The following is a 56,908-nucleotide window of genomic DNA, read 5'->3' on the forward strand; positions in this document are numbered from 1 at the left end:
GGCTCGGTCGGCTCCGTTGCAGTGCCGGATCTCGAAGTCCGGGCCGAGTGCGTCCACGGTCGCGGGCGACAGCTCTTCAGCGATGAGTACGACAGGTTTCGAGCTCACGTGAGTCCTCACAAGTCCAGAGCGTGCGGACGGCCGTCCCGACGGCCGCATGCGGAGGAGGGGCTAGCCGCGTGGAAGACGCACGACGCTGTGGGCCTGAACGCGTATACAGACAGCAGTGTAGTGCTGCGGCGGAGGTCGCCTCATGCCTCCGCGGAAGGATCACCCGTCCGTGGGTGGACGGGATGGACAACGGGGCCGGAGCTGTGCGCTCCGGCCCCGGTCCGCGAGGCCTACGCCTCTTCGTTCACCCAGCTCATCAGCTTGCGGAGCTGCTTGCCGGTGGTCTCCAGCAGGTGCTCGGAGTCCGCGTCCTTGTACTCGTTGTACTTCTTCAGACCACCGTGGTACTCGTCCATCCAGTTCTGGGCGAAGGTGCCGTCCTGGATCTCGGCGAGGACCTGCTTCATCTCGGCCTTGGTGGCGTCGGTGATGATGCGCGGGCCGGTGACGTAGTCGCCCCACTCGGCGGTCTCGGAGACGCTCCAGCGCATCTTCTCCAGGCCGCCCTCGTACATGAGGTCCACGATCAGCTTCAGCTCGTGCAGGCACTCGAAGTAGGCGATCTCCGGCTGGTAGCCGGCCTCGACCAGGGTCTCGAAGCCCGCCTTGACCAGCGCCGAGGTGCCGCCGCACAGCACGGCCTGCTCGCCGAACAGGTCGGTCTCGGTCTCCTCGGTGAAGGTCGTCTTGATGACGCCCGCGCGGGTGCCGCCGATGCCCTTGGCGTACGACAGGGCCAGCGCGAAGGCGTTGCCCGTGGCGTCCTGCTCGACCGCGGCGATCGCGGGGACGCCGCGGCCCTCCTCGTACTGGCGGCGGACCAGGTGGCCCGGGCCCTTCGGGGCGACCAGGGCGACGTCGACGCCGGCCGGGGCCTTGATGAAGCCGAAGCGCACGTTGAAGCCGTGGGCGAAGAACAGCGCGTCGCCGTCCTTCAGGTTCGGGGCGATGGACTCCTCGTAGACCTGGGCCTGGATCGGGTCCGGGATGAGGATCATGATGACGTCGGCCTCGGCGGCGGCCTCGGCCGGGGTCACCACGCGCAGGCCCTGCTCCTCGGCCTTGGCCTTGGACTTGGAGCCCTCGTGCAGACCGACCCGGACGTCGACACCGGAGTCGCGGAGCGACAGGGCGTGGGCGTGGCCCTGGCTGCCGTATCCGATGACCGCGACCTTGCGGCCCTGGATGATGGACAGGTCGGCGTCGGCGTCGTAGAACAGCTCGGCCACTTTGGGTTCTCTCCTTGGGGTGCAGGTGTTGCGTCCCACCGTATGACGGCGGGCGGAAGGGAAGACTCGGGGTCTCGGCATACGGGCGGCCGGATGACGCCGGCCGCCCGATCTGTGGCTCAGGCCGACCGTTCGAGGGAGCGCAGCGACCGGTCGGTGATCGAACGGGCGCCACGACCGATCGCGATCGTGCCGGACTGGACCAGTTCCTTGATGCCGTACGGTTCCAGCATCTTGAGCATGGCGGACAGCTTGTCGCTGCTGCCGGTGGCCTCGATCGTCACGGCCTCCGGGGAGACGTCGACGGTCTTGGCGCGGAACAGCTGGACGATCTCGACGATCTGGGAGCGCGTCTCGTTGTCGGAGCGCACCTTCACCAGAACGAGTTCGCGCTGAACGGCCTGTCCCGGCTCCAGCTCGACGATCTTCAGCACCTCGACGAGCTTGTTGAGCTGCTTGGTGACCTGCTCCAGCGGCAGGGCTTCGACGCTCACCACGATCGTGATGCGCGAGATGTCGGCGTGTTCGGTGACGCCGACGGCGAGCGAGTCGATGTTGAAGCCGCGGCGCGAGAACAGGGCGGCGATCCGGGCCAGGATGCCCGGCTTGTTCTCCACCAGGACGGAGAGCGTGTGCTTGGACATGTCTTCTTTACGTCTCTCTCGCTCAGTCGTCTTCGTTGTCGCCGAAGTCGGGGCGGACGTCCCGGGCGGCCATGATCTCGTCGTTGGAGGTGCCTGCGGCGACCATCGGCCACACCATCGCGTCCTCGTGGACGATGAAGTCGACGACGACCGGGCGGTCGTTGATCGAGTTCGCCTCCTCGATGGCCTTGTCGAGGTCGTCGGGGGACTCGCAGCGGATCGCGTGGCAGCCCATGGCCTCGGACAGCTTCACGAAGTCCGGGACGCGCGTGCCCCGGGCGTCCGGGTTCACGTCGTTCGGGCCGGAGTGCAGCACCGTGTTGGAGTAGCGCTGGTTGTAGAACAGGGTCTGCCACTGGCGGACCATCCCGAGGGCGCCGTTGTTGATGATGGCGACCTTGATCGGGATGTTGTTCAGGGCGCAGGTGGTGAGCTCCTGGTTGGTCATCTGGAAGCAGCCGTCGCCGTCGATCGCCCAGACCGCGTGGTCCGGCATGCCGGCCTTGGCGCCCATCGCGGCCGGGACCGCGTAGCCCATCGTGCCCGCGCCGCCGGAGTTCAGCCAGGTGGCGGGCTTCTCGTACTGGACGAAGTGGGCGGCCCACATCTGGTGCTGGCCGACGCCGGCCGCGAAGATCGTCCCCTCGGGGGCGAGCTGTCCGATCCGCTCGATGACCTGCTGCGGGGAGAGCGAGCCGTCGGAGGGCTGGTCGTAGCCGAGCGGATAGGTCTCGCGCCAGCGGCTGAGGTCCTTCCACCAGGCGGCGTAGTCGCCCCGGTGGCCCTCGCTGTGCTCCTTCTGGACGGCTTGCACCAGGTCCGCGATGACCTCGCGCGCGTCGCCCACGATCGGGACGTCGGCGGTGCGGTTCTTGCCGATCTCCGCCGGGTCGATGTCCGCGTGGACGATCTTGGCGTAGGGCGCGAAGCTGTCCAGCTTGCCGGTGACGCGGTCGTCGAAGCGGGCGCCGAGGGCGACGATCAGGTCGGCCTTCTGCAGTCCGGTGACGGCGGCCACGGAGCCGTGCATGCCGGGCATGCCCAGGTGCTGCGGGTGGCTGTCGGGGAAGGCGCCCAGCGCCATCAGCGTGGTGGTGACGGGCGCGCCGGTCAGCTCGGCGAGGACCTTCAGCTCGGCGGTCGCGCCGGCCTTCAGGACGCCGCCGCCGACGTACAGGACCGGCCGCCTGGCGGCGGTGATCAGCTTGGCGGCCTCGCGGATCTGCTTGGCGTGCGGCTTGGTCACCGGGCGGTAGCCCGGCAGGTCCATGACGGGCGGCCAGGAGAACGTGGTCTTCGCCTGGAGGGCGTCCTTGGCGATGTCGACCAGGACCGGGCCGGGGCGGCCGGTGGAGGCGATGTGGAACGCCTGCGCGATGATCCGCGGGATGTCCTCGGCCTTGGTGACCAGGAAGTTGTGCTTGGTGATCGGCATGGTGATGCCGACGATGTCCGCCTCCTGGAAGGCGTCGGTGCCGATCGCCTTGGAGGCCACCTGGCCGGTGATCGCCACGAGCGGCACCGAGTCCATGTGGGCGTCGGCGATGGGGGTCACCAGGTTGGTGGCGCCGGGCCCGGAGGTGGCCATGCAGACGCCGACCCGGCCGGTGGCCTGGGCGTATCCGGTGGCGGCGTGACCTGCGCCCTGCTCGTGCCGGACCAGGACGTGACGGACCCGGGTGGAGTCCATCAGCGGGTCGTAGGCGGGAAGGATCGCACCGCCGGGAATGCCGAATACCGTGTCGGCGCCGACCTCCTCGAGAGAACGGATGAGGGACTGCGCACCCGTCACGTGCTCGACGGTCGCGGAGTGTCCTCCGGATCGGGGCCGCGGCTGCGGATGGGCCCCGGTGGCCTGCTCGGTCATCGGCATTCTCTTCTCGATGCTGAGGGTTTTACTGAGGGTCGTACGGGTCGTACGTATCGTGCGGGTCGTACGTGTCGTGCCGGTGGTGCCGGTCCTGCTGGGGGCGAGCCTGCGGGTTTTGTGCAACAAAAAACCCCTCGTGCCAAAAGGCAAGCGAGGGGAGCGCGCCGGGTGTGGGTCGCGGTGAGTTCCGGTCCGCCCGGACGTCACCAGCTTCAGCCGACGCGCTTTCCAAGTACGAGAATTCGGGTGCGCATGGCATTGACCCTCCCCCTGGCGCGCACCGACTGTCAAGTGGGTGGGACGGGAGTCTCATTATGTGAGCGAAGGACACTTCCGCTCCCCAGTACGGCGGTGACACCGCCGGCGACGACGCCACCGGCGTGGACACCTCCGGTGTACACCCCCGCGCCCCCGCCTGCGAACGCGGGTTCGGCCGGCCCGTGCGGCACCGGAACGCGGCCCGTCGCCAGGGCCCGGCGCAGCCGGTACTCGTCCAGCGGTCCGGAGAAGGCCATGCCCTGGCCATGGGTGCAGCCCATCGTGCGCAGGGCGACGACCTGTTCGGGGAGGTCCACGCCGTCGGCGACCGACTGCAGCCCCAGATCGCCGGCGATCCGCAGCAGCCCGCTGGTGATCTTGTGCAGCCGCGCGGACTCGAGGACGCCCTCGACCAGCGAGCGGTCCAGCTTGAGGATGTCCACGGGGAGCCGGCGCAGCGCTGTGAGGGTCGCGTAGCCGCTGCCGAAGCCGTCCAGGGCGATGCGGACCCCGAGGCGCTTCAGAGCCCCCAGACGGCGCTCCAGCTCGTCCAGGGGGACCCTGGGGTCGGTGTCGGAGAGCTCGACCACCAGCGAACCGGACGGCAGCCCGTGCCGGGTCAGCAGCGCCTCCACCGAGGCGAGCGGCAGCGAACGGTCCGTCAGCCGCCGGGCGCCCACCCGTACGACCACCGGCAGGGTCAGCCCGCTCGCGGTCCGGTCGGCGGCCTGCTCGACGGCCTCCTCCAGCACCCAGCGGCCCAGCTCGGCCGTCTTGTCGCCGTCCTCCGCGACCCGCAGGAACTCGGCGGGCGTGTAGAGGATCCCCTGGGAGGAGCGCCAGCGGGCCTGTGCGGCCACCGACGTGATCCGGCCGTCCTCCAGACGCACCACGGGCTGGTGCAGCAGCGCGAACTCGCCGTCCTGCAGTGCGGCCCGCAGCCGGGTGGCCAGTTCCGCCTTGCGTACGACGTCCTGCTGCATCTGCGGCTTGTAGAGCTCGACCCGGCCCTTGCCGCCGGCCTTGGCGCGGTACATGGCGAGGTCGGCGTTGCGCAGCAGCTCGCCGGCTCCGAGGCCGGGGTCGGCGAAGGCGACACCGATGGACGCGGCGACCCGGACCTCGTTGCCGTCGATGAGGTACGGCTGGGAGAGCGTGAGCCTGAGACGGTCGGCGAGTTCCAGTATGTGCCGTTCACGGGCGGCACGGTCGCGGGCGCCGTCGCCGACGATCAGGGCCGCGAACTCGTCGCCGCCCAGCCGGGAGGCGGTGTCTCCCTTGCGGACCGCGTCCTGGAGTCTGCGGGCGGCCTGGACCAGGAGCTGGTCCCCGGCGGCGTGGCCGACGGTGTCGTTGACGGCCTTGAACCCGTCGAGGTCGATGAAGAGGACCGCCGTGCCCCGCAGGGCCGGCCCCCGGTCGGAGCTGCGCCGGCCGGACAGTGCCTGCTGGACGCGCCGGGTGAACAGCGCGCGGTTGGGCAGGTCGGTGAGCGGGTCGTGCTCGGCGTTGTGCTGGAGCTGAGCCTGAAGGCGCACGCGCTCGGTGACGTCCCGGCTGTTGAAGATCAGGCCGCCGTGGTGGCGCTTGACGGTGGACTCGACGTTGAGCCAGCCTCCCCCGCTCCCGGCTGCGCTCGAGCGGGAGGCGACCCCGTCGCCGGAGCGGAACCGGCACTCGATGCGGGTGGTGGGCTCGTCCTGGGGGCTGGCGGCGAGGAAGCGGCGCACCTCGTGCACCACGCCGCCCAGGTCCCCGGGGTGGATCAGGTCGGCCAGCTCGGTGCCCACCAGGTCCTCGGCGGGGCGGCCGTAGACCCCGGCGGCGGCCGGGGAGACGTAGCGCAGGACGCCGCTGGGGGCGGCGATCATGATGACGTCGCTGGAGCCCTGCACCAGAGAGCGGAAGTGGTTCTCCTTCTGCGCCAGTTCCTGGGTGAGGGTGATGTTGTCCAGGAGCATGATCCCCTGGCGCACCACCAGGGCGAGCACGACCGCGCCGCCGGTCAGCAGCACCACGCGGTCGACGCTGCGGCCGTTGAGGACGTTGTAGAGGATCCCCAGGGTGCAGACCGCGGCAGCGAGATAGGGCGTGAGCGCGGCCAGGGAGCCGGTGATGGGCCGGGTGACCGGATACGGGCCGTGATCGCCTCCCTGGGGAGGCGTCTGCGCCGTCTGCGGCAGGTGCTGTTTCGTGGGGGCCGGGGCGCGCGGCGGCACTTGAGGGCGCCCGCCGGCGCGCTGGCCGGGCAGGTGCTCGAGCACCACGCGCGTGTGTCCCTCCTCCGCGGCCTGCCGGTGGGAAGCCGCCCAGGGCGCGTACGCCAGGAGCAGCGAGCCGGCGAACCAGCCCGCGTCGAGGAGCTGGCCCGAGCGGTAGTCGTTGTGCAGCAGCGGCGAGGTGAACAGCGCGTCGCACATCACGGTCAGCGCGAGCGCGCCGACGGCCGTGTTCACCGCCGTGCGGTTGACCGAGGTGCGCCGGAAGTGCAGCACCAGCACCATGCTCACCAGGGCGATGTCCAGCAGCGGGTACGCCAGCGACAGCGCGGCGTGCGCCACGCTCGGCCCGTCGAACTTGGCGGCCTGGGCGAGCGCGAGGCTCCAGGAGAGGGTGAGCAGCGACCCGGCGATCAGCCAGGCGTCCAGCGCCAGGCAGACCCAGCCGGCCTTCGTCATGGGCCGGGCCGCGAGCACCAGCAGCCCCACGATGGCGGGGGGTGCGAAGCACAGGAAGAACAGGTCGGCGAAGCTGGGGGTGGGCACGGGACGGCCCAGGACCACCTCGTACCAGCCCCAGACCAGGTTGCCGAGGGCCGCCATCGCCGAGGAGAGCGAGAACAGCAGCCAGGCGGGCCGAAAGCGGACGCGCCGGCGGCGCGCGTAGAGGAGGCACGACACGGCGGCCGCGCCGGCCGCTGCGGTCAGCCCGAAGTCACCCATGATCAGCGCGAGTTCGTCGGAGCCCCAGCCCAGTGCCGAGCCGACGGCGTATCCCGCGCAGACCAGGGCCAGCAGAAGTTGGTGGACCGTGTTCGATCCGGGGCCGTGGGCGGACGGCGGTCCGAGGCGCGGCCTCCCGGCCGGGGGCTGTGTCCGCAGCGCTCCCTCGAGGAGGGGCGTGGAGGTCGAGGGCGAACTCACCGCGTCCTCCCGGCCCTTGTCGCTCCCGGATCCCGCGGGGTGCGGGACGGCGGCTGCGGCTGCCTCCCGCGGCCGCCGCACCCCTGAGGGGGAGGGCCGGGGGGAGGGCCGTGATGAGTGCGGTGACCGTGTCCGCCCGCGGCCGGGTGGCAGGGTCGCCGCCGGCGGCTCCGCCGCGTCGGATCGTTCGTCCATAGGCCGTGCATCGCCCGTCGCCCCCCTCACAAGTCTGAGATGTCCGTCCCTGACGCCGATCGTGCGCGGCGCAGCCCCTGTCGGGACGATACACCAGTCTCGTCACTCAGGGACATAGCTTCTCTACGCTGCGTGACGATCATCGGCATATGCGCCCGGACGAGGTACGGAACGCGTCCGCCGGACTGCGGAGCGTGCCCGGACAGGGACAGCGGACCCGCCGGGCCGTCAGGATCCGTTCTCCGTGCCCGTCGTCACGATCACGTTGCGCAGCGGTTCCCGGTTCACGAAGCGGCCCAGCTGGTCGGCGAGCAGTCGCTCGGCGCGCGGCCGGAAGGCGGAGGTGGGTCCGCCGACGTGCGGGCTGATGAGGACGCCCGGCGCAGTCCACAACCGGTGGCCCGCGGGCAGGGGTTCGGGGTCGGTGACGTCCAGGGCCGCGACGAGGCGGCCGCTCTCCAGTTCGGCGAGCAGCGCCTCGGTGTCGACGACCGCCCCGCGGGCCACGTTGACCAGCAGCGCGCCGTCCTTCATCCGGGCCAGGAAACCGGCGTCGACCAGGCCGCGCGTACTGTCGTCCAAGGGCGTGGAGACGATCACCACGTCCGCCTCGGGGAGCAGGGCGGGCAGTTCGGCGATCGGGTGCACGGGACCGCGCGCCGTCGTGCGCCAGGAGCGCGCGACGCGCGCCACCCGCGCCACCTCGAACGGCACGAGCCGGTCCTCGATGGCGGAGCCGATGGAGCCGTACCCGACGACGAGGACGTTCTTGTCGGCGAGCGCGGGACGGAACGCGCTCCGCCAGCGCCCCTCGTCCTGCGCGCGCACGAACTGGGGGATTCCGCGCAGGGCGGCCAGGGTCAGGGTGAGCGCAAGCTCGGCGGTGCTCGCCTCGTGCACCCCGCGCGCGTTGCACAACCGCACCCCGGGCACGAGATCCCCGAGCCGGGCGGTGATGTCGTCGACGCCGGCGGTGAGCGTCTGCACGACCTGGAGGCCGCGCATCTCCCGCAGCGGACGCACCTTCACCGACTGCCGTTTCATGTACGGCACCACGTACACGACACAGCGCGCGGGATCGCCGGGGAACGGCTGGTCGCCGGAGTCTCCCCCGTCCCAGAACAGGTAGTCGAGCCCGTCCGGAAGCCCGTCGATCTCGTCGGGAGGGATGGGCAGCCATACGTCGCGTGCCAGGTCAGCGGTCATGCCAGGAGGCTATGTCAGGAGCGGGTCGGCCCAGCGGTTAGGTTGGGGGGTCCGGCGAGGGAGGGTCACGAGCAGGTGGAGCGCAGGACGATCGGCGCGGGGGCGCTCGAGGTGGGGGCCGTGGGCCTCGGGTGCATGCCGATGAGCTGGGCGTACAGCGGATCGCGGCAGCGGGGCGACGAGTCGCTCAGGGCGGTGAACCGGGCCCTGGACGCGGGGTCGTCGTTGGTGGACACCGCCGACATGTACGGCCCGTTCACCAACGAGCTGTTGCTGGGGCGGGTGTTGAAGGAGCGGCGCGCGGACGCGTTCGTGTCGACGAAGGTGGGACTGCTCGTCGGCGAGCAGCACATCGTCGCCAACGGCCGTCCCGGATACGTGAGACGGGCCTGCGACGCGTCCCTGCGACGCCTGCAGACAGACGTCATCGACCTCTACCAGCTGCACCGCGCCGACCCCGAGGTACCGGTCGAGGAGACCTGGGGTGCGATGGCGGAACTCGTGCGGGCGGGCAAGGTGCGGGCGCTGGGGTGGTGCGCGGTGGGGGCGCGCGGCGGCCGCCGCTCGGGCGGGCTGTACGACGGAACGATTCGGCAACTGCGTCGCGTCCAGCAGGTCTTCCCGGTGGGCGCGGTGGAGGCGGAGCTGTCGGTGTGGTCGCCCGAGGCGCTGGAGACGCTGCTGCCGTGGTGCGAGGCGCGTGGCGTCGGCTTCCTGGCCGCGATGCCGCTCGGCAACGGTTTCCTCACCGGCACGCTGAAACCCGGCCGGGGCTTCGAGCCGGACGACATGCGGGCCCGGCATCCCCGGTTCACGGCCGAGATGATGGCCGCGAACCAGCCGATCGTCGCCGGTCTGCGCCGGATCGCCGCCCGGCACGGAGAAGGAGTGACGGCCGCGCAGGTGGCCCTGGCCTGGGTGCTGACGCGGGGCCGGTACGTCGTCCCGGTCCCGGGCGCCAAGCAGGAGCGCTGGGTGACGGAGAACGCGGCGGCGGCCGGGCTGCGCCTGACTCCGCAGGACCTGGCGGAGGTGGCGAAGCTGCCGGCGGCGCGGGGATCGTGGGAGTGAGTGACGCTTGAGGGTGGCGTCGACGCGGATCGGGAACCCGAAGGACGTGAGCCGCGTAGAACCGGGTGCAGGACGAGTGGATCCTGCCGAGCGGAACGCCGAGCCGAAGGGACCATGATCGTGGGACGTCGAGCTGTGTCGGCCGTGTCGGCTGTGTTGGCCGGGGGCGCCCTGCTGGCGACGGCCGGCTGTTCTTCCGGCGCCGGAGGGTCGCCGGGCGTCTCCGCCAGTGCCTCCCCGGGCGCCACGAGCGCGCAGGCCTCGCCGTCCGCCGGGCAGACCCCGCCCGCGAAGGGCACGGTCTCGGTGGTGCGCACGGTCGCGGAGGGCCTGAACAGCCCCTGGGGCCTGGCTCCGCTTCCCGAGGGCGGCCTGCTGGTCGGCTCGCGCGACGAGGGGACGATCACGCGGGTGGACGAGAAGACGGGCGCGAAGACGCTGCTCGGCGAGGTGCCCGGGGTATCCGCCGCCGGGGAGGGCGGCCTGCTGGGCCTCGCCCTCTCCCCGCACTACGCCTCGGACCACATGGTCTACGCGTACGTCACCACGGCCTCGGACAACCGCGTCGTGCGCATGCTCTACGACGCGAAGCGACCGGCCGGAGACCGGCTGGGGGCGCCCGACACCGTCTTCAAGGGCATTCCCAAGGGCATGATCCACAACGGCGGCCGGATCGCGTTCGGGCCCGACGGGATGCTGTACGTCGGCACCGGCGAGACCGGCGACCGGGGCCTGGCCCAGGACAGGAAGTCACTCGGCGGCAAGATCCTGCGGCTGACCCCGGAGGGCGAACCGGCCGCCGGCGACCCCTTCCCCGACTCACCGGTGTACTCGTACGGCCACCGCAATGTGCAGGGCCTGGCCTGGGACGCCGATCAGCACCTGTTCGCGTCGGAGTTCGGCCAGAACACCTGGGACGAGCTGAACGCGATCACGCCGGGCGGCGACTACGGCTGGCCGGTCGTGGAGGGCAGGGGCACGCCGGGCGCGAGCGCGGACGCGAGGTTCCGCGACCCGATCGCCCAGTGGCACACCGACGACGCCTCCCCCAGCGGCATCGCCTACGCCCAGGGCTCGATCTGGATGGCCGGCCTCAAGGGGCAGCGTCTGTGGCGCGTCCCCCTCAGGGGCACGGCGGCCTCGGCAGCCCCGCAGGCCTTCCTCGAGGGCGAGTACGGCCGGCTGCGCACGGTGGTGTCGGCGGGCGGGGACAGACTGTGGGTCACGACCAGCAACACGGACGGCCGCGGCGACCCGAAGAAGGGGGACGACCGGATCCTGGAGCTGCGGGTGAGCTGAGCGCCGCCACCCACCGCCCGTCACCTGTCACCTGCCACCTGTCAGCCGCCGGCCGTCACCAGCCGACCGGCTACCCGTCAGCCAGCAGCCGTCAGCCGTCGTCCTCGGCCGTCGGATCCTTCCGGTTCGGCTCCGCGGCCGGCTCCGCTGCCGTGGGCTTCTCCCCCGCAGGCCCGGGCCCGGCCGCCCGGACCACGACCTTGCCGGAGGAGAGGTCTATCGGCCCGTGCCCGGGATCGGCGTCACCGACGTCCTCCCGGGTCAGTTCCAGCCGGTTCTGCTCGTCCCGGGTGTGCTTGCGGCCCGGTGCGAAGAGCTCCTCGAAGGGATCGAACATCGTCCTCCTCCGCCGTGCCTGGTCACGGACCCGCTCCCATTATCGCGCGGTCACCCGGCCCCCGGCCTTCCGGTCCTCGGCCTTCGGGGTTTCGGCCTTCGGGGTTTCGGCCTTCGGGGTTTCGGCCTTCGGGGTTTCGGCCTTCGGCGGGAAGAGACCCAGCCGATGGGCCATCGCCGCCGCCTCGCCCCGGCCCGAGACCTCGAGCTTGGACAGGATGTTCGAGACGTGGACGCTCGCCGTCTTCGGCGAGATGAACAGCTTCTCGGCGATCTGGCGGTTGGTGCGGCCCTCAGACACCAGGCGCAGGACGTCCCGCTCCCGGCTGGTCAGGCCCAGCGCGGCGAACGGATCGGCGGGAGCGGCCGTCCGGCCCGCGGCGGGGGCCGGGAACAGCCGGGCGCGGCGGCCGAGCAGGGCGACGGCGTCGGCGAGGGGGCGGGCGCCGAGGTGGACGGCGGCCGCGTGAGCGAGGCGCAGCAGCTCGGCGGCCCGGTCGCGTTCGGAGTCGTCACCGGTGGAGAGCAGGACCTCGGCCAGGCGGTGCCGGGTGCGGGCGAGGTCGTAGGGGCGTTCCAGGCGCTCGAAGGCGGTGACGACCTCGCACCAGTCGTCCGGGTCGGTTCGGCCCTCGGCCCGCAGCAGTTCGGCGCGGACCCAGCGTTCGTGGGCCTGCCAGACGGGCGCGATCGTGACGAGCTTCCCGGCCGCGGTACGGATCCCGGCCAGGAAGTCGGCGCGGCCGGCGTCGGCGGCCGGCAGCGCGCCCGCGTCGCCCTCGACGGATGCGGCGGCGAGCAGCAGGGGCCACGCGTCGCGTTGGGTGCCGAGCGGGAAGCCGCGGGCGAGGACGGGTGCGACGTGGGCGCGGGCGTCCAGTGGACGGCCCTGGGCCGCGGCCAGTCGGACGGCCAGGCGGGTGAGAGGAAGGTGGTGCTGGGGGGCGTGCTCCTGGGAGCCGAAGAACTTCCGCCCCTCGTCGAGTCGGCGCCCGGCTTCGGCGAGATCGCCTCGCGCGAGGGCGAGTTCGGCGCGGAGGATGGCGTGGACCCCGCGGACCGCCACGCCCTGACCCACCCGGCCGGCGGCGGCGCACGCGCGGTCCGCCTCGTCCCAGCGGCCCAGGGAGAAGAGGGATTCGGCGAGGTTCCCCCACACCCAGGCCTCGGTGTCGCGCGGCCCGTGCCGCCGTGCGAAGTCGAGGCCCTTCTCCAGCATCGGGACGGCCTCCCGGGAGCGGCCGACCGCCTCGAGTTCGGAGGGGAGGTTGACGTAGGCGTTCAGGGCGACGGAGGGGGCGTCCTCGGCGAGGGCCCGCTCCCTGACCTCGTGCAGCTCCGCGAGGCCGGCCTCGATATGGCCCGCGTGGACCATGAGGACGCCGAGGATCTGGCGGGCGTCGAGCTCGGTCTCGCGAGAGCCGATCATGCGGGCGTACTCCACGGCGCGCTCGGCCGCCTCGTAGGCCTCGGGGCCGGGGGCGTGGATCGTGGACCAGTTGGCGAGGTGGGTGAGCACCTCGGCGTGCACCGCGCTGGGCGGCAGTCCGCGCAACAGCTCCTGTGCGGTGGCCAGTTCCTCGCGGCCGCTGCCGCGGCCCAGGGAGCGCGCCAGCCGGGAGCGCTGCATCCAGAACCAGGCGGCGCGCAGAGGGTCGTCCTCGTCCTCCAGCAGCCGCAGCGCCCGCTTGGCGATCTTCAGGGCGCGTTCGCGCTCCCCGCAGTAGCGGCCGGCGACGGCGGCCTCGGCCATGAGGTCGAGATAGCGCAGCGGGGCGGTGGCGGCGTCGCGGCCGCCGGGGGTCTCCCCGTGCCTCGCGGGCAGGTGGCGGGGGTACGCCTCGGTGTGGTCGACGGGGCGCAGCGCGGCCCGCACCTCCTGCGGGGCGGCGTCCCACAGTTCCATCGCCCTTTCCAGAAGTCGTAGTTGCTCGCTGTAGGCGCGCCGGGAACGGGCCTCGACCGACGCGTCGAGGACGGCCGGCAGGGCCTTGGCCGCGTCGTGGGCGCGGTACCAGTGGCTGGCCAGTCGCATGACGCGCTCGTCGGCGGGGACGAGTGCCGGGTCGCTGTGCAGGGCCTCGGCGTAGCGGCGGTTGAGGCGGGCGCGTTCACCGGGCAGGAGGTCGTCGCTGACGGCCTCGCGGACCAGGGAGTGCCGGAAGCGGTAACCGTCGCCGTCAGGGGTGGCGAGCAGCAGGTGGGCGTTCACGGCGGCGCGCAGCGCCTCGATGAGGTCGTCCTCGGCGAGCCGGGCGACGGCGTCGAGCAGACGGTATTCGACGGTGGAGCCGCCCTCGGCCACGATCCGGGCGACGTGCTGGGCGCTCTCGGGCAGCGCCTCGACGCGGACGAGCAGCAGGTCGCGCAGGGAGTCGGTGAGGCCGGTGCGGCAGCCCGCGTGGGCGGCGACGGCCAGTTCCTCGACGAAGAAGGCGTTGCCGTCGGAGCGTTCGAAGATGTCGTCGACCTGGGCGGGGTCGGGTTCGTGGGCGAGGATGCCGGCGATCTGGCGGCAGACCTCGTCGCGGGTGAGACGGGCCAGGTCGAGGCGGCGGACGGTGCGCAGCCGGTCGAGTTCGGCGAGCAGGGGGCGCAGCGGGTGACGGCGGTGGATGTCGTCGGCGCGGTAGGTGGCGAGGACGACGAGGCGGCCGGCGCGCGGGGTGCGCAGCAGGTAGGACAGAAGGTGGCGGGTGGAGGCGTCGGCCCAGTGCAGGTCCTCCAGGACGAGGACGACCGGGTGTTCGGCGGCGACGCGTTCGAGGAGGCGGGCGGCGAGTTCGAAGAGGCGGGCCATGCCCTCCTCGTCGTGGCGGCCGGTCCGCCTCGGGCCCAACTCCGGTAACAGCCGGGCGAGTTCCTCCTCCTGGCCGGCCGCGCAGGCGGCCAGTTCGTCCGGCAGGGCGCGGCGCAGCGCGCGCAGGGCGGTGGAGAAGGGGGCGAAGGGCAGTCCGTCGGCGCCGATCTCGACACAGCCGCCGAGGGCGACGACGGCGCCCCGGCGGCAGGCGGCCGCGGCGAACTCCTCGACCAGCCGGGTCTTTCCGACGCCGGCCTCGCCGCCGATGAGCAGTGCCTGAGGCTCTCCCGTGACGGCGCGGGTGAGCGCCTCGTTCAGGACGTCCAACTCGTGGGCGCGGCCGACGAAGACGGGGCTGACTGACCTGGTCTCCACAGGGGCGAGCATCGCACGCGGGAGCGCCGAGGGCCCAGCCGATATCGCCGGGCCCTCGGCGGCGGGGCGACCGACCCTCGTGCGGCCGCCCTGTGCCGCGTCCGTGTTCACAGCCGTGTCCGCGTCCGGGTTCACGGCCGTGGTGGTGTCCGTGTTCACGTCGGCCGGGGAAAGCCGAACCGGCGCGGACGGCGGGTATCCGACTCACTCCCGGCGTCGCCGTCCGACCGCTCGGCGGCGCGTGCGGCGGCTTCGCGACGTGCCGCGCGGGCGACACGGGCCGCCTCGAGGGCCAGCCGCTCGTTCGCGGCCCGGCGGCGGAGCTCGGCGGAACGGGCCTGGTGAAGCTCGAACTCGTACATGGTGTGTCCCCTGAGAGTCGGTGTCGGGCTTCGCTTGCCGCGATGCCTCCACCTTCGTCCGCCAGGGGGGTGCGCCACATCGGGAGAGTTCCGCATCTTCGGCGGCGGGCGGGGCCTCAGGACGCGCCGAAGGGGCCTCGGTCCGGCCGTAAGGTGCTTACGGCCGGACCGAGGCCCCTCGTGAGGTGCGCGTTCTCAGCCCGCGGAGGGCAGGCCGAGCAGGGCGTCGGTGTACTTCAGGACGGCCAGCAGCAGGCCGATGACGCCGAGCGCGACACCGGCCCAGGAGACCGACTTGATCCAGGCCGCCTGCGGACGGGCCGGGCTGCCGAACGCGGGGCGGGCCAGCACCACGACGCCGGTGACCAGCGCGGCCAGTGCGAAGAACCCGGCCCACAGCGCGGTGGTCTGCCAGGCGTCGCCGTAGATCGCCTCCAGCCGCCTGGCGACGGTCGTGCCCGACGAGGCGGACGTCTGCAGCTGGCCGACGACACTCTGGCGCTCCCCGGCGAGGGTGCCGATCCAGCTGCCGGTGAGCGAGACGAAGCCGAGCACGGCGGAGACGACGGCGCCCGCGCCCTGGCCGACGCCGGCGGAGCCGTCCGCGACGGCGGCCCCGTCCTCGGCGGCCGGCTCGTCGTCGTGCTCCTCGGAGTGCGGGGCTTCCTCGGTCACCTCGTCCGTGGCGCCGGCCTCGGCGAGGTCCGCCCTCTCGTCGTCGGTCGTGGTCCCGGCGGTCTCGGCGCCGGTCTCGTCAGCAGTCCTGGTTCCCATACCTCGCACCGTACGGACGCTCTCTGAGAGGTCCCTTAATGATCGTCGTGAGCGCCGCGCGCGCGTGCGTCGCGCCACTCCTGGGCGAGCACGGACCACACCTCGAGGTCGTGCCGCACCCCACGATAGGGGTACGCCTGCCGGCGCACGCCGTCGCGGGTCATGCCGAGCCGCCGGGCGACGTTCAGGCTGGGCGTGTTCCCCGCGGAGGCGATCCACTCGATCCGCTGGATCCCGCGCTGCTCCACGGCGAAGTCGATCAGCACGCGCATGGCCCGGGCGATCAGCCCGCGCCCGGTGGCGGACGGCTCCAGCCAGCAGCCGACCTCGCAGTTCGCGGCCTCGGCGTCGAAGTTCAGGAAGAGCACGCCGCCCACGAGCCGGCCGTCCAGCCACAGGCCGTGCAGCGAGCCGGTGTCCGCGGCCCGCATGTCGGCGTAGCGCTGGAGCGTCGCGCGGGCGCCGGCCGGGTCCGTGGCCGTCGCGCCGAAGGGGATGTACCGGTTGACGAACTCCCGGCCGCGTTCGAGGTGCGCGAGGAACTCCTCGGCGTTCCAGGGCTCCAGGGGGCGCAGTTCGGCCCCGTCGTCACCCAGCGGTATCGCGTACATCCGGTCGCGGCTCCTTCTCCCCTGCCTGCACTGCGTCCACGGTCTCCGTGAGCTTCTCATGGCCGGCGCGGCGGTCGGGCGGCTCGATGCTGATCCTCGGCAGGAGCCTGTCGAGCCCGCGGGGCAGCCACCAGTTCGCGCCGCCGAGCAGATGCATCAGGGCGGGCACGAGCAGCGTGCGCAGCACGAAGGCGTCGAGGGCGACGGCGGCGGCGAGCCCGATGCCGAACATGGCGATCACCCGGTCGCCGCTGAGGACGAAGGCCAGGAACACCGAGATCATGATGACCGCGGCGGAGTTGATCACCCGGCTGGTCTCGGCGAGGCCGACCCGGACGGCGCGCCGGTTGTCGCCGGTCTCCAGCCACTCCTCGTACATCCGGCTGACCAGGAAGACCTGGTAGTCCATGGAGAGTCCGAACAGCACCGACACCATGATCACGGGGAGGAAGGGCTCGATCGGCCCGGCCCGGCCGAGGCCCAGCAGCTCGCTCCCCCAGCCCCACTGGAAGATCGCGACGACCACTCCGAACGCGGCGGCGACGGCTGCCACGTTCATCACGGCGGCCTTGAGCGGTATGCCGACGGACCGGAACGCGAGCAGCAGCAGGAGCGCGCCCAGGGCGACGACGACCCCGACGAACAGCGGCAGTTTGCCGATGATGACGTCCGCGAAGTCGTCGTAGCCGGCCGTCACGCCGCCGACGTGCACGTCGAGGGAGGTGCCCGCCTCCGCACGGGGCAGCACCTCGGTGCGCAGCCGTTCGACGAGTTCGCTGGTGCGCGGCGACTGCGGCGAGGACTGCGGCACGACCGTGAGGTGGGCGGCGCGGCCGCGGGTGTCGAAGGTCACCGGCGTCACGGACGCCACGCCGTCGGTGGCGCGCAGGGTCGCGTCGAGGTTGTCCAGGGCGAGCCGGTCCTCGGCGCCCCGGACGCGGGTCACCAGGGTCAGCGGACCGTTCACGCCGGGGCCGAAGCCCTCGGCCAGGAGGTCGTAGGCCTGGCGGGTGGTGGCCGACTTCGGGGCGTTTCCCTGGTCGGAGGTGCCCAGGCGCAGGGAGAAGGTGGGCAGGGCGAGGACCGCGATGACGACGAGAGCGAGCGCGCCGAGCAGCCGGGGGTGGCGCTCCACGAACGCCGACCAGCGGGCGGCGAGCCCGGTCGGCAGCTCGGGCTGCGGACCGTGGTCGGCGAGGCGGCGCCGTTCGCGGCGGCTGAGGGCGCGCATGCCGAGGAACGACAGCAGGGCCGGCAGCAGCGTCACGGAGGCGGCGACGGTGAGCACGACGGTCAGCGAGGCGGCGACCGCCACGCCGTTGAGGAAGTTCAGGCGCAGGGTCAGCATGCCGAGCAGGGCCAGGCACACCGTGGCGCCCGCGAAGACGACGGCGCGCCCGGTGGTGGCCACGGCGTTCGCGGCGGCCTCGGCGACCGGCAGCCCGCGTTTCAGTCCGCGCCGGTGCCGGGTGACGATGAACAGCGCGTAGTCGATGCCGACGCCGAGCCCGACGAGCAGGCCGAGCATGGGGGCGAAGTCGGCGACGGTCATGGCGTGTCCGAGCAGCGAGATCCCCGCGTAGGCGGTGCCGACGCCGACCAGCGCGGTGGCGATGGGCAGCGCCGAGGCGGCGAGCGAGCCGAAGGCGAGGAACAGCACCACCGCGGCGACGACCACACCGACGATCTCGGCGAGATGACCGCCGGAGGACTCGGTGAGGGCGACCGCGCTGCCGCCCAGTTCGACCTGGAGACCGTCGCCGCGGGCGGCCTCGGCGGCGTCGACCACGGCCTGCGCCTCGCCCCGGTCGACGTTCTCGGCGCGGTCCTCGAAGACGACGGTGGCGTAGGCCGTGCGCCCGTCCTCGCTGATCTGCGCCGTGCCCTGCTCGCCGTACGGGCCGGCCACGGAGGCCACGCCGGGCAGGTCCGCGATCTTCTCCAGCGTGCGGTTCATGGTCTGTTCGACGTCGGCGGCGCGGACGACGCCCGCCGTGGTGTGCCAGACGACGGTGTCGGTGTCGCCGCCGAGGTCCGGGAAGGCCTCGGTGAGCAGTCGCGCGGCGCGGCCGGACTCGGTGCCGGGGACCTCGTAGTCGTCGGAGTACGCGGAGCCGGTGACGACGGCCGCGGTGGCCGTGCCGCCGAGGGCGAGCAGCCAGAGCAGTACCGCGAGCAGACGGTTGCGGACACACCAACGTGCGAGGGCTGCCACTGACGTGCTCCCGGAGGTGAATTGTGGATCTTTGACCGGGAAACAGCCCGCAAAGAACGTATGAGCGATACGGGGTCACTCTTGCAGGTGAACGAGATCGTTGGTCCCGTTCGTGGGCCTTTTCACAGGACTGGGAGGCAGATCACAGGACGATAACGCCCGGGTTGTCAGGGCAGGTCAGTCGGCCTGGTCACCGAACGCCATCACCGTCACGCCGGCGACGAGCAGCCACAGGGCGCGCCGGGTGCGGCCCCTGGAGCCGAGGAAAGCGGCGAGGGCGCAGACGGCGGCGCCGAGGGCGTAGGCCGACGGGACGAGGGCGGGAGCGGAGCGAGTGAGGCGGATGAGGGACGCGGCGAGGCCGGCGAGGGTGAGCAGCGCTCCGGTGGCGGTCGCCGTCCAGCGGGCCCGTCGGGCGTCCTCGGTGCCGTACTCCTCGTCCGGGTCCTCCGTGTCGCTGTGGGGTCCGGAGTCGGTTCGTGCACTCATGGCGGGCGAGCGTAGCGCGTCTCGCCGGAGAGGCGAAACAGGCGAAACACGACGGCACGGGGACGCGGGTGCGTGGGACCACGGGGACGCGGGTGCGCGGGTGCGCGGGCCACGGGGTCATGAGGGGACATGGGAGCGCCGGAGCACGGAAAAGGGGTGCACCGGTTCGCGGTGCACCCCTTTCGGGAGTCCGGTGGGGCTCAGCCCTCGCTGACGCCCAGCCTCTCCAGGATCAGCTCCTTGACGCGGGCCGCGTCGGCCTGACCGCGCGTGGCCTTCATCACCGCGCCGACCAGAGCGCCGGCCGCCGCGACCTTGCCGCCGCGGATCTTGTCGGCGATGCCCGGGTTGCCGGCGATGGCCTCGTCGACGGCCGTGCCGAGCGCCGAGTCGTCGGAGACGACCTTCAGGCCGCGCTTGTCGACGACCTCGTCCGGGCCGCCCTCGCCGGCGAGGACGCCCTCGATGACCTGGCGGGCCAGCTTGTCGTTCAGGTCGCCCTTGAGCACCAGCTCGGCGACCCGCGCGACCTGCGCCGGCGTGATGGCCAGCTCGTCGAGCGCGACGCCCGACTCGTTGGCGCTGCGGGCCAGCTCGCCCATCCACCACTTGCGGGCGGAGGCCGCGTCGGCCCCGGCGTCGATGGTGGCGACGATCAGGTCCAGCGCACCGGCGTTCAGGATCGACTGCATGTCGGTGGCGGTGATGCCCCACTCGGCGACCAGCCGGTTGCGGCGGGCCAGCGGCAGCTCCGGCAGCCCGGCGCGGATCTCCTCGACCCACGCGCGGGACGGCGCGACGGGCACCAGGTCGGGCTCCGGGAAGTACCGGTAGTCCTCGGCCTCCTCCTTCACGCGGCCCGAGGTCGTCGACCCGGTGTCCTCGTGGAAGTGGCGCGTCTCCTGGATGATCGTGCCGCCGCCGTTCAGCACGGCCGCGTGCCGCTGGATCTCGAAGCGGGCCGCGCGCTCCACGGACCGCAGCGAGTTCACGTTCTTCGTCTCGGACCGCGTGCCGAACTTCTCCCGGCCGTGCGGACGCAGCGACAGGTTGACGTCGCAGCGCATCTGGCCCATCTCCATGCGGGCCTCGGAGACGCCGAGCGCCTTGATGACCTCGCGCAGCTCGCGCACGTACGCCCGGGCGACCTCGGGAGCACGCTCGCCCGCGCCCTCGATCGGCTTGGTGACGATCTCGATGAGCGGGATGCCGGCGCGGTTGTAGTCCAGCAGCGAGTGGGAGGCGCCGTGGATGCGGCCGGTGGCGCCGCCGACGTGCGTCGACTTGCCGGTGTCCTCCTCCATGTGGGCGCGCTCGATCTGCACCCGGAAGGTCTCGCCGTCCTCCAGCTGCACGTCGAGGTAGCCGTCGAAGGCGATCGGCTCGTCGTACTGGGAGGTCTGGAAGTTCTTCGGCATGTCCGGATAGAAGTAGTTCTTCCGGGCGAATCGGCACCACTCGGCGATCTCGCAGTTCAGCGCGAGACCGATCTTGATCGCCGACTCGATCCCGATCGCGTTGACGACCGGGAGCGCGCCCGGCATGCCGAGGCAGGTGGGACAGGTCTGCGTGTTGGCGTCCTGACCGAGCTCGGTCGAACAGCCGCAGAACATCTTCGTCTTGGTGCCGAGTTCGACATGGACCTCGAGGCCCATGACGGGGTCGTACGACGCGAGTGCGTCCTCGTACGACACCAGGTCGGTCGTGGTGGTCACGGTGTAACTTCCCTCTCAGCCCAGCAGGACGTCGTCGTCGCCCAGCCGCTTCAGCTCGCGGTACAGGATGGCGAGGCCGGTGGCGATGGCGACGGCGGACACGGTGGCGTCGATCAGGACCAGCGTGTCCTTCTCGGCACGGGCCTTCCTGAGCCGCTTGGCGACGCCGATCGCGCCGAACGCGGTCCCGGCGATGGACAGGTACGTACCGGACTTGGACTTCCTGAAGCCCTTGGCCTTGTTCAGTGCGCTCACAGCGACGGAGCCTCCTCGAGAAGCGGGTGACCCCACCTTTCCACGAAGGCGGCCTCGACGGCGGCGCCGACCTTGTACAGACGGTCGTCCTTCAGCGCGGGGGCGATGATCTGCAGGCCCACCGGGAGGTTGTCCTCCGGGGCGAGGCCGCAGGGCAGCGACATGGCCGCGTTGCCCGCGAGGTTGGTCGGGATGGTGCACAGGTCGGCCAGGTACATCGCCATCGGGTCGTCGGCGCGCTCGCCGATCGCGAAGGCGGTGGTCGGGGTCGTCGGCGAGACGATCACGTCGACCTGCTCGAAGGCCTTCTCGAAGTCGCGCGTGATGAGCGTGCGGACCTTCTGCGCGGAGCCGTAGTAGGCATCGTAGTAGCCGCTCGACAGGGCGTACGTGCCGAGCATGATGCGCCGCTTGACCTCGGGGCCGAAGCCCGCCGCACGGGTGAGGGAGGTGACGTCCTCGGCGGAGCGGGTGCCGTCGTCGCCGGTGCGCAGGCCGTAGCGCAGGCCGTCGAAGCGGGCCAGGTTGGACGAGCACTCGGACGGCGCGATCAGGTAGTACGCCGACAGGGCGAGGTCGAAGGACGGGCAGTCCAGCTCGACGATCTCGGCGCCCAGCTCCTTCAGCAGCGCGACGGACTCGTCGAACCGCTGGATGACGCCGGCCTGGTAGCCCTCGCCGCGGAACTGCTTCACGACGCCCACGCGCATGCCGTCGACGCTGCCGTTGCGGGCGGCCTCGACGACCGGCGGGACGGGCGCGTCGATGGACGTGGAGTCCAGCGGGTCGTGCCCGGCGATGACCTCGTGCAGCAGCGCCGCGTCCAGGACCGTGCGGGCGCAGGGGCCGCCCTGGTCGAGGGAGGACGAGAAGGCGACCATGCCGTACCGCGAGACCGCGCCGTACGTCGGCTTGACGCCGACGGTGCCGGTGACGGCGGCCGGCTGGCGGATGGAGCCGCCGGTGTCGGTGCCGATGGCCAGCGGCGCCTGGAAGGAGGCGAGCGCGGCGGAGGAGCCGCCGCCGGAGCCGCCGGGGATCTTGGTGAGGTCCCAGGGGTTGCCGGTCGGGCCGTAGGCGCTGTTCTCGGTGCTCGACCCCATGGCGAACTCGTCCATGTTGGTCTTGCCGAGGATGACGACGTCGGCGGCCTTCAGCCGCTTGGTGAGCGTGGCGTCGTACGGCGGGATCCAGCCCTCGAGGATCTTCGAGCCGACGGTCGTCGGGATGCCCTCGGTGGTGAAGATGTCCTTGAGCGCGAGCGGGACGCCGGCCAGCGGGCCGAGCTTCTCGCCCCGCTCCCGCTTCCCGTCCACGGCGCGGGCCTGCGCGAGGGCGCCCTCGCGGTCGACGTGCAGGAAGGCGTGGACCTTCTCGTCGACGGCCTCGATGCGCGCCAGGTGCGCCTCGGTGACCTGGACGGCCGTGAGCTCGCCGGAGGCGATCTTCGCGGCGGTCTCGGCGGCGGTGAGCTTGATGATGGTGACGTGGTCCGTCATGGCGGTTAGTCCTCCCCCAGGATCTGCGGCACCTTGAAACGCTGCTGCTCCTGGGCCGGGGCGCCGGAGAGCGCCTGCTCGGGGGTGAGCGACGGACGGACCTCGTCCGCCCGCATGACGTTGGTCAGCGGGAGCGGGTGCGAGGTCGGCGGTACGTCTTGGTCGGCGACCTCGCTGACGCGGGCGACCGCGCCGATGATGTCGTCCAGCTGTCCCGCGAAGTGTTCGAGCTCTTCGGGCTTCAGCTCCAGACGCGCCAGCCGGGCGAGGTGGGCGACCTCCTCGCGCGTGATGCCAGGCATGCAGCGTTCCTCTGGGGTGGAGTGAGTGTGCGGTTCGGGCCAATCCTATGGGGCGGGGCGGCGTGCCCGGTAAACGGTTTGCCTCGCCGCCCGGCTCCGGGCGGCTTCCCCGGGCGCGGGCGTCCTGGCGGGCCTCGGCCGCGGGGGAACGGGCGATCGGGGAAAGCACGGGCGCGGGAGGCCCGGTGGCACGGCCGGGAGAGCCCGGACCACGCGGCGGGAAAGGCCGGACTGCTCGGCGGGGAAGGACTGACTGCTCCGTGCGGGAAGCCGGACCGCTCGACCGGGGAGGCCGGGCTGCTCGGCGCAGGAGGCCGGACCGCTCGACCGGGGAAGCCGGACTGCTCGGCGCAGGAGGCCGAACCGCTCGACCGGGGAAGCCGGACTGCTCGGCGCAGGAGGCCGAACCGCTCGACCGGGGAAGCCGGGCTGCTCGGCGCAGGAGGCCGAACCGCTCGACCGGGGAAGCCTGGCTGCTCGGCGCAGGAGGCCGGACCGCTCGGCCGGGGAGGACGGGCTATTCGTCCGATGCCGCCGCCGGGAGGGCCGCGGCGGGGCGCTGCCAGCCGCGTGAGCCGCGGGCGCGCAGCCAGGCGGTCGTCTCCTCCGGGGGCATCGCGGCGGCCACCAGCCAGCCCTGGACGGCGTCGCAGCCCAGGTCGCGCAGACGCTCCCACGTCTCGTCGTCCTCGACGCCCTCGGCGACCACCAGCAGCCCCAGGGAATGCGCGAGGTCGAGCGTGCAGCGCACGATCTCGGCGTCCTCGGCGTCCACGGCCAGCCGGGCCACGAAGGAGCGGTCGATCTTCAGCTCGCTCACCGGCAGCCGGCGCAGATGGACCAGGGAGGAGTAGCCGGTGCCGAAGTCGTCCAGGGACATCTTCACGCCGTGGCCGGTCAGCGCGTTGAGGGTGTCGGCGGCGCGCTGCGGGTCCTCCAGGAGGACGTGTTCGGTGATCTCCAGCTGAAGCGCTCCCGCGGGCACTCCGTGCCGGGCCAGGCGCGCGGCGACGGATCCGGCGAACCCCGGCGTGTGGACGTCACGGGGGGAGACGTTCACCGCGACCGGCACGTACAGACCCTGGGCCCGCCACCGGGCGACCTGGGCGAGCGCCGTCTCCAGCACGTACTCCGTCAGATGGGGCATCAGCCCGGACGACTCGGCGATCGCTATGAACTCGTCCGGCGGCACCTTTCCGCGCTCCGGGTGCACCCAGCGGACCAGGGCCTCGAGCCCCGCCACCTGTCCGTCGAAGCGGACCTTCGGCTGGTAGTGCAGCTGTACCTCGTGCGCGTCGAGGGCGCGCCGCAGGTCGCCCAGCAGGCCGAGCCGGTCGGGGGTGTTGGAGTCGCGCTTGGACTCGTACACCTCGACCCCGGTGCGGTCCCGCTTGGCCTGGTACATCGCCACGTCGGCCCGGCGCAGCAGACCCTCGGCGTCGAGCGCGTGGTCGGGGAAGACGGCGACCCCCGCGCTGGCCTCCAGCACGAGGGTGAGGCCGTCGAGGTCGAGCGGCGAGCTGAGGTCGGCCACCAGGGCGCGGGCGATGCGGCTCGCGGAGGTGGTGGAGTCCGCGACGGGCAGTAAGACGGCGAACTCGTCCCCGCCGAGCCGCGCGACCTCCGCCCCGCGCGGGAGGGCGATCCGCAGCCGGTCGGCTATCTGCAGCAGGAGCCGGTCTCCGGCGAGATGGCCGAGGGTGTCGTTGACGGAGCGGAAGCGGTCGAGGTCGATCAGCATGAGGGCGGCCCGGGCGCCGATGCGTTCGGCGTCGTCCAGGGCGGTCCAGATGCGCTCCAGCAGCCACTGGCGGTTGGGCAGCCCGGTCAGCGGGTCACGCAGCTGCTCCTCGGCGCGGGCGCGGGCTATCCACAGGGTGGAGTCGAGGGCGATGAGCGGGATGGCGAACAGCGGCAGCAGGAGGGGCTTGGCCAGGGCCACCACGCATATCAGCGGGGCGATGCCCAGCAGGGCGACCGCCACCAGGCCCTGTCTGACCAGGGCGGTGCGGGCGACGGTCGGCAGTCCGCCGACGCGGGGGGCGTGCAGATACCAGAGCAGGACGCGGGTGACGGCGAGGTAGGCGACGGCCACCAGGATGACCTGGGGCGCGGTGTAGAGCGTCCAGGTGTCGGGGGCCCAGGGGCGCTCCACGGACGGTATCCGCCCGCAGGCGGCCAGCAGGAGCGCGCCCGCGCCGATGCCGAGGATGTCCACCGCGCCGTGCAGGACGCCCTGCCGCCAGCGGTGGCGCCGGGCTATGCCGACCAGTACGACGACGGTGAGGCTGACCATGCCGGCGGGCACCCAGCCGTACAGCAGCAGCACGGTGAGGGTGAGGGCGGCGCCGGAGCCGGTGCCGCCCCACCAGCGGGCGCGGCCGAGCAGGACCAGGTGTCCGACGATGACGCCGGCCAGGACGGCCAGGGCCCAGCCGGTCGGACCGGAGGGGAAGAGCGCGTGCCCGCCGGTGAAGGCGCGATAGAACCCCGCGCCGAGGGCGAAGGCGGCCGCGCCGACGACGGCCGCGGGCAGCGCGGGCCAGGACAGGTGCCGGTCGGATTCGGCGCCGGGCAGGCCGGTGGGCGGCTGGACGGAGGCGCGCGCGTCCAGGGTGGAGTGCGGCTCGGTGTGCGGCACGAACGCCTCCGCGCCCGGCCGCCCCGGGGAGCGCTCCGTCCACCAGCTCCCCCACCAGACGCCGGGGACCCGGCGTCGGCGCACCGCCTCGTCCGGAGCGGCGCTCTCGGTCGGTTCCATTCCCGTCCCTCTCACAGCCGGCGGTGCCCACGCCACGCGGCCCGTTTCCCGACGATCCCGGACGGTGCCGCGTGGGAAAACCCTTCCTTCTGCCCGCCAGGAGCAGAGGCGTGCACCGGCCGCGGCTGGGCACGGCAGGCGCACGTCTCAACAGTAGGCCGCGGAAGGCTTCCACGGGCAGCGGTCGTCGACGGTTGCCCGAATGCGTCCCGGCCACCCGGATGCATCTGGTATGCGCCGATCGGGTGACCTTCGGCCTACGCTCCGGTCTGCTCCTCGGTGGGCAGGGCCGCCGCGGAAGCCGCCTCGGGGCCTTGTTCCAGCAGGACGGTGAAGCCGTCCTCGTCCAGGACCGGAACCTTGAGCTGCATCGCCTTGTCGTACTTCGTTCCGGGGCTGTCACCCACGACGACGAACGACGTCTTCTTGGAGACCGAACCGGTGACCTTCGCTCCCCGGCTCTGCAGGGCGTCCTTGGCGCCGTCCCGGGTGAAGTGCTCGAGGGTGCCGGTGACGACGACGGTCAGCCCTTCGAGGGGGCGCGGCCCTTCGTCCTCGGCGGAGCCCTCCTCCTCCATGCGGACGCCGGCCGCCTTCCACTTGCGCAGGATCTCCTGGTGCCATTCCTCGGCGAACCACTCCTTCAGGGAGGCGGCGATGATGGCGCCGACCCCTTCGGTGGCCGCCAGCTCCTCCTCGGTGGCCCGCTCGATGCGCTCGATCGAGCGGAACTCGCGGGCCAGCGCCTCCGCCGCGACCGGTCCGACATGGCGGATCGACAGGCCGGTGAGGACGCGCGCCAGCGGGCGCTCCTTGGCGGCGGCGATGTTGTCGAGCATGGCGAGCGCGTTCTTCTTCGGCTCGCCCAGCTGGTTGGCGAAGACCGTGGCGATCTTCTCCTCGCCGGTCTTCGGATCCCGCTTGGGAAGTCCGCTGTCCTGGTCGAGGACGTAGGCCTTGATGGGCAGCAGCCGGTCGATGGTGAGGTCGAACAGGTCGCCCTCGTCGGCCAGCGGGGGGTCCTGCGGCTCCAGGGGCTTGGTGAGGGCGGCCGCGGCCACGTACCCGAAGTGCTCGATGTCCAGGGCCCGGCGGCCGGCCAGGTAGAAGAGGCGTTCGCGCAACTGGGCGGGGCAGGTGCGGGCGTTGGGGCAGCGCAGATCGACGTCGCCCTCCTTCATCGGCCGCAGGGGCGTCCCGCACTCGGGGCAATCGGACGGCATCACGAACGCGCGCTCGGTGCCGTCGCGCAGGTCCGCGACCGGGCCGAGGATCTCCGGGATCACGTCACCGGCCTTGCGCAGCACCACGGTGTCGCCGATCAGGACGCCCTTGGCCTTGACGACGTCCTGGTTGTGCAGGGTGGCGAACTCGACCTCGGATCCGGCCACCGTCACCGGCTCGACCTGGGCGTAGGGCGTGACACGGCCGGTCCGGCCGACCCCCACGCGGATGTTGACGAGCTTGGTGTTGACCTCCTCCGGCGCGTACTTGTAGGCGATCGCCCACCGGGGCGCGCGGGCCGTGGAGCCGAGCCGGCCCTGGAGCCGGATCTCGTCGAGCTTGACGACCACGCCGTCGATCTCGTGCTCGACCGAGTGCCGGTTCTCCCCGAAGTAGGCGATGAACTCCCGTACGCCGTCGAGGCCGTCGACCACCTTGTTGTGCCGGGAGGTGGGCAGGCCCCACGTCTTGAGCAGGTCGTAGGCCTCGGAGAGGCGGTCGAGGCCCTCGTAGCCCTCCAGGGCGCCGATGCCGTGCACGACCATGTGCAGCGGACGGGACGCGGTGACCCGCGGGTCCTTCTGGCGCAGGGAACCGGCCGCCGCGTTGCGCGGGTTGGCGAAGGGCTTGTCGCCCGCCTCGACCAGGCGGGCGTTGAGCTCCTCGAACTTCTCCATCGGGAAGTAGACCTCGCCGCGGATCTCCACCAGCGACGGGACCCCGTCGCCCGTGAGGCGGTCGGGGATGTCCGCGATGGTGCGCACGTTGGGCGTGATGTCCTCGCCGGTGCGGCCGTCGCCGCGGGTCGCCGCGCGCGTGAGCCGGCCGTTCTCGTACGTGAGGTTGACGGCGAGGCCGTCGACCTTGAGCTCGCACAGGAAGTGGTGGGTCAGCGAGCCGACGTCCTTGTGGACGCGCTCGGCCCAGGCGGCGAGCTCCAGGTCGTCGAAGGCGTTGTCCAGCGAGAGCATCCGCTCGCGGTGCTGGACGGCCGTGAACTCCGTCTCGTACGCGCCCGCGACCTTCTGGGTCGGCGAGTCGGGCGTGCGCAGCTCGGCGTACCGCTCCTCCAGTGCCTCCAGGGCGCGCAGGAGCCGGTCGAACTCCGCGTCGCTGACGACGGGAGCGTCCTTCACGTAGTACCGGAAGCGGTGCTCCTCGATCTGCTCAGCGAGCTGCGCGTGCTGCTCCCGTGCCTCCGAGGGCACCGTCGTCTCCGCTTGCCTGTCGCCGGCCACCGTGTCGTCCTCCCGTTACTCTGGGTTGTCCGCGAGGGATCTCGCCGCCCGGACGCAGTGGGCGAGGGCCTGGCGGGCGTACGCGGGAGAGGCCCCCGCGAGTCCGCACGACGGCGTGAGCGTGACCGCCTCCGCGAGCAGCCCCGGTCGCAGTCCCAGCCTGCGCCACAGCGTCCTGACACCCCTGACGCTACCGGCAGGGTCTGACAACGGGGCGTCCGCGCCGGGCACGACACCGGCGAAGAGCCGGGTGCCCGCCTCGACCGCCTCGCCGATCACGTCGTCGTCACGTTCGGTGAGGAGCGAGAAGTCGAAGGAGACCGCCGCCGCCCCGGCCCGGCGCAACAGGGCGAACGGGACGTCCGGGGCGCACGAGTGGACGACGACGGGACCGTCGCCGTGCGCCCCCATGACGTCCCGGAGGGCGGACTCCACGAGCTGCCGGTCGACGGCGCGGTGGGTGTGGTAGCCGCTGGCGGTGCGCACCTCACCGCGCAGGACGGCGGTGAGGGACGGTTCGTCGAGCTGGAGCACGACCTGAGCGCCCGGCAGACGCCGCCGCACCTCCTCGAGGTGCAGGCGCAGGCCCTCGCCGAGGGAACCGGCGAGGTCGCGGCGGGCTCCGTGGTCGGAGAGCACCGACTGGCCGTTCTTCAGCTCCAGCGCGGCGGCGAGGGTCCACGGCCCGACGGCCTGCACCTTCACCTGGCCCTCGTAGCCCTGGGTGAACTCCTCCAGCGCGTCCAGGTCCTCGCCCAGCCAGGACCGGGCCCGCTTGGTGTCCCGGCCCGGCCGGTCGCCGATCCGCCAGCCGCTGGGCTCCACGCGCGCGTACAGCTCGACGAGCATCCCCGCGGTACGGCCGATCATGTCCGCGCCGGGGCCGCGGGCCGGCAGCTCGGCGAGGAACGGGAAGTCCTCGAAGGACCCGGTGGCGGCCTTGGCGGCCTCGCGGGCGTCACCGCCCGGCAGGGAGCCGACGCCGGTGGCGGGGCCGAAACTGAAGTGTGCGTTCACAGGTGAAGCCTACGTAGCCGCGAGGGCCCGTCCGTCCCGCGGAGCCGTCCTTCGCCCGCGCGGCCTTCCTCAGCTGCCCGGGCGCACCGTCAGGTCGTTGACCTCGGCGTCCCTCGGCAGGTCGAGCGCCATCAGGATCGTCGTCGCGACCGACTCGGGGTCGATCCACTCCCTGGGGTCGTACTCCTTGCCCTCCTGCCGGTGGACCTTGGCCTGCATGGGGCTCGCGGTGCGGCCGGGGTAGACGGAGGTGACGCGGACTCCGTTGCCGTGCTCCTCCTGGCGCAGCGAGTCCGCGAGCGCCTTCAGGCCGTGCTTGGAGGCGGCGTAGGCCGACCAGTCGGCGCTCGCCCGCAGGCCCGCCCCGGAGTTCACGAAGAGCACGTGGCCGCGAGCGGCGCGCAGTTGGGGCAGGAAGTGCCGGGTCAGCTCGGCGGGGGCGATCAGGTTGACGTTGAGCTGGTGGCGCCAGGACTTCGGGGTCAGGTCGCCCACCGGACCGAGGTCCACCACTCCGGCGACGTGGAGCAGAGAGTCCACCCGGCCGGGCAGCGACTGGTGGGAGAAGGCCCAGCTCAGCTTGTCGGGGTCGGCCAGGTCGCCGACGAGGGTCCGCGCACCGGGGAACAGCGCCGCCAGTTCCTTCGCACGGCCCGCGTCGCGCGCGTGCAGCACGAGTTCGTCCCCGCGCGCGTGCAGACGGCGGGCGACCGCAGCGCCGATGCCGGAACCCGCTCCGGTGATCACATGAGTAGCCATGCCCGCCATGCTCGCATCACCGCCGGGTCACGCGATGCCCCGGCTCTCCTCCAGGTAGGCCACCGCGCCGACGGGCTCCTCCGCGAAGAACACCAGGTCGGTGAGGGGAAGGGGCAGGAAGCCCTCGTCCTCCATGCGCCGGAACTGCGTCTTGAGCCCGTCGTAGAAGCCGGCGGTGTTCAGCAGGACGACCGGCTTGTCGGTGTGCCCGTGCTTCTTCAGCTCCAGGATCTCGGTCGCCTCGTCGAGGGTCCCGGTGCCGCCCACCATGATCACCACGGCGTCGGACTTCTCCACCAGCAGCCGTTTCCGCTCGGCGAGGTCGGCCGCGATCACCATCTCGTCGGCCCCCGCCCGCGCGGTGGCCGCGAGGAAGCCCACCGACACCCCGCACAGCCGCCCGCCCGCCTCCTGAACGCCGTCGGCGACGACCTTCATCAGACCGACGTCGGAGCCGCCCCACACCAGGGTGTGGCCGCCTTTGCCGAGCAGTTCGGCGAACTCGCGCGCGGGGCCGGTGTATCGGTCGTCGAGGTCGGCCGCGGAGAGGAAGACGCAGATTCGCATGCGGTCACGGTACGCGGGAAGAACCGGGGGCCCGCGCGTGCTGTTCCGGTATGGCCAACGGACACACGATCACGATCGAGCGGGACGACCGGCGCATCAGGGTCGTCCACGGGGACCGAGTGCTCGCCGAGACCGGCCGGGCGCTCGCACTGCGCGAGACCGGCTGTCCCGTGCGGTACTACATTCCCGCCGAGGACGTACGCCTCGACCTCCTGACCCCCTCCGACACCCATACGTACTGCCCGTTCAAGGGCACGGCGTCCTACTGGTCGCTGCCGGACGCGCCGGACCTCGTCTGGGGCTACCCCGACCCGAAGCCGGACGTCGCCGAGATCAAGGACCATCTCTGCTTCTACGAAGTGGAAGTCTCGCCGGCGGAGGTGTCGTAGGCCGATGAGTGCGGTGCCGTGCGGCAGTCTGCATGAGCATGGACAAGAAGACTGTTTCCCGTGACGGCACCGAGCTCGCGTACGAGAGCACCGGCCGGGGCCCCGCGGTCATCCTGGTGAGCGGCGCGATGTCCACGGGCGGCACCATGGCGCCCCTGGCGGGCCTGCTCGCGGACCGCTTCACCGCCGTCCGGTACGACCGCCGGGGCCGCGGCGAGAGTGGGGACACGACGCCGTACGCGGTGGAACGCGAGGTCGAGGACCTGGCGGCGCTCGTCGACGCGGTGGGCGGCGAGGCCGCGCTGTACGGCATCTCGTCGGGCGGCGCGCTGGTGCTGGCGGCGGCGGCCGCCGGGCTGCCGGTGAGCCGGGCCGCGGTGTACGAGACGCCGTTCGCCCTCGACGAGGAGGCCGCGCGGGGGCGCGCCGAGTACACCGCGAACCTCACCGAGGCGCTCGCGCAGGACCGGCGCGGGGACGCCGTCGAGCTGTTCCTGCGCCTGACCGGGCTGGCCGAGGAGATGATCCAGGGGGCTCGCCGGTCACCCATGTGGGCGGCCATGGAGGCCGTCGCGCCGACCCTCGCCCACGACGACGCGGTCATGGGCGACGGGCGGCCGCCGAGGGAGCGGCTGGCGTCGGTCGGCGTGCCGGTGCTGGCCGTCGCGGGCGAGGCCAGTCCGTCCTGGCTGCGCGAGGCCACGCGTGCCGTCGCCGACGCCGTCCCGGACGGCACGTACCGCACGCTGGAGGGCCAGACCCACATGGTCGACCCGGCCGTCCTGGCGCCGGTGCTGGCGGAGTTCTTCACGGCATAGCCTCCCGCGCGTGGGCGCCGGCCCCGCCCTCGAACGCCGCCCGCTCCTTGAGATCGCGCACGACGACGTCTCGGGGGGCGACTCGGGGGCGGTTTCGGCGGCGCTCCGGGTCAGGCCGCGAGGGCGGGCGGCGGGCCCGGCGGAAGGGCCAGCTCGAACCAGATCGTCTTTCCGGCGGGTCCGTAAGGCCCCTCGCCGGTCCCGCAGCCGCCCCAGCGGTCGGCGAGCAGGTCGAGGATCAGCAGACCCCGCCCTCCGACCGCGCACGTATCGGCTACGGGCCGGGGCGACGGCGGGGGTGCCGGCAGATCGGGGCTCATGTCCCAGACGCTAACCCGGAGCACGGGATCCAGCCAGTGCAGGCGGACGAACGCGGGCCCCTTGGTGTGCCGCACGGAGTTCGTCGCGAGTTCGGACGTCAGGAGTTCAGCCCGGTCGACGAGTTCGGCGAGGCCGTTTTCTAGGCCGCCCCGGCCGTCGCCCGGACCGTGGTCGCGATCGTCGCCGAGCCCACCACGCGCGTGCCGTCGTACAGCACGATCGCCTGGCCGGGGGCCACGCCCCGGACCGGCTCGGTGAAGGCGACCTCCAGGCGGCCGTCGACGAGTTCGGCGGTCACCTCCGTCTCGCCGCCGTGGGCGCGCAGCTGGGCCGTGTAGACGCCGGGGCCGGCCGGGGCGGCTCCGCACCAGCGGGGTTTGATCGCCGTCAGCGCGGTCACGTCCAGGGCGGCGGCCGGGCCCACCGTCACCGTGTTGTCCACCGGGGAGATGTCCAGGACGTAGCGCGGCTTGCCGTCGGCGGCCGGGGTGCCGATGCGCAGGCCCTTGCGCTGGCCGATGGTGAAGCCGTACGCGCCCTCGTGGGAGCCGATCTTCGTGCCGGACTCGTCGACGATGTCGCCCTCGGCCTTGCCGAGCCGCTGGGCGAGGAAGCCCTGGGTGTCGCCGTCGGCGATGAAGCAGATGTCGTGGCTGTCGGGCTTCTTGGCCACCGCCAGTCCGCGGCGCTCGGCCTCCGCGCGGATCTCGTCCTTCGTCGTCACCGTGTCGCCGAGCGGGAAGAGGGCGTGGGCGAGCTGGCGGTCGTCCAGGACGCCGAGGACATAACTCTGGTCCTTGGCCATGTCGGAGGCGCGGTGCAGTTCGCGCACGCCGTCCTCACCCTCGACGACCTTCGCGTAGTGGCCGGTGCACACCGCGTCGAAGCCCAGGGCGAGCGCCTTGTCGAGCAGCGCGGCGAACTTGATCTTCTCGTTGCAGCGCAGGCAGGGGTTGGGCGTGCGGCCGGCCTCGTACTCGGCGACGAAGTCCTCGACGACGTCCTCGCGAAAACGGTCGGCGAGGTCCCAGACGTAGAACGGGATGCCGATGACGTCGGCGGCGCGGCGGGCGTCGCGGGAGTCCTCGATGGTGCAGCAGCCCCGGGCGCCCGTGCGGAACGACTGCGGGTTCGCGGAGAGCGCGAGGTGGACGCCGGTCACGTCGTGGCCGGCTTCGGCGGCGCGGGCGGCGGCGACGGCGGAGTCCACGCCGCCGGACATGGCGGCGAGTACACGAAGGGGGCGGGGGCGCGGCGAGGTCTCAGTCATAACCCTTCCAGGGTACGGGTCGACGGGAACCGCAGCCCGCGAGTATCCGTTGACGATCTCGAGGGGCGAGGAAGGGCACGGACATGGGGGAGAAGAAGAGCGACTCCGACCGGCGCATCGGGCGGCGCGCCCTGCTGATCGGCGGGGCGGCGGCCGCGGTGGGCACAGGTCTGCTGGCGCGTGACGAGCTGGCGCGGCTGTACTGGCGGCTCCCCGGCGTGCGCAGGGCGCGTGTGGAGGGCGCGGTGGACTTCCGGGGCGCGCGGTGGGTGGCGGCGTCGGAGGCGAACTTCCGCTGGGCGGACCGGCCGGACGACTACGGCGTGGACATGGTCGTCGTCCATGTCACGCAGGGCGACCTCGGCAGTGCGGTGAAGGCGTTCGAGGACCCGGGGCACAAGGCGGCCGCGCACTACATCGTCGGCAAGGACGGGCGCGTCACGCAGATGGTCCGTGAGCTGGACGTCGCGTACCACGCGGGCAACCGCTCCTACAACGAGCGCAGCGTCGGCATCGAGCACGAGGGCTTCGTGGACCGGCCGAAGGACTTCACCGACGCGATGTACGCGGCGTCGGCCCGGCTGGCCGCCGCGGTCTGCCGGCGGTACGGCATACCCGTGGACCGCGAGCACATCATCGGCCACGTGGAGGTGCCGGGCACGGATCACACCGATCCCGGCGAGCACTGGGACTGGGACCGGTATCTGCGGCTCGTCGCACAGGCGCACGCCGCGACCGCCGCCTCCTGAGGCTCCGCACACCTCACCGACGGCCCAGGGGCCGCCTGCGCAGTCGGCGCGGCCTGGTCGTCGGCAGCCTCGCCGACCTGCGAGGTCGTACGAGCACCGGTGAAAGCCCGGCAGCGCGCCGGGGCCTCGGCGGCGGGCGCCCGTCAGGTGAGTCCGGCCGCCCGGGCCCGCTCCACCGCCGGGCCGATGGCCTTGGCGACCGCCTCGACGTCGGCCTCGGTGGAGGTGTGGCCGAGCGAGAAGCGGAGGGTGCCGCGGGCCAGGTCCGGGTCGACGCCGGTGGCGAGCAGGACGTGGCTGGGCTGGGCGACGCCCGCGGTGCAGGCCGAGCCGGTGGAGCACTCGATGCCCTGGGCGTCGAGCAGCAGCAGCAGGGAGTCGCCCTCGCAGCCCGGGAAGGTGAAGTGGGCGTTGGCCGGCAGCCGGTCGACGGGGTCCCCGCCGAGGATCGCGTCCGGGACGGCCGTACGGATCGCGTCGATCAGGCCGTCCCGCAGGGCGCCGATCTCGCGGGCGAACCACTCGCGCCGCTCGGCGGCGTGGCGGCCGGCGACGGCGAAGGCGACGGTCGCGGGGACGTCGAGGGTGCCGGAGCGGACATGGCGTTCCTGGCCGCCGCCGTGCAGGACGGGAACGGGGGTGTGCTCACGGCCGAGGAGGAGGGCGCCGATGCCGTAGGGGCCGCCGATCTTGTGACCGGAGACCGTCATCGCGGCGAGGCCGGAGGCGGCGAAGTCGACGGGGACCTGGCCGAAGGCCTGGACGGCGTCGGCATGCAGGGGGATGCCGAACTCGGCGGCCACGTCGGCCAGTTCACGGACCGGCAGGATCGTGCCGATCTCGTTGTTCGCCCACATCACGGTGGCCAGGGCCACGTCGTGGGGGTTGCGGGCGACGGCCTCGCGCAGGGCCTCGGGGTGGACCCGCCCGTAGGAGTCGACCGGCAGGTACTCGACCGTGGCGCCCTCGTGTTCGCCGAGCCAGTGCACGGCGTCGAGGACCGCGTGGTGCTCGACGGGGCTGGCCAGGACGCGGGTGCGGGCCGGGTCCGCGTCGCGCCGGGACCAGTACAGGCCCTTGACCGCGAGGTTGTCGGCCTCGGTGCCGCCGGAGGTGAGGACGACCTCGCTGGGGCGGGCGCCGAGCGCTTCGGCGAGCGTCTCACGGGCTTCCTCGACGGTACGGCGGGCCCGTCGGCCGGCCGCGTGCAGGGAGGAGGCGTTGCCGGTGACGCCCAGGTGCGCGGTGAGTGCCTCGACCGCCTCGGGGAGCATCGGCGTGGTCGCGGCGTGGTCGAGGTATGCCATGGTGCCCCGATTCTACGGGGGCCCGGCGGCGCGCCTCGATGCCAGGTGGCCGCGGCGGTCAGAAGCTCCAGGAGATCGTCGAGTCCGCCTGCATGAACGCCGCCAGGACCAGCAGGTCGGCGACGCCCAGCGCGAGGCCGAGGCAGGCGCGGCCGCGGCGGGCCGTGCCGCGCCAGAGGGCCGCCGCCGCCAGGACGATGGCGATCGGGCCGAGGAAGACGTTGAGGACGAGCAGGCCCAGGAGGCCCAGGATGAAGGACGCGACGGCCATGCCGTCTGCGTCGCGTACGCCGGTGCGGCGGGTGGCCGGTGCGGTGAGCTGCATGGTCGGTCGACTCCTGTCGGTGGACGGGGCGGTCAGCGGGCCGAGGTGTGCCGGCGGCCGTGGCGCTCGCGGAGCGCGAAGACGCCGAGCCAGGCGGCGATCACGGCGGCGGCGGCGACGGTGAAGGCGAACGGCGCATGGGCGACGGTGCCCATGACGACGCCCAGCAGCAGCAGTGCGGCGACGAGGAACAGCATGGGATCGGATCCCCCTCCGTGAAGTTTGGGTGAACAACTGTGGTTACAGTTGTTCACTGAATTTTGAGTCTAGCGCGTCCCCCGGCTTTCCAATTCCGGAGAACAGTTGTTAACTGGATGACATGAGTCACATCCTCGGCGTTCGGCAGGCCCAGAAGCAGAAGACCCGGCAGGCACTCATGGACGCGGCGTTGGCGCTGCTCGAGGAGCAGAGCCTGAGCAGCCTGGGCCTGCGCGAGGTCACCCGCGCCGTCGGGGTCGCCCCGACCGCCTTCTACCGCCACTTCCGCTCCACCGCGGACCTCGGCGTGGCCCTGGTCGAGGAGGCGCTGGGCAGCCTGCACCCGATGATCCGGGCCACGGTGACGTCCGCCGACTCCAGCGGTGAACGCATCGAGCGCGCTGTCGATTTGATAGCCGGTCACGTGAACGCGTACCCCGCGCACGTCCGTTTCATCGCCCGGGAACGACATGGCGGGGTCCAGCCCGTGCGGGAGGCGATCCGGGACCAACTCGGCCGGTTCGCCGACGAGGTGAAGGCGGAACTGGCCGAGGACGCCGAGGCCGAGGGCTGGAGCGACGACGACCTGCTGATGCTCTCGCACCTCTACGTCGACCAGATGCTCATCACGGCCTCGCTGTTCCTGGAGGCGCTGGAGGCCTCGCCGGAGGACCGGGAGCGGGTCGGCCTGCTCGCGACCCGCCAGATGCGGCTCATCAGCATCGGCCGCCGGCACTGGCTGGACTGAGACCGCCCACCGGACCGGGAGCCGCACGGCAGCAGGGCGCTTTCCCTCTCCCGCGCCCTCCCCGGCCGCACGGACCGGCGCGCCCGCTCCCGGCGCCTCCCGGTGCCTCCCAGCGCTTCCCGACGCGCTGCCCGGGCAGGAGACCGCTGGTCAGCCCTGCCGGGCACTGGGGCAGAGCCCGCCCCGAGCCGCCTCGCCGAAGCCGGGAGTCCGCCGCTGGAGCCCGGTCGGCGGGCGGGTACGGCCGGCGCTCGGCCGGGAACCGCTCAGCCGAGCCTGACCCGGGCCAGCTGCCGCGACTGGGCGACCAGCCGGTCCGCACTGTCCCAGACCTCGGCGTCCTCCTCGAGGAAGCCGCCGGCGAGGTTGCGGGTGACGAGGGAGACGCGCAGCGGACCGGGGGCCGGACGGCAGCGGACGTGGACCGTCAGCTCGACGGTGGGGACCCAGCCGCGCAGCCCGATCTCGAAGGCGGTGGGCGGCAGCGCGTCCACGGCGAGGAGCAGGGAGAGCGGGTCGGGGTCGCGGCCGTCCTTCAGGCCGAACCAGGCCCGCATCTCGCCCCTGCCCGAGGGCTGTCCGAGCGCCCAGCCGAGGGTGGACGGGTCGAGCTTGAGCATCAGGCGCTCGGTGAGGGCGGAGCTGCCGTCGACCGGCGCCGGCCCGTCCTCGGGGCCGAAGCACTGGTCGATCGGCGGGATCGCGGGCGGCTTCGCGGTGGTGCGGACGTCGTCCGGCAGGGAGTCCAGGTCGCCGTAGGACGCGAGCACGCGGATCCGCTCGACCTCGTCGCCCTGCTCGTCGTACTGCAGGAGCGAGGCCTGGCCGGTGGACAGGGTGCGGCCGGTGCGGACCACGTCCGTGCGGACGACCGCCGGACCCGGCTGCGAGGCGGTGAGATAGTGGGCCGAGATCGTGAACGGGTCGCCGTGCGGCAGGGCGTCCGCGAGCGCACGCCCGAGGACCGCGAGCAGGTATCCGCCGTTGACCGCGCTGATGATCGTCCACCCGGCCGACAGGTCGATGTCGTAGACGCCGGGCGCGCGCCGCGTGAGCGCGGTGTCCCGGTCGAACTCACTGTCCCCGACGGTGGCCTGCCGAGCCGTCGCCGTAACTGCTTCTGCCATGGCTGCACGGTACAACACCCGATTACTAAGCGGTAGCTTTTCAGGGGTCCGGCGACCCGCCCCGAGCCCACGACTGCAATTTCTTGGTAAGTGTCCGAACTTCGTCCGTAACCTCGACGCCTCGTTTTCCCTCTGCTAAGACATGAGCCTCACCGGGACTCCGTTCCTCTACACCCTGATCGCGCTGGCCGCAGTCGCCATCGTGCTGCCGCTGCTGCTGTGGTCGCGACTGCGCGGACCGCGGGTCCTGCGCGCCGCGGCCCGGATCATGATGCTGCTGTTCGCCCAGACCACGGCCGTGAGCCTGGTGTTCGTCCTGGTCAACAACGCCAACAACCTGTACGACACCTGGGACGACCTGCTGGGCACCGGCACTCATGTGCAGCAGGCCGCCGATCTGGGCCCCGACGGCACCGGCGGCATCGCGCTGAACCGGCTGCCGAAGGTCACACAGAAGTTCACCCAGGCCCAGGGCCCCGCGATGCACGCGGCCGGCGGGGTGCGCGTCACCCAGCTGCAGGGCCGGGTCTCCGGCGTGAACGCCGAGGTCTACGTCTGGCTGCCCCCGCAGTACAGCGAGCCGGCCTACAAGCACCGCGCCTTCCCCGTCATGGAACTGCTGCCGGGATACCCGGGCTCCGCGAAGTCCTGGTACGGGACGCTGCGCGTGCACGAGCAGCTCGCCCCGCTGATGCGCGAGGGCAAGGTCGCGCCGTTCATCCTGGTCGCCCCGCGGACCACCCTGCTGCCCGGCGTGGACACCGGCTGCGCCAACGTCGCCGGCACCGTCAACGCCGACAGCTGGATCAGCATCGACGTGCCGAAGATGGTCATGGACAACTTCCGGGCCCTGCCGGCGCCCAAGGGTTGGGCGGTGGCCGGGTACTCGGCGGGAGGCCACTGCGCGACGAAGCTCGCGGTGGCCCACCCCAACCGCTACCGGGCGGCGGTGAGCCTGTCCGGATACAACGACCCGGTGATCGAGCACAACTCCCTCGCCGCGCAGGACTCGGCACTGCGCCGGGCGAACAACCCGTACCTGCTGCTGCGCAAGGCCTCCGTCCCGCCGTCGGTGGCGCTGTACCTCTCGGGCCAGCCGCACGACGGATACGAGGCGGCCATGGCCCTGCGGCAGGAGGCGAAGGCGCCGACGACCGTGCACGTCGTGTACATCCCGTCCAACGCGGGCGGGCACACCATGGAGCTGTGGCGGCCGCAGGTGGTGCCGGCGTTCCGCTGGCTGACGACGCAGATGGGCCAGCGAGCGGTCGTCGACGGAAAGGGGGCTACTCCTCACGCACCGTCGACCGACGGTTCCAGGCGCGCGGAGCTCGCCAGTGGAAGCGCATCGCGAGCAACCGCAGGACGAAAGCGGTGACCGCGGCCGCGCCGCTGGCCAGTGGGGTGAGCACGTCGTAGCGGATGCACAGTGCCACCATGACGGCGCCGGCCATCGCCGGGACCGCATAGAGATCGCGGTCCCAGCGCAGCAACGAGGGCACCTCGTTGGCCAGCACGTCGCGCAGGACGCCGCCGCCGACGGCGGTCGCGATCCCCAGGGCCGCCGACGCGGTCAGGTTCAGCCCGTAGTCGTACGCCTTCGTCGTCCCCGTGACGCAGAACAGGCCGAGGCCCGCCGCGTCGAAGACGTTGACGCCCAGCTGGATGCGCTCCACCTGCGGATGCAGGAAGACGACCAGCAGGGCGGCGAGCAGCGGCGTGAGGAAGTACCCCAGGTCGGTGAAGGCGGCCGGGGGCACCGCCCCGATCACCAGGTCCCGGAACACGCCGCCGCCCAGCGCGGTGACCTCGGCGAGCATGGCGATGCCGAACACGTCGAAGTTCTTGCGGACGGCCAGCAGCGCGCCCGAGATGGCGAAGACGAAAATGCCGACCAGGTCGAGCGTGTGCTGGACGGAGGGGCTGAAGATTTGCTGAAGCACCCCTACATTCTCACCCAGCACAAACCCTTCGCCTTACATTGCAAGGCAGACCGACCTCACAGGGACGGTTTTCCCGGAGTGAAGAGCCAGGTCCTGAAGAGGTCGTCGAGCTGCCGCCCGGAGATCCTCTCGGCGAGGCGGACGAAGTCGTCGGTGTCCGCGTTGCCGTAGCGGTGCAGCTCGGTCCAGGCGGGGAGCAGCTTGAAGAAGGCCTTGTCGCCGATCCGCTCGCGGAGCACCTGAAGGGTCATCGCGCCGCGCTGGTAGACGGCGGAGGCGAACATGGTGTCGCGCTGGGGGTCGCCGACGACCGTCTGCCAGAACGCGTTGGCGGCGGGCCGGGAGTCGTAGCCGGCGAGGAAGGAGTCGTGCGCCGAGCGCGTGCCCCGGTGCTCGGCCCACAGCCACTGGGCGTAGGTGGCGAACCCCTCGTTGAGCCAGATGTCCTTCCAGTGGGCCACCGACACGGAGTCGCCGAACCACTGGTGAGCCAGCTCGTGCACGATCGTGGACTCGTTGCGGACGGCCGAGTAGGCCGGCTTGGACTGCACCTCCAGGGAGAAGCCGGCCTGGGGCATGTCGTCGACGATCGCGCCGGTCTCCTCGAAGGGATACGGGCCGAAGACCTGCGACCAGTAGTCGGTGGCCTCGGCGGTGACGCCGTACACGTCCACGTCGTTGCCGTTCGCGAGCACCGGGTCGATCGCGACGTAGATCGGGGTGCCGCCGGGCGTCGTCCCGGTCCGCACGTCGAACTTCCCGATGGTGGCGGTCGCGAGGTACGTCGCCATCGGCTTCGTCTCGCGCCAGTGGGTGTAGGTCGAGGCGCCCTTGTCGTACGTCGAGACCAGCCGGCCGTTGGACACCGCGGTCAGGCCGCGGGGCGCCTTGATGCGGATGTCGTAGGCGGCCTTGTCGGAGGGATGGTCGCTGGACGGGAACCAGGTGGAGGCCGCGTTGGGCTCGCAGGCCACGAACACGCCGTCGGCCGTCTTCATCCAGCCGTAGTCGGACCCGAAGACGATGGGGCCGCCGAGGGGTTCGGGGACGCCGCCGTAGGCGACGGTCACCTCGAAGGTCCGCCCCTTGCGGACCGCGCCGCGCGGGGTGATCCGGATCTCGTCGCCGGAGCGGGTGAACTTCGCCTTCCTGCCGTCCACCTCGACCCGGGAGACCTCGAGTTTCTGCAGGTCCAGATCGAAGGACGAGAGGTTCTGGGTGGCGCGGGCGGTGATCGTCGTGCGGCCGTCGAGGCGGTCGGTGCCGGGATCGTAGGCGAGGGCGAGGTCGTAGTGGCGGGCGTCGAAGCCGCCGTTGCCGAGCTGCGGGAAGTAGACGTCGCCGATTCCGTCGGCGCCCGGGGTGGGGGCGGAGGAAGCGGATATGACGAGGAAGGAGGCCGCCGCTGTCGCGAGGGCCCCCCAACGTGCCGAACGGGAGAGTGCCATGAGTCGTCCCTTCGAGCGCGTGCCGTGGTGCCGGACGCGGACGACTCTGCACTCTCCCGTTAAGGCATGTGCATGACTTTACTAACTCGTCATGCCCTACTTGCCGTTTGACTCCTGGCCTTCGGACCCGGCGGCGTCGGTGGCCTCGGCGGACGCTGCGGACTCTGCGGACTCTGCGGACTCACCCTTCGCGGCCTTGGCCGACTCGGCGGCCCCAGCTGCCTCGGCTGCCTCGGCGACCGCGGCCTCGGCGGCCTCGGCCTTCGCGGGCGTGACGGGCTCGACCGGCTCAGCGACCTCGACCTTCGCGGGCTCGGCCGGCTCGACCGCCTCGGCGGACTCGGCTGCCTCGTCGGCTTCGGCCTCGGCCTCGGTGGACGCGGTGGGCTCGGAAGCCGTCTCCGCCACCTCCGCCGCCAGTGCCGCCGACGTCTCCGCCGACTCCGCGAGCACCTCGTCGGCCACCAGCTCCGCCGCCTCCTTCGCGACGGTCAGCAGGACGGTGTCCTGCGGAGCCTGGTCCGCGAAGTTCTCCGGGTGGTGGCAGGCGACCTGCTGACCGGGCCGCAGCTCGATGAGGGGCGGCTCGGTGGTCTTGCAGACCTCCGTCGCCTTCCAGCACCGGGTGTGGAACCGGCAGCCGCTCGGCGGGGAGATCGGCGAGGGCACGTCGCCCTTGAGCAGGATCCGCTCGCTCTTGGCGTTCTTGCGCCGCGGGTCCGGGATCGGCACCGCCGACATCAGCGCCTTGGTGTACGGGTGCATCGGCGACTTGTAGAGCAGGTCGCGGTCGGCCAGCTCCACGATCTTGCCGAGGTACATCACCGCGATGCGGTCCGAGACGTGCCGGACGACCGAGAGGTCGTGCGCGATGATCACGTACGTGAGGCCGAGCTCCTGCTGGAGGTCGTCGAGCAGGTTGACGACCTGGGCCTGGATCGACACGTCCAGGGCCGAGACCGGCTCGTCGGCCACGACCAGCCTCGGGTTCAGCGCGAGCGCGCGGGCGATGCCGATGCGCTGGCGCTGACCGCCGGAGAACTCGTGCGGGTAGCGGTTGTAGTGCTCGGGGTTGAGCCCCACGACCGACAGCAGCCGCTGCACTTCCTTCTTGATGCCGCCCTCGGGCTCGACGCCCTGGAGCTTGAAGGGAGCGCCGACGATCGTGCCGATGGTGTGGCGCGGGTTCAGCGACGAGTACGGGTCCTGGAAGATCATCTGCACGTCGCGGCGCAGCGGACGCATGCCGCTCACCCCGAGGTGCGTGATGTCCTTGCCCTGGAACTCGATCTTGCCCGCGGTCGGTTCGAGCAGCCGGGTGATCAGCCGGCCCATCGTGGACTTGCCACAGCCGGACTCGCCCACCACGCCGAGCGTCTCGCCGGAGCGGACCTCGAAGTCGATGCCGTCGACCGCGTGCACCGCCCCGACCTGCCGCTGGAGCAGGCCCTTCTTGATGGGGAAGTGCTTCTGCAGCCCGGTCACCTTCAGCAGGACCTCGCCGGGGGCGGCGTCCTCGGTGAGGGTGGCGCCCTGCTCCGTCGGCCCGTCGGCCTGCGCGGGGATCTTCACCGCTTTCTCGTCGTCACTCACAGCTTCGGCGCAATCTCTTCGGTCCAGATACGCTCCCGCTGCTCCGCGCCCAGGTGGCAGGCGGCCCAGTGGCGGCTGCCGACCTCGGACAGCTCGGGCCGTACGGTGCGGGTGACGTTGTCCTTCGGGAGGTCCGCGTACGGGCAGCGCGGGTTGAACGCGCAGCCGGACGGGATGTTGATCAGCGAGGGAGGCGAGCCCTTGACCGGGATCAGACGCTCCTGCTGGTCGCGGTCCAGACGCGGCATCGAGCCGAGCAGACCCCAGGTGTAGGGGTGCCGGGGCTCGTAGAACACCTTGTCGGCCGGGCCCCGCTCGACGCAGCGGCCGCCGTACATCACCAGGATGTCGTCGGCGAGTTCCGCGACGACGCCCAGGTCGTGGGTGATGACGATGACCGCGGAGCCGAACTCCTTCTGCAGGTCGCGGATGAGGTCGAGGATCTGCGCCTGGACGGTCACGTCCAGGGCGGTCGTCGGCTCGTCGGCGATCAGCAGCTCGGGGTTGTTGACCAGCGACATCGCGATCATCGCGCGCTGGCGCATACCGCCGGAGAACTCGTGCGGGTAGCTGTCCACCCGCTTGTCCGGCTGCGGGATGCCCACCCGGTCGAGCATCTCGACCGCACGGCGCTTGGCGGTCTTCTTGTCGACGTCGTGGTGGATCCGGTACGCCTCCACGATCTGCTGGCCGATCGTGTAGTACGGGTGCAGCGCCGACAGCGGATCCTGGAAGATCATCGCCATCTCGCGACCGCGCAGCTTGCGCACGTGGTCGGGGTCGGCGGACAGCAGCTCGGTGCCGTCCAGCCAGATCTCGCCGGAGATCTGCGCCTTGCGCTTGCCGTACTGGCCGGCGGTGTGCAGGCCCATGATGCCCAGCGAGGTCACCGACTTGCCGGAGCCGGACTCGCCCACGATGCCGAGGGTCTTGCCCTTCTCCAGCTGGAAGCTGAGCCCGTCGACGGACTTGACCAGACCGTCGTCGGTGGGGAAGTGGACCTTGAGGTCGCGCACCTCGAGGAAGGCGGTCGGCGCGGGCGAGGCGGGGGTGGGCTCGCCCACGGCCGCTCCGCTCTTGCTCAGTTCGGTCATGCGAGCCTCACTCGGGGGTCGATCACGGCGTACAGGATGTCCACCACGAGGTTGGCGACGAGCACCGCGAGGGAAGTGATCAGGGTGACGCCCAGGATGACGGGCAGGTCCTGGTTCTTGATGGCGTTGAGAACCGCCTGGCCGAGACCGGGGAGGCTGAACGCCGTCTCGGTCAGGATCGCACCGCCGATGAGGGCGCCCAGGTCCATGCCGAGCATGGTCAGCAGCGGAGTCATCGTGGAGCGCATGGCGTGCTTGCCGATGACGGTCTGCTCCTTGAGGCCCTTGGCGCGGGCCGTGCGGATGTAGTCCTCACCGAGGATCTCGAGCATGGTGGCCCGGGTGATGCGGGCGTACATCGCCGCGTACAGGAACGCCAGGGTGACCCAGGGCAGGATCATGCCGCCGAACCAGCCGCTGAAGCTGTCCTCCAGGGGTACGAACTGCCCGTCGAACAGGTCGAGTCCGTACACGAAGACCGACAGGGCGAGCATGCCGGTGAAGTAGATGGGCAGGGAGACACCCGAGAGCGCGATGACCATCGCGCCGCGGTCCCACAGGCTGCCCCGCTTGAGCGCGGAGAGCACGCCCGCCGAGACACCGAAGATCAGCCACAGCACGGCGGCGCCGAGCGCGAGCGCCAGGGTCACCGGGAAGCGGTCCGTCAGCGTCGGCCAGACGGCCTGCTCGCTGCGGAAGGAGTAGCCGAAGCACGGAGCGGCGCAGTGGATGGAGTCGCCACCGCCCGTGTAGGTGCGACCGGCGAAGATGCCCTTGAAGAACTCCCAGACCTGGGCGTAGATCGGGTCGCCCAGGCCCAGCTTCTCGCGCACACCCTCGACGGCGGCAGGGTCGGCCTGCTTGCCCACGAAGCTCAAGGCGATGTCTACGCCAGCCCACTTGGGGATGAGGAAGAAGATGCCGAAGACCACCATGACGATGACCACGAGCATCACTGCGGCGGCGAACAGCCGCCTGATGAGGTAAGCGAGCACAGCTCTCGGCCCGCCGCGGACCGCGGGCCACCGGATTGTGTCCAGTGACCCGCGGATCCGCCGCGCCGGCCTTCACCTGCCTTTCGTGCCGTTCGGCGGGTGTGCCGGGACTACTTCTTCGGGTTCTTCAGACCGAGGTTCACGAAGTCGTACTGACCGCTGTAACCGTCGGTGGTGTAGACGTTCGCCAGGTTGTCCGAGCGCCAGTTGATGAACCGCTCGAAGACGAAGGGCAGGTAGTACGCGCCCTCCATCACCTTGTGGTTGATCTCCGTGGCGATCTTGGTCTTGCCGGCGTCGTCCAGCGTGGTGACGTACGACGAGAACAGACCGTCGATCGTCTTGTCGTTGATGAGCGCGTAGTTGTTGTTACCGCTCTGCGCGATGTACTTGCTGTTCCACAGCGGCAGACCGAAGCCCTGGACGGACGGGAAGTCCGGACCCCAGCCCATGATGATGATGCCGTAGCCCTTCGTCTTCACGTTCGAGGGGCTGCCGATGATGCCGGCGGTCTGCGAGCCGTCGTACTGGTCGATCTCGGCGGTGATGCCGATCTTCTTCAGCGACGCCTGGAGGGACTGGGCGGTGGCCACCTCGACCGGCTTGTTGTTACGCACCGCGATGGTGGTCTTGAAGCCGTTCGGCTGACCGCAGGCCTTCAGGGCCGCCTTGGCATCGGCCACGTTGCCGTTCTTGTTGTCACCGGCGAGCTTGTACGGGTCGTACTTCTGGCCCTCGGCGCCCGGGACGGACGGCGGGAGCATGTTGGTGCCGATGTCGCCACCGGCCACCGGGCCGCCGCGGGCGGTCTGCAGCGACACGTGGTCGGCGCCGAGGATGACGGCCTTGCGGCACTCGACGTTGTCGAACGGCTTCACGCTCTGCGGGAAGACCGCGTAACGGACGTAGCCGGAGACCGGGTTGTCCAGGTTGGCCTTGTGCTGCTTCAGGGCGGTGGTGCGGCCCTGCGGCGACATGCCGGTCTGGTTCAGGTCGAGGTCCAGGTCACCGTTGAGCAGACGCTGGTCGAGCTGGTTGGCGTCCGAGAAGAACTTGATGGTGATCTCGTCCGGGTAGGCCTTGCGGAGCGGGTCCGAGGCCTGCTTCCAGGAGGTGTTGCGGACCAGCTTGAGGTCCTTGCCCGGGGAGTACGAGGCGAACTTGTACGGGCCCGAGGAGAACGGCTTCAGGCCGTACTTGGCCTTGGTGTCCATGTCCTGGCGGACCGGCGACGCCGACACCAGGGCCAGCATCTCCTCGAAGTCCGAGTTGGCCTGCGGCAGGTGGAAGACGATGGTCTTGTCGTCGGGCGTGTCGATCGCCTTCAGACCCAGCTTGTCCGCCGACGTGTCCTTGTACGGGCCCTTGTACTCGCCCTTGGGGTCGAGCACGTCCTTCAGGTACGTCGGGCCGCCGGACAGCACGTCCTGCGCCCACACGCGCTCGATGCCGTACTTCACGTCCTTGGACGTGATCGGCTTGCCGTCCTCCCACGTGACGCCGTCACGCAGGGTGTACGTGTAGGTCTTGCCGTCGTCCGTGACCTTCGCGGTCGCGGTGGCGAGGTCCGGAGTGATCTCGGCGCCCGCGGCGCCCGGCTCGGCCTTGTTGGTGACGAGCTGGCGGCTGTAGTAGCGCGCGAAGTTCCACATCATGCCGTAGTAGCCACGCGTGGTGTCCCACGAGTCGGCGTCCTGCGCGGCACCGAACTTCAGCGTGCCGCCCTTCTTGGCGGCGGAGGCCTGGGCGACCTTGTTGTTCGCGGCGTCGAAGCCGGCGGCGCCGGAGCTCGAGCCCTTGTCGTCGTCTCCGCCACCGCCGCACGCCGCCGTGGTCAGCAGCGCGGCGACCGCGACGGCAGCGGCGAGCGCCTGCTTCCGCCGCCCTGAGGTGCGTTGGGTAGTCACGATCTCGGATCCTCCGGATAGATGAGAGATATCCCGTGCAATGGCCACGGGACGGTTGGGGTGCCGTGTTCTCGGCGGTTCTGCGGCTCGCTGTGGTCGCGGATCCCCTGCGGGGCGGATCAGCGCGAGGCCTTGGGGTCGAGCGCGTCCCGGATGCCGTCACCGAAGAGGTTGAACGCCAGGACGGTGATGAAGATCGCCACACCGGGGACCACCATGTACATGGGGTCGGACTCGTAGTAGTCGATCGCGCTCGAGAGCATCTGCCCCCACGAGGCGGTGGGCGGCTTGACCCCGACGCCCAGGAAGCTGAGCGCCGCCTCGGTGAGGATGTTGGTGGGGATCATCATCGTCGTGTACACGACGATCGGGGCGACCAGGTTGGGGAGCAGTTCCTTGAACAGGATGTACAGCCGCCCCGCGCCCAGCGATCGGGCGGCCTCGACGTACTCGCGCTCGCGCAGCGAGAGCGTCTGGCCGCGCACCACACGTCCGATGTAGGGCCAGCCGAAGAAGCCGATGACCAGGATCATCACGAACACGCGCACGTTCGACCCGGTCAGGCCGAGCATGTCGTTCGGCATGACGGAGACCAGCGCGATGATGAACAGCAGCTGCGGGAACGCGAGCAGACCGTCCATCACCCGGCTGATCAGGGAGTCGACCCAGCCGCCGAAGAAGCCGGCGAGGATGCCCAGCACCGTTCCGAGGATCACGGCCACCACGGCCGACAGGAAGCCGACCAGCAGGGAGATCCGGGCCCCGTAGAGGACGCGGGCGAGGATGTCGCGGCCGTTGACCGGCTCGACGCCGAGCAGGTGGTCGCCGCTGACGCCGCCCAACGAGCCCGTGGGCGTACCGAAGAGCGGGTCGATGAGGTTCTCGTGGTACTCGTTCGGGTCCTGCCCGAGGAGGCTCGTGATGACGGGCGCGAGCAGCGCGACCACCACGAGGAGGAGTACGACGATTCCGCCCGTGAGGGCGAGCTTGTCCCGCTTGAGGCGCTCCCAGGCGATCCGGCCCAGGGAACGGCCCTGAACGGCCTTGGCGCCGCTGGTGGCGACCGACGCTTCCTCGGCCGCGCTCGGGGCCGCTTCCGCGGTCGGCTCGTGCAATGGTGCCGTCATCTGGCAGGGACCCCTCTCAACCGGCGGTAGCCGGCCCGCACTTGCCGCTGTAGCGGCGTGATCAGTCCGTAATACGCAGGGGATAAGTCCCCTGACGCCGGAGTCTTCAACGGTTTGGCGATCTGTAGCCAGACTTGGCAGTGAATGGATGCGTAAACGTGATGCGGGTAGAGGGGTTCCGTTATCCGGACGGCGGGTAACGCCCCCCGGACGGGTACTTATCAGGACACATTGGGCGCGTCCGTCATTTATCGCCGCTATCTACGCGCGAAGAAGTCCGACTCCTGCCGCGGGGCAGGAACGGCGAACGGGTCAGTAGCGTCCGGTGGGCGGATAGCCGTAGCCGCCCACGGGAGCCTGCGCGGGCGCGGCGGCGTGCGCCTCGCGGTCGTAGAACGGCCTCGCGTTGGCGCGCATCCACATCACGACGGGGTCGTACTCGTCGGTCATGGCGACCGTCGAGACCGGCAGCCCGTCCGGCACCGCGCCGATGGACTGCTGCATCATCGCCCGGACGGCGTCCACGGCCGGCGGGGAGGTCTCGTAGACGTCCAGCCCGAGGGCCAGATAGGGCGCGCCCAGCGCCGGCTGCACCCAGGCCCGGCGCAGTGCGCGGACCACCGGCGTGCGGTGGGCGTTCTGCGCGAGCAGGGCGTAGAACTGCGGGATCTCGATGCCGGGCTCGGACAGCCGCAGCGGGCCCGCGGGCTGACGTTCCAGGCCGGTGGCGATGCGGCGCAGATCCAGCCAGGGAATGCCGATGCCGCCGCCGGGCGCGTGCGGGTTCAGCCAGAGGCCGTAGTGGTCGGGGTAGAGCGTCCGGGCCGCGTCGAGCCCGTCGATCACCTCGTACGATCTGTTCCAGCCGCTGGCGCTGAGCTCCTGGGCGGACGTCACGCACGGCGCGTAGCCGTGGCCGTCGACCTCCATGTTCCCGTACTGGGCGTCCGGGGAGCCGGCCTGGCCGTGCCACAGCAGCATCCAGACCTGGCCGGAGGACGGGGTCGCGAGCGCGCGCAGGAGGGCCTCGTAGGCGTCGTAGCGCCCGGGCGTGACCTGGCGCAGCATGTGCTCGACCTGACCGGTCGCGATGCCGCTGGCGCTCACCTGTACCGCCCTTCTTCTGTGTTGCCCCGCGTCGGAGTCCAGCTTAAGCGTCCAAGGGGCCGTGGGACGTGGCGCGTCGGCGGGTGCTGTCCGTTCGTGACCGGGCGCCCCCGCCGCCGGGCCGCCGGCGGACGCGGTCCCGCCGCCCTGCGGGGCCGCCGCCTCCGGCGCCGCCGCAACGCGGGATCGCCGCCCCTCGCCGGACCGGCCGCCGCCCTCGCGGGTGCGCTGCGCCGGTGCGCTAGGGAAGCCGCGTGTAGAAGGGGCGCACCCGCTCCCGCATCCACTCCCCCACCGGGTCCTGGGCCACGTCCAGCAGCACCAGGTTGACCGGCCAGGGCGAGGACGTGCCGCCCAGCGCCCTGCCCAGGGCCTCCAGTGGGAGGGCACGCAGGTCGCCCTCCCACTGGGAGAGTTCCACGCCGACGAACATCACCGGGTCCGCCGTCTCGATCGCGGCGAGGCAGCGGCGGGCCGTGCGGACCACGCCGACCGCCTCGAACTCCGCGGAGGCCGCGGCCAGGAAGTCGACGGGGTCGTCCTGCCAGTCGGGCTCGTAGAGACGGACCCGGCCGCCGGCCGCCGGTCCGTCCAGCGCGGTACGGCCCGCCCGGCACAGCTCGGCCACGGCGGGCGGCGGCAGCGGGACGCCGACCACGCCGTCGGGGTTGACCAGGATGCCGGCCTGCGGGGGCAGCCCCCGGGCGAACTCCACGGCCGGCGCGACCGTGAACGACATGTGCGCGCCGACGACCTGGCGGAGCTGCTCCTCCGAGCTGAAGACCGGCACGTACACCTGGCCGTCGAGCTCCAGCGTGGGCAGGTCGAGGGGGCCGCTGTGCGGTCCGCCGCCGCCGGGCAGCGGCACCCAGACGAAGCTGCGTCCGAGCACCTCCACGATCCGGCCGCCGGCTTCCGGCATGCCGAGGGAGACGGAGAGCACCTCCTCCAGCTCGTTGCCGGGCCATCCGCCGTGCGAATGGGAGTGCGCCTGCGCCGGGAAATCCGTCGGGAAGTCCGCCGGGGGGAAGTCCATCTGCCTACCGCCTGCTGAGAACCGCTCACGCTGATGTGGCTGAAAGGCTAGCGGGTGCCGAGGGGGTCGGTTCAGCCCGTGAAGCCGATTCGGCGCAGGACGTCCGCCGCGGGCCGGTCGAGGAGGACCGCCGAACCGCACCCCTCGGGCAGCCGCCCCCTCTCCACCGAGCACAGCAGCCGGGCCGCCGCGCGGCGATGCCGCAGGAAGGCGTAGCGCGAGACGCCCCGGCCGCGCTCGCGCTGGCCCTCGAGCGCCGTGTCCGCGCCGACGTCGAGGAGGAGCAGGTGAAGCGCGCCGCCCCGGCGGCGGGCCGCACGGGCCAGCCAGTCGCGGACCCAGGCCTGCGTGCCGCAGTCGTGCACGACGACGCCCTCGCCGCCGCGCAGGGCGCGGCGCAGTCCGGCGTAGTGGGAGAGCCGCACCAGGGGGCGGTAGAGGGCGTAGGGCAGGAAGCGGGGCATGCGGGCGTCCCAGCGGTCGCGGGTGTCCTGGGAATCGATGCGGACGCCGCCCACGGTCCGCCGCATCAGCGTGGACTTGCCGCTGCCGGGCAGGCCGGTCACCACGACCAGGTCACGGGGTCCGAAGAGCAGGCCGTGCGGGCTGCGGCCGGCCCGTTCACGCAGGTCGCGGACGACGGGGGCGGGCTGCGCGCCGTGTGCCTCCCGGGCCCGGGGGCCGGGCTGGGCGGGCAGCGCGACTCCCGCACCGGTCGCGAACGCCGTGGCCCTCGCCGTGCTCGTCGTCCTGTTCACCGTGATCGTCCTCCCCTGGGGTCAGATGTCCTCATCCCCGTCGAGCGTAAAGAGAAGGTAATGCGCGCTGCCTCGCGTTTTCGTGCGCGTACCGACACAAGCCGGTTACAGATGCGGCCTGCCGCGATCGGGGCGGGCCGTGCGATGATGGCCGCGCCAACTGCATACCGGCCGTTTGAATCCGCGCGGGAGAGTCCTCAGCAGCAGCTTCGCTGGGGCGCCGAAGGAGCAAGTCCCTCCCTTGAATCTCTCAGGCCCCGTTACCGCGCGGGCGAGGCACATCTGAAAAGCGGGTCGCCCCCGGGCGGCTCCACCCACGGTGCAAGCCACGATCTTCGCGATCATGGCGAACCTCTCAGGTTCCGATGACAGATGGGGAGGAACGACCTCGCCATCCCCACGCCCGGATCCGCTCGCGGCGGGGGACCCCATCGCCTTGGGAGACGACCGATGAGCAGTACCGAATCCACGGCCGTGCGCCGCACCGCGCTCGATGCCCTGCATCGTTCGCTCGGCGCGACGATGACCGACTTCGCCGGCTGGGACATGCCCCTGCGCTACGGCTCCGAGCGCGACGAGCACACCGCCGTCCGCACGCGGGCCGGGCTCTTCGACCTCTCGCACATGGGCGAGATCACGGTGAGCGGCCCGCAGGCGGCCGCCCTGCTGAACTTCGCGCTGGTCGGCGACCTCGCGGCCGTGGGCGTGGGCCGCGCCCGCTACACCATGATCTGCCGGGCCGACGGCGGCATCCTCGACGACCTGATCGTCTACCGGCTCGCCGAGACCGAGTACATGGTCGTCGCCAACGCCTCCAACGCCCAGGTCGTGCTCGACGCGCTCGTGGAACGCTCCGCGGGCTTCGACGCCGAGGTCCGCGACGACCGGGACGCCTACGCGCTGATCGCCGTCCAGGGCCCACAGTCCTCCGGCATCCTGAAGTCGCTCACCGACGCCGACCTCGACGGCCTGAAGTACTACGCCGGCCTGCCCGGCGCCGTCGCCGGCGTCCCCGCGCTCATCGCGCGCACCGGCTACACCGGCGAGGACGGCTTCGAGCTGTTCGTGAAGCCGGAGCACGCCGTCGAGCTGTGGCAGGCGCTGACCGAGGCAGGCGAAGGCGCCGGCCTGGTCCCCTGCGGGCTGTCCTGCCGGGACACGCTGCGCCTGGAGGCGGGCATGCCGCTGTACGGGCACGAGCTGAGCACCTCCCTCACCCCGTTCGACGCCGGGCTCGGCCGGGTGGTGAAGTTCCAGAAGGAGGGCGACTTCGTGGGCCGCGAGGCGCTCGCCGCGGCCGCCGGCCGCGCCGAGGAGAAGCCGCCGCGCGTCCTGGTCGGCCTGGTCGCCGAGGGACGCCGCGTCCCGCGCGCCGGGTACGCGGTCGTCGCCGGCGGCGAGGTGATCGGCGAGGTCACCTCCGGCGCCCCCTCCCCGACCCTCGGCAGGCCGATCGCGATGGCGTACGTCGACGCGGCCCACGCGGCGCCCGGAACCCGGGGCGTCGGCGTGGACATCCGCGGCGCGCACGAGCCGTACGAGGTCGTGGCGCTGCCGTTCTACCGGCGCGAGAAGTAGACACCGGGCGCGTCACCGCGCCCCGTGCGTGAGACTGCGACGCGTGAGACCACGATGCGTGCGGTCCGCGACGCGTGAGACCACGACGCGTGAGACCGCGCACATTCTGGCTGCTCACGCACGCCTTCAGTCGTCCCCCCTTCATCAGCACTCCCCCGCGTACAGGAGAATTCAGGCCATGAGCAACCCCCAGCAGCTGCGCTACAGCAAGGAGCACGAGTGGCTGTCGGTCGCCGAGGACGGCGTCTCGACGGTCGGCATCACGGAGCACGCGGCCAACGCGCTCGGCGACGTGGTCTTCGTCCAGCTCCCGGAGGTCGGCGACACGGTGACCGCGGGCGAGTCCTGCGGCGAACTGGAGTCCACGAAGTCGGTCAGCGAGCTGTACGCCCCGGTCACCGGTGAGATCACCGAGGTCAACCAGGACGTCGTCGACGACCCGTCGCTGGTGAACTCCGCCCCCTTCGAGGGCGGATGGCTGTTCAAGGTACGCGTCACGGACGAGCCGGGCGACCTGCTCTCCGCCGACGAGTACACCGCCTACACCGTCGGCTGAGGAGTCGTAGACGCATGTCCGTCCTGAACACGCCCCTGCACGAGCTCGACCCGGAGATCGCCGCCGCGGTCGACGCCGAGCTGAACCGCCAGCAGTCCACGCTCGAGATGATCGCCTCGGAGAACTTCGCTCCGCTCGCGGTCATGGAGGCGCAGGGCTCGGTCCTGACCAACAAGTACGCCGAGGGCTACCCGGGCCGTCGCTACTACGGCGGCTGCGAGCACGTCGACGTCGCCGAGCAGATCGCGATCGACCGGATCAAGGACCTGTTCGGCGCCGAGTACGCCAACGTGCAGCCGCACTCCGGCGCGTCCGCGAACCAGGCGGCTCTGTTCGCCCTCGCCCAGCCGGGGGACACCATCCTCGGCCTGGACCTGGCGCACGGCGGCCACCTGACCCACGGGATGCGGCTGAACTTCTCCGGCAAGCAGTTCGACGTGGTCGCCTACCACGTGGACTCCGCGACCGGACTGGTCGACATGGCCGAGGTCGAGAGGCTCGCCAAGGAGCACCGCCCGAAGGTGATCATCGCGGGCTGGTCGGCGTACCCGAGGCAGCTGGACTTCGCCGAGTTCCGCCGGATCGCCGACGAGGCCGAGGCCTACCTGTGGGTGGACATGGCCCACTTCGCCGGCCTGGTCGCGGCGGGTCTGCACCCGAACCCGGTCGAGTACGCCGACGTCGTCACCTCCACCACCCACAAGACGCTGGGCGGCCCGCGGGGCGGTGTCATCCTCGCGAAGAAGGAGTTCGCGAAGAAGCTGAACTCGTCCGTCTTCCCGGGCTTCCAGGGCGGCCCCCTGGAGCACGTGATCGCCGCCAAGGCGGTCTCCTTCAAGGTCGCGGCCTCGGAGGACTTCAAGGAGCGCCAGCGCCGTACGGTGGACGGCGCGCGGATCCTCGCCGAGCGGCTGACAGCCGACGACACGCGCGAGGCGGGCGTGAACGTCCTGTCCGGCGGCACGGACGTCCATCTGATCCTGGTCGACCTGCGTGAGTCGGAGCTCGACGGGCAGCAGGCCGAGGACCGTCTCCACGAGGTCGGCATCACGGTCAACCGCAACGCGGTCCCGAACGACCCGCGCCCGCCGATGGTGACGTCGGGCCTCAGGATCGGCACGCCCGCCCTGGCCACCCGCGGCTTCACGGCCGAGGACTTCGCCGAGGTCGCGGACGTCATCGCCGAGACCCTGAAGCCGTCGTACGACGTCGAGTCGCTGAAGGCCCGGGTCAAGGCCCTGGCCGACAAGCACCCGCTGTACCCCGGCCTGAACAAGTAGTTCCACGGTGGGGGCGCCCGACGACGTGCGCCCCCACCCTTTCCGAAGGAGTTCTCGTGGCCATCTCGGTCTTCGACCTGTTCTCGATCGGCATCGGCCCGTCCAGCTCCCACACGGTCGGCCCGATGCGCGCGGCGCGGATGTTCGCCCGGCGCCTGCGCAAGGAAGGCCTGCTGGAGTCCACCGCGTCGGTCCGCTGCGAGCTGTACGGCTCGCTGGGCGCGACCGGCCACGGCCACGGCACCCCCAAGGCGGTCCTGCTCGGCCTGGAGGGCGCCTCCCCCCGCACCGTGGACGTCGCGGGGGCGGACGGCCGGGTGGAGCAGATCAAGGAGTCCTCGCGGCTGCGGCTCCTGGACTGCCATGAGATCCCGTTCTCCTTCGACGACGACCTGGTGCTGCACCGGCGCAAGGCCCTGCCCTACCACGCCAACGGCATGACGGTGTGGGCCCACGACGCCTCGGGCGCGGAACTGCTGTCCAAGACCTACTACTCGGTCGGCGGCGGCTTCGTCGTGGACGAGGACGCGGTCGGCGAGGACCGCATCAAGCTCGACGACACGGTGCTGAAGTACCCCTTCCGGACGGGCGACGAGCTGCTGCGCCTGACCGAGGAGACCGGCCTGTCGATCTCCTCGCTGATGCTGGAGAACGAGCGCGCCTGGCGCACGGAGGACGAGATCCGCGCCGGACTGCTGGAGATCTGGCGGGTGATGCAGTCCTGTGTGTCCCGCGGCATGTCCCAGGAGGGCATCCTGCCCGGCGGTCTGCGGGTGCGCCGCCGCGCCGCCATGACGGCCCGTCAACTGCGGGCGGAGGGCGATGCGTTGGCCCACTCCATGGAGTGGATCACGCTGTACGCGATGGCGGTCAACGAGGAGAACGCGGCCGGTGGCCGGGTGGTGACGGCCCCCACGAACGGCGCGGCCGGGATCATCCCGGCGGTCCTGCACTACTACATGAACTTCGTTCCCGGCGCGGACGAGGACGGCGTGGTCCGCTTCCTCCTCGCGGCCGGCGCCATCGGCATGCTCTTCAAGGAGAACGCCTCCATCTCCGGTGCCGAGGTCGGCTGCCAGGGCGAGGTCGGATCGGCCTGCTCGATGGCGGCGGGCGCCCTGGCCGAGGTCCTCGGCGGCTCCCCGGAGCAGGTCGAGAACGCGGCCGAGATCGGCATGGAGCACAACCTCGGCCTGACCTGCGACCCGGTGGGCGGTCTGGTCCAGATCCCCTGCATCGAGCGCAACGGCATGGCCGCGGTGAAGGCGGTCACGGCGGCCCGCATGGCGATGCGCGGCGACGGCTCGCACAAAGTGTCCCTGGACAAGGTCATCAAGACGATGAAGGACACGGGCGCCGACATGAGCGTCAAGTACAAGGAGACGGCGCGGGGCGGGCTCGCGGTGAACATCATCGAGTGCTAGGGAAAGAGGCCCTGACAGCGCGTCCGTGTCCTTCGGCGCTGTCGGGGCCTTCCCTGTTCATGCGGCGGAAGTCCCCGGAACGCCCCTGGGGCAGGGGCTTGTGACCTGGGGACCGGCTCGCAGCCGCGGACGGGCCGGTTCGAGCGTCCGGCGTCGCGGTACCCGCTGCGCGACCTCGGCCGGAGAAGCGGAGACGCCGGGCTCGGTCCGGGGTGTCGACGAGGTGTCGACGAGGTGTCGACGAGACGCGGACGAACTGTGGACGGCCTTCACCAGACTGGGCGAAGTCCAGGCCGGTCGGACCTCTCACCGGCGAGATCCGCGTTCCTCCAGGAGTGATCCAGCATGAGAAAGCGCATGATGGCCGTCATCGCCGTAGCCGCCCTGACCACGGGCGCCGCCGCGAGCACGGCTCCCCTCGCCTCGGCCGCGGCCACCGGGTCCGCGCCTGCGGCCGCGGCTCAGGCCTCGCACCGCGCGTCCTCCGTCAACCGCGACGTCAGGCGAGTGCCCACGGCGCTGTCGGCGGCGCTGTCGGCGGCGGGCGTGCGGTACAGCCCCGGCTGCTCGAGCACGACACTGCCCATCGACTGCACGATCAGCGAGCCGGTCGTGACCCAGCACGAGACGACGTACCCCTTCTCGTTCCTTCCGGGCGACCACGTCACGGTGACCGCGGGAGGCTGTGTGCAGACCGGAGGCCGGGGGCTGACCTGGAAGCGGTACGTCGATCCGGCCTCGGACGGCGACCTCTACCACGGTCTGATCACCGTTCCGGGGGCGACGGGCGACCTGCAACGGCTGGTGAACGTGGTCGGACGGCCGTACGTGGTCGGCGGCCGGGGCGGGAGCCTGAAACTGGGCTACGAGGACGACGGTTACTCCGACAACGGCTACACCGCGCACGACGACGGCACCGGGAACCAGTGCCTGAACTCCGTGAACGCCTTCGTGCGCATCGTCGTCTCCTGATCGTCGGCCGATCGGCCGTCGCGGGCCGGCTCCGCGCCCCGACGGCCACCGCGGCCCGCGACCGCCCGGGACGGGCCACGGCTGCAAGGCGTGGTCAGCACCCGGCCTACGGGCCGCGCAGGACCGAACCCGGCAGGGGCGGCAGCCGGTCGTGGCTGAGCGCCACGTCGTGCCGGAGGACCCGGTGGTGCACGTCGGCAAGGGCCGGCGAGGGCTCGACCCCGTGTTCCTCCCTCAGCAGAGCGCGCACCGTGCGGAACGCGGCCAGCGCGTCGGCCTGACGTCCCAGACGGTAGAACGCGATCATCAGCTGGCCCCACAGCAGCTCCCGTGTGGGATGGGCCCGGACCAGTCCCTCCAGTTCGACGGCCGCCTGGGCGTCCAGCCGCAGGACGAGCGCGGCCTCGATCCGGGCCTCCACCGCCGACAGCCGGACCTGTTCCAGCCGGGCCGACCTCGCGGCGATCTCCGGAAGATGGCGGAACTCGGCGAAGGCGTCGCCGCGCCACA

The 56,908-nt window shown here is 71.8% G+C and carries 50 protein-coding genes and 2 riboswitches (1 of these 52 cut by a window edge); of the genes, 12 read left to right on the top strand and 38 right to left on the bottom strand.

Annotated elements, in window-relative coordinates; translation table 11 throughout:
- Positions 1 to 341 precede the first annotated feature (341 nt).
- The 5 genes from ilvC to IE239_RS30070 form a co-directional block, all read right to left on the bottom strand.
- Entirely contained in the window at positions 342 to 1,340 is a 999-nt protein-coding gene (gene ilvC, locus IE239_RS30050; protein WP_190152578.1) for a ketol-acid reductoisomerase, read from the bottom strand.
- A gap of 119 nt (positions 1,341 to 1,459) precedes the next feature.
- Positions 1,460 to 1,984, bottom strand: coding sequence for an acetolactate synthase small subunit (gene ilvN / locus IE239_RS30055; RefSeq protein WP_190152579.1), 525 nt, complete (start codon positions 1,982 to 1,984; stop codon positions 1,460 to 1,462).
- Between the two features lie 22 nt (positions 1,985 to 2,006).
- A complete protein-coding gene (locus IE239_RS30060) occupies positions 2,007 to 3,857 on the bottom strand; it encodes an acetolactate synthase large subunit (RefSeq protein WP_190152580.1) in 1,851 nt (616 codons plus the stop codon).
- Positions 3,858 to 4,141: 284 nt separating this feature from the next.
- On the bottom strand, positions 4,142 to 7,255 hold the full coding sequence (locus IE239_RS30065) for a putative bifunctional diguanylate cyclase/phosphodiesterase (RefSeq protein WP_190152581.1): 3,114 nt from the start codon (positions 7,253 to 7,255) through the stop codon (positions 4,142 to 4,144).
- Positions 7,256 to 7,678: 423 nt separating this feature from the next.
- Positions 7,679 to 8,656 carry a 2-hydroxyacid dehydrogenase gene (locus tag IE239_RS30070; RefSeq protein ID WP_190152582.1) on the bottom strand — a complete coding sequence of 326 codons (978 nt, stop codon included), beginning with the start codon at positions 8,654 to 8,656 and terminating at the stop codon, positions 7,679 to 7,681.
- A 75-nt stretch (positions 8,657 to 8,731) separates the two neighbouring features.
- On the opposite strand from IE239_RS30070, the gene IE239_RS30075 reads away from it, so the two are divergent.
- Together IE239_RS30075 and IE239_RS30080 are read left to right on the top strand one after the other, a co-directional pair.
- Complete coding sequence (locus tag IE239_RS30075) at positions 8,732 to 9,727, top strand: aldo/keto reductase (RefSeq protein ID WP_190152583.1); 996 nt, start codon at positions 8,732 to 8,734, stop codon at positions 9,725 to 9,727.
- Between the two features lie 114 nt (positions 9,728 to 9,841).
- Entirely contained in the window at positions 9,842 to 11,026 is a 1,185-nt protein-coding gene (locus IE239_RS30080; protein ID WP_190152584.1) for a PQQ-dependent sugar dehydrogenase, read from the top strand.
- 91 nt (positions 11,027 to 11,117) lie between these two features.
- On the opposite strand, the gene IE239_RS30085 is transcribed toward IE239_RS30080, so the two are convergent.
- From IE239_RS30085 to IE239_RS30160, 16 genes are all read right to left on the bottom strand, one after another.
- Positions 11,118 to 11,363 carry a DUF6191 domain-containing protein gene (locus tag IE239_RS30085; protein ID WP_190152585.1) on the bottom strand — a complete coding sequence of 82 codons (246 nt, stop codon included), beginning with the start codon at positions 11,361 to 11,363 and terminating at the stop codon, positions 11,118 to 11,120.
- A 39-nt stretch (positions 11,364 to 11,402) separates the two neighbouring features.
- Complete coding sequence (locus tag IE239_RS30090; RefSeq protein ID WP_190152670.1) at positions 11,403 to 14,552, bottom strand: helix-turn-helix transcriptional regulator; 3,150 nt, start codon at positions 14,550 to 14,552, stop codon at positions 11,403 to 11,405.
- A 143-nt stretch (positions 14,553 to 14,695) separates the two neighbouring features.
- A complete protein-coding gene (locus IE239_RS30095) occupies positions 14,696 to 14,902 on the bottom strand; it encodes a hypothetical protein (RefSeq protein WP_190152586.1) in 207 nt (68 codons plus the stop codon).
- Positions 14,903 to 15,097: 195 nt separating this feature from the next.
- Complete coding sequence (locus tag IE239_RS30100) at positions 15,098 to 15,676, bottom strand: hypothetical protein (RefSeq protein WP_190152587.1); 579 nt, start codon at positions 15,674 to 15,676, stop codon at positions 15,098 to 15,100.
- A gap of 35 nt (positions 15,677 to 15,711) precedes the next feature.
- Positions 15,712 to 16,287 carry a GNAT family N-acetyltransferase gene (locus IE239_RS30105; RefSeq protein WP_190152588.1) on the bottom strand — a complete coding sequence of 192 codons (576 nt, stop codon included), beginning with the start codon at positions 16,285 to 16,287 and terminating at the stop codon, positions 15,712 to 15,714.
- Positions 16,265 to 18,502: an MMPL family transporter gene (locus tag IE239_RS30110; RefSeq protein WP_190152589.1), complete on the bottom strand. Its 2,238-nt coding sequence runs from the start codon at positions 18,500 to 18,502 to the stop codon at positions 16,265 to 16,267. Before IE239_RS30110 ends, IE239_RS30105 begins: the two co-directional genes overlap by 23 nt.
- A 177-nt stretch (positions 18,503 to 18,679) precedes the next feature.
- Entirely contained in the window at positions 18,680 to 18,991 is a 312-nt protein-coding gene (locus IE239_RS30115) for a hypothetical protein (RefSeq protein ID WP_190152590.1), read from the bottom strand.
- A 200-nt stretch (positions 18,992 to 19,191) separates the two neighbouring features.
- Complete coding sequence (gene gatB, locus IE239_RS30120; RefSeq protein ID WP_190152591.1) at positions 19,192 to 20,706, bottom strand: Asp-tRNA(Asn)/Glu-tRNA(Gln) amidotransferase subunit GatB; 1,515 nt, start codon at positions 20,704 to 20,706, stop codon at positions 19,192 to 19,194.
- Positions 20,707 to 20,721: 15 nt separating this feature from the next.
- Entirely contained in the window at positions 20,722 to 20,961 is a 240-nt protein-coding gene (locus tag IE239_RS30125) for a hypothetical protein (protein ID WP_190152592.1), read from the bottom strand.
- Entirely contained in the window at positions 20,958 to 22,460 is a 1,503-nt protein-coding gene (gatA, locus tag IE239_RS30130) for an Asp-tRNA(Asn)/Glu-tRNA(Gln) amidotransferase subunit GatA (protein WP_190152593.1), read from the bottom strand. Before gatA ends, IE239_RS30125 begins: the two co-directional genes overlap by 4 nt.
- 5 nt (positions 22,461 to 22,465) lie before the next feature.
- Positions 22,466 to 22,762: an Asp-tRNA(Asn)/Glu-tRNA(Gln) amidotransferase subunit GatC gene (gatC, locus tag IE239_RS30135; RefSeq protein ID WP_007384860.1), complete on the bottom strand. Its 297-nt coding sequence runs from the start codon at positions 22,760 to 22,762 to the stop codon at positions 22,466 to 22,468.
- A gap of 517 nt (positions 22,763 to 23,279) precedes the next feature.
- Positions 23,280 to 25,523: a putative bifunctional diguanylate cyclase/phosphodiesterase gene (locus IE239_RS30140; protein ID WP_190152594.1), complete on the bottom strand. Its 2,244-nt coding sequence runs from the start codon at positions 25,521 to 25,523 to the stop codon at positions 23,280 to 23,282.
- 257 nt (positions 25,524 to 25,780) lie between these two features.
- Positions 25,781 to 27,985, bottom strand: coding sequence for an NAD-dependent DNA ligase LigA (ligA, locus tag IE239_RS30145; RefSeq protein WP_190152595.1), 2,205 nt, complete (start codon positions 27,983 to 27,985; stop codon positions 25,781 to 25,783).
- Positions 27,986 to 28,000: 15 nt separating this feature from the next.
- Positions 28,001 to 29,002: a methionine synthase gene (locus IE239_RS30150; RefSeq protein WP_190152596.1), complete on the bottom strand. Its 1,002-nt coding sequence runs from the start codon at positions 29,000 to 29,002 to the stop codon at positions 28,001 to 28,003.
- 69 nt (positions 29,003 to 29,071) lie between these two features.
- A complete protein-coding gene (locus IE239_RS30155; RefSeq protein WP_190152597.1) occupies positions 29,072 to 29,770 on the bottom strand; it encodes an SDR family oxidoreductase in 699 nt (232 codons plus the stop codon).
- Between the two features lie 18 nt (positions 29,771 to 29,788).
- Positions 29,789 to 30,328 (bottom strand): LOG family protein, encoded by a 540-nt coding sequence (locus IE239_RS30160; protein WP_190152598.1) that lies wholly within the window; start codon positions 30,326 to 30,328, stop codon positions 29,789 to 29,791.
- Positions 30,329 to 30,378: 50 nt separating this feature from the next.
- On the opposite strand from IE239_RS30160, the gene IE239_RS30165 reads away from it, so the two are divergent.
- On the top strand, positions 30,379 to 30,717 hold the full coding sequence (locus IE239_RS30165; RefSeq protein WP_190152599.1) for a DUF427 domain-containing protein: 339 nt from the start codon (positions 30,379 to 30,381) through the stop codon (positions 30,715 to 30,717).
- 38 nt (positions 30,718 to 30,755) lie between these two features.
- Positions 30,756 to 31,535 carry an alpha/beta fold hydrolase gene (locus IE239_RS30170; RefSeq protein WP_190152600.1) on the top strand — a complete coding sequence of 260 codons (780 nt, stop codon included), beginning with the start codon at positions 30,756 to 30,758 and terminating at the stop codon, positions 31,533 to 31,535.
- Between the two features lie 110 nt (positions 31,536 to 31,645).
- Here the strand turns inward: IE239_RS30170 and IE239_RS30175 are convergent, their stop codons facing one another.
- Both IE239_RS30175 and mnmA read right to left on the bottom strand, forming a co-directional pair.
- A complete protein-coding gene (locus IE239_RS30175) occupies positions 31,646 to 31,855 on the bottom strand; it encodes an ATP-binding protein (RefSeq protein ID WP_190152601.1) in 210 nt (69 codons plus the stop codon).
- A 140-nt stretch (positions 31,856 to 31,995) separates the two neighbouring features.
- Positions 31,996 to 33,126, bottom strand: coding sequence for a tRNA 2-thiouridine(34) synthase MnmA (gene mnmA, locus IE239_RS30180; RefSeq protein ID WP_190152602.1), 1,131 nt, complete (start codon positions 33,124 to 33,126; stop codon positions 31,996 to 31,998).
- An 83-nt stretch (positions 33,127 to 33,209) separates the two neighbouring features.
- Between mnmA and IE239_RS30185 the strand changes: the two genes are divergently transcribed.
- On the top strand, positions 33,210 to 33,875 hold the full coding sequence (locus IE239_RS30185) for an N-acetylmuramoyl-L-alanine amidase (RefSeq protein WP_190152603.1): 666 nt from the start codon (positions 33,210 to 33,212) through the stop codon (positions 33,873 to 33,875).
- A 143-nt stretch (positions 33,876 to 34,018) separates the two neighbouring features.
- On the opposite strand, the gene IE239_RS30190 is transcribed toward IE239_RS30185, so the two are convergent.
- Genes IE239_RS30190 through IE239_RS30200 form a run of 3 tightly spaced genes read right to left on the bottom strand, consistent with a single transcriptional unit; the run spans position 34,019 to position 35,704 of the window.
- The gene (locus IE239_RS30190; RefSeq protein WP_190152604.1) at positions 34,019 to 35,182 is read right to left on the bottom strand and encodes a cysteine desulfurase family protein; all 1,164 of its coding nucleotides are present in this window, start codon (positions 35,180 to 35,182) and stop codon (positions 34,019 to 34,021) included.
- Positions 35,183 to 35,240: 58 nt separating this feature from the next.
- Positions 35,241 to 35,507, bottom strand: a complete 267-nt coding sequence (locus IE239_RS30195) for a DUF4190 domain-containing protein (protein WP_190152605.1) — start codon at positions 35,505 to 35,507, stop codon at positions 35,241 to 35,243.
- Between the two features lie 32 nt (positions 35,508 to 35,539).
- Positions 35,540 to 35,704, bottom strand: a complete 165-nt coding sequence (locus IE239_RS30200) for a hypothetical protein (protein ID WP_190152606.1) — start codon at positions 35,702 to 35,704, stop codon at positions 35,540 to 35,542.
- Positions 35,705 to 35,826: 122 nt separating this feature from the next.
- Between IE239_RS30200 and IE239_RS30205 the strand changes: the two genes are divergently transcribed.
- Positions 35,827 to 36,453: a TetR family transcriptional regulator gene (locus tag IE239_RS30205; RefSeq protein WP_190152607.1), complete on the top strand. Its 627-nt coding sequence runs from the start codon at positions 35,827 to 35,829 to the stop codon at positions 36,451 to 36,453.
- Positions 36,454 to 36,719: 266 nt separating this feature from the next.
- Here the strand turns inward: IE239_RS30205 and IE239_RS30210 are convergent, their stop codons facing one another.
- Positions 36,720 to 37,580: a thioesterase family protein gene (locus IE239_RS30210; RefSeq protein WP_190152608.1), complete on the bottom strand. Its 861-nt coding sequence runs from the start codon at positions 37,578 to 37,580 to the stop codon at positions 36,720 to 36,722.
- Positions 37,581 to 37,722: 142 nt separating this feature from the next.
- Between IE239_RS30210 and IE239_RS30215 the strand changes: the two genes are divergently transcribed.
- A complete protein-coding gene (locus IE239_RS30215; protein WP_190152609.1) occupies positions 37,723 to 38,958 on the top strand; it encodes an alpha/beta hydrolase in 1,236 nt (411 codons plus the stop codon).
- Here the strand turns inward: IE239_RS30215 and IE239_RS30220 are convergent.
- The 10 genes from IE239_RS30220 to IE239_RS30265 all read right to left on the bottom strand — a co-directional run bounded on the left by IE239_RS30220 (position 38,867) and on the right by IE239_RS30265 (position 50,594).
- Positions 38,867 to 39,523, bottom strand: coding sequence for a trimeric intracellular cation channel family protein (locus IE239_RS30220; RefSeq protein ID WP_190152610.1), 657 nt, complete (start codon positions 39,521 to 39,523; stop codon positions 38,867 to 38,869). The genes IE239_RS30215 and IE239_RS30220 overlap by 92 nt on opposite strands.
- A gap of 56 nt (positions 39,524 to 39,579) precedes the next feature.
- Positions 39,580 to 40,971 carry a M1 family metallopeptidase gene (locus IE239_RS30225; protein ID WP_190152611.1) on the bottom strand — a complete coding sequence of 464 codons (1,392 nt, stop codon included), beginning with the start codon at positions 40,969 to 40,971 and terminating at the stop codon, positions 39,580 to 39,582.
- Positions 40,972 to 41,067: 96 nt separating this feature from the next.
- Positions 41,068 to 42,564 (bottom strand): ABC transporter ATP-binding protein, encoded by a 1,497-nt coding sequence (locus tag IE239_RS30230; RefSeq protein WP_229878396.1) that lies wholly within the window; start codon positions 42,562 to 42,564, stop codon positions 41,068 to 41,070.
- Positions 42,561 to 43,658 carry an ABC transporter ATP-binding protein gene (locus tag IE239_RS30235; RefSeq protein ID WP_190152612.1) on the bottom strand — a complete coding sequence of 366 codons (1,098 nt, stop codon included), beginning with the start codon at positions 43,656 to 43,658 and terminating at the stop codon, positions 42,561 to 42,563. The genes IE239_RS30230 and IE239_RS30235 overlap by 4 nt, the downstream gene beginning before the upstream one ends.
- Positions 43,655 to 44,653, bottom strand: coding sequence for an ABC transporter permease (locus tag IE239_RS30240; protein ID WP_190152613.1), 999 nt, complete (start codon positions 44,651 to 44,653; stop codon positions 43,655 to 43,657). Before IE239_RS30240 ends, IE239_RS30235 begins: the two co-directional genes overlap by 4 nt.
- Positions 44,654 to 44,763: 110 nt before the next feature.
- Positions 44,764 to 46,560 carry an ABC transporter substrate-binding protein gene (locus IE239_RS30245; protein ID WP_190152614.1) on the bottom strand — a complete coding sequence of 599 codons (1,797 nt, stop codon included), beginning with the start codon at positions 46,558 to 46,560 and terminating at the stop codon, positions 44,764 to 44,766.
- 119 nt (positions 46,561 to 46,679) lie between these two features.
- Entirely contained in the window at positions 46,680 to 47,687 is a 1,008-nt protein-coding gene (locus IE239_RS30250) for an ABC transporter permease (RefSeq protein WP_190152615.1), read from the bottom strand.
- 312 nt (positions 47,688 to 47,999) lie between these two features.
- Positions 48,000 to 48,794 (bottom strand): enhanced serine sensitivity protein SseB C-terminal domain-containing protein, encoded by a 795-nt coding sequence (locus IE239_RS30255; RefSeq protein ID WP_190152616.1) that lies wholly within the window; start codon positions 48,792 to 48,794, stop codon positions 48,000 to 48,002.
- Between the two features lie 241 nt (positions 48,795 to 49,035).
- Positions 49,036 to 49,830: an enhanced serine sensitivity protein SseB gene (locus IE239_RS30260; protein ID WP_190152617.1), complete on the bottom strand. Its 795-nt coding sequence runs from the start codon at positions 49,828 to 49,830 to the stop codon at positions 49,036 to 49,038.
- 71 nt (positions 49,831 to 49,901) lie between these two features.
- Positions 49,902 to 50,594, bottom strand: a complete 693-nt coding sequence (locus tag IE239_RS30265) for an AAA family ATPase (RefSeq protein ID WP_190152672.1) — start codon at positions 50,592 to 50,594, stop codon at positions 49,902 to 49,904.
- 170 nt (positions 50,595 to 50,764) lie between these two features.
- A riboswitch (glycine riboswitch) is annotated at positions 50,765 to 50,864 on the top strand.
- A riboswitch (glycine riboswitch) is annotated at positions 50,865 to 50,970 on the top strand. It begins immediately after the preceding riboswitch.
- 68 nt (positions 50,971 to 51,038) lie between these two features.
- On the opposite strand from IE239_RS30265, the gene gcvT reads away from it, so the two are divergent.
- The 5 genes from gcvT (at position 51,039) to IE239_RS30290 (ending at position 56,398) form a co-directional block, all read left to right on the top strand.
- Positions 51,039 to 52,166 (top strand): glycine cleavage system aminomethyltransferase GcvT, encoded by a 1,128-nt coding sequence (gene gcvT / locus IE239_RS30270; protein WP_190152618.1) that lies wholly within the window; start codon positions 51,039 to 51,041, stop codon positions 52,164 to 52,166.
- A 178-nt stretch (positions 52,167 to 52,344) separates the two neighbouring features.
- A complete protein-coding gene (gene gcvH / locus IE239_RS30275) occupies positions 52,345 to 52,722 on the top strand; it encodes a glycine cleavage system protein GcvH (RefSeq protein WP_190152619.1) in 378 nt (125 codons plus the stop codon).
- A 14-nt stretch (positions 52,723 to 52,736) separates the two neighbouring features.
- On the top strand, positions 52,737 to 54,002 hold the full coding sequence (gene glyA / locus IE239_RS30280) for a serine hydroxymethyltransferase (RefSeq protein WP_229878397.1): 1,266 nt from the start codon (positions 52,737 to 52,739) through the stop codon (positions 54,000 to 54,002).
- A 56-nt stretch (positions 54,003 to 54,058) separates the two neighbouring features.
- Entirely contained in the window at positions 54,059 to 55,426 is a 1,368-nt protein-coding gene (locus IE239_RS30285) for an L-serine ammonia-lyase (RefSeq protein ID WP_190152620.1), read from the top strand.
- Positions 55,427 to 55,771: 345 nt separating this feature from the next.
- The gene (locus tag IE239_RS30290) at positions 55,772 to 56,398 is read left to right on the top strand and encodes a hypothetical protein (RefSeq protein ID WP_190152621.1); all 627 of its coding nucleotides are present in this window, start codon (positions 55,772 to 55,774) and stop codon (positions 56,396 to 56,398) included.
- Between the two features lie 106 nt (positions 56,399 to 56,504).
- Here IE239_RS30290 and IE239_RS30295 read toward each other — a convergent pair whose 3' ends face one another.
- Positions 56,505 to 56,908, bottom strand: the end of a protein-coding gene (locus IE239_RS30295) for an AfsR/SARP family transcriptional regulator (protein WP_190152622.1). Its footprint extends 415 nt past the window's final position; only the last 404 of its 819 coding nucleotides appear in the window; its start codon lies beyond the right edge, outside the window — the gene reads right to left on this strand; its stop codon occupies positions 56,505 to 56,507.

Source organism: Streptomyces humidus (genome assembly GCF_014649655.1).
Taxonomy (GTDB): domain Bacteria; phylum Actinomycetota; class Actinomycetes; order Streptomycetales; family Streptomycetaceae; genus Streptomyces; species Streptomyces humidus.

Excerpts from the sequence above, each read along its gene's own strand:
- IE239_RS30160 (WP_190152598.1), bottom strand. The coding sequence starts at position 30,328 with ATGCGAATCTGCGTCTTCCTCTCCGCGGCCGACCTCGACGACCGATAC.
- IE239_RS30250 (WP_190152615.1), bottom strand. The coding sequence starts at position 47,687 with ATGACGGCACCATTGCACGAGCCGACCGCGGAAGCGGCCCCGAGCGCG.
- gcvH (WP_190152619.1), top strand. The coding sequence starts at position 52,345 with ATGAGCAACCCCCAGCAGCTGCGCTACAGCAAGGAGCACGAGTGGCTG.
- IE239_RS30190 (WP_190152604.1), bottom strand. The coding sequence starts at position 35,182 with ATGGCATACCTCGACCACGCCGCGACCACGCCGATGCTCCCCGAGGCG.
- mnmA (WP_190152602.1), bottom strand. The coding sequence starts at position 33,126 with ATGACTGAGACCTCGCCGCGCCCCCGCCCCCTTCGTGTACTCGCCGCC.
- IE239_RS30205 (WP_190152607.1), top strand. The coding sequence starts at position 35,827 with ATGAGTCACATCCTCGGCGTTCGGCAGGCCCAGAAGCAGAAGACCCGG.
- IE239_RS30115 (WP_190152590.1), bottom strand. The coding sequence starts at position 18,991 with ATGAGTGCACGAACCGACTCCGGACCCCACAGCGACACGGAGGACCCG.
- IE239_RS30100 (WP_190152587.1), bottom strand. The coding sequence starts at position 15,676 with ATGGGAACCAGGACTGCTGACGAGACCGGCGCCGAGACCGCCGGGACC.
- IE239_RS30080 (WP_190152584.1), top strand. The coding sequence starts at position 9,842 with ATGATCGTGGGACGTCGAGCTGTGTCGGCCGTGTCGGCTGTGTTGGCC.
- IE239_RS30085 (WP_190152585.1), bottom strand. The coding sequence starts at position 11,363 with ATGTTCGATCCCTTCGAGGAGCTCTTCGCACCGGGCCGCAAGCACACC.
- IE239_RS30235 (WP_190152612.1), bottom strand. The coding sequence starts at position 43,658 with ATGACCGAACTGAGCAAGAGCGGAGCGGCCGTGGGCGAGCCCACCCCC.
- IE239_RS30290 (WP_190152621.1), top strand. The coding sequence starts at position 55,772 with ATGAGAAAGCGCATGATGGCCGTCATCGCCGTAGCCGCCCTGACCACG.
- IE239_RS30090 (WP_190152670.1), bottom strand. The coding sequence starts at position 14,552 with ATGCTCGCCCCTGTGGAGACCAGGTCAGTCAGCCCCGTCTTCGTCGGC.
- IE239_RS30200 (WP_190152606.1), bottom strand. The coding sequence starts at position 35,704 with ATGCTGTTCCTCGTCGCCGCACTGCTGCTGCTGGGCGTCGTCATGGGC.
- IE239_RS30060 (WP_190152580.1), bottom strand. The coding sequence starts at position 3,857 with ATGCCGATGACCGAGCAGGCCACCGGGGCCCATCCGCAGCCGCGGCCC.
- IE239_RS30140 (WP_190152594.1), bottom strand. The coding sequence starts at position 25,523 with ATGGAACCGACCGAGAGCGCCGCTCCGGACGAGGCGGTGCGCCGACGC.
- IE239_RS30155 (WP_190152597.1), bottom strand. The coding sequence starts at position 29,770 with ATGGCGGGCATGGCTACTCATGTGATCACCGGAGCGGGTTCCGGCATC.
- glyA (WP_229878397.1), top strand. The coding sequence starts at position 52,737 with ATGTCCGTCCTGAACACGCCCCTGCACGAGCTCGACCCGGAGATCGCC.
- IE239_RS30195 (WP_190152605.1), bottom strand. The coding sequence starts at position 35,507 with ATGCAGCTCACCGCACCGGCCACCCGCCGCACCGGCGTACGCGACGCA.
- IE239_RS30210 (WP_190152608.1), bottom strand. The coding sequence starts at position 37,580 with ATGGCAGAAGCAGTTACGGCGACGGCTCGGCAGGCCACCGTCGGGGAC.
- IE239_RS30070 (WP_190152582.1), bottom strand. The coding sequence starts at position 8,656 with ATGACCGCTGACCTGGCACGCGACGTATGGCTGCCCATCCCTCCCGAC.
- IE239_RS30215 (WP_190152609.1), top strand. The coding sequence starts at position 37,723 with ATGAGCCTCACCGGGACTCCGTTCCTCTACACCCTGATCGCGCTGGCC.
- IE239_RS30185 (WP_190152603.1), top strand. The coding sequence starts at position 33,210 with ATGGGGGAGAAGAAGAGCGACTCCGACCGGCGCATCGGGCGGCGCGCC.
- ilvN (WP_190152579.1), bottom strand. The coding sequence starts at position 1,984 with ATGTCCAAGCACACGCTCTCCGTCCTGGTGGAGAACAAGCCGGGCATC.
- IE239_RS30175 (WP_190152601.1), bottom strand. The coding sequence starts at position 31,855 with ATGAGCCCCGATCTGCCGGCACCCCCGCCGTCGCCCCGGCCCGTAGCC.
- IE239_RS30165 (WP_190152599.1), top strand. The coding sequence starts at position 30,379 with ATGGCCAACGGACACACGATCACGATCGAGCGGGACGACCGGCGCATC.
- gatC (WP_007384860.1), bottom strand. The coding sequence starts at position 22,762 with ATGCCTGGCATCACGCGCGAGGAGGTCGCCCACCTCGCCCGGCTGGCG.
- IE239_RS30105 (WP_190152588.1), bottom strand. The coding sequence starts at position 16,287 with ATGTACGCGATACCGCTGGGTGACGACGGGGCCGAACTGCGCCCCCTG.
- IE239_RS30170 (WP_190152600.1), top strand. The coding sequence starts at position 30,756 with ATGGACAAGAAGACTGTTTCCCGTGACGGCACCGAGCTCGCGTACGAG.
- IE239_RS30095 (WP_190152586.1), bottom strand. The coding sequence starts at position 14,902 with ATGTACGAGTTCGAGCTTCACCAGGCCCGTTCCGCCGAGCTCCGCCGC.
- gatA (WP_190152593.1), bottom strand. The coding sequence starts at position 22,460 with ATGACGGACCACGTCACCATCATCAAGCTCACCGCCGCCGAGACCGCC.
- IE239_RS30225 (WP_190152611.1), bottom strand. The coding sequence starts at position 40,971 with ATGGCACTCTCCCGTTCGGCACGTTGGGGGGCCCTCGCGACAGCGGCG.
- IE239_RS30260 (WP_190152617.1), bottom strand. The coding sequence starts at position 49,830 with ATGGACTTCCCCCCGGCGGACTTCCCGACGGATTTCCCGGCGCAGGCG.
- gcvT (WP_190152618.1), top strand. The coding sequence starts at position 51,039 with ATGAGCAGTACCGAATCCACGGCCGTGCGCCGCACCGCGCTCGATGCC.